At 71.8% G+C, this 50,551-nt stretch carries 46 protein-coding genes (1 of these 46 only partly in view); 21 read left to right on the top strand and 25 right to left on the bottom strand.

All coding sequences use genetic code 11. The features are described from left to right. The 3 genes in view from ACGFIK_RS24430 to ACGFIK_RS24440 are tightly spaced (at most 52 nt apart) and all read left to right on the top strand, a layout consistent with a single transcriptional unit that may run on beyond the window. Window positions 1-343, top strand: the 3' end of a protein-coding gene (locus ACGFIK_RS24430) for an FAD-binding oxidoreductase (RefSeq protein ID WP_327025842.1). It extends 1,055 nt beyond the left edge of the window; 343 of the gene's 1,398 nt are visible here — the last part of the coding sequence; the start codon falls outside the window, past its left edge; its stop codon occupies window positions 341-343. Between the two features lie 49 nt (window positions 344-392). Beyond that, on the top strand, window positions 393-743 hold the full coding sequence (locus ACGFIK_RS24435; RefSeq protein WP_327025843.1) for a hypothetical protein: 351 nt from the start codon (window positions 393-395) through the stop codon (window positions 741-743). Window positions 744-795: 52 nt separating this feature from the next. Further along, window positions 796-2,088, top strand: a complete 1,293-nt coding sequence (locus tag ACGFIK_RS24440; RefSeq protein WP_327025844.1) for an MFS transporter — start codon at window positions 796-798, stop codon at window positions 2,086-2,088. 3 nt (window positions 2,089-2,091) lie between these two features. Here the strand turns inward: ACGFIK_RS24440 and ACGFIK_RS24445 are convergent, their stop codons facing one another. Continuing rightward, window positions 2,092-3,666 carry an FMN-binding glutamate synthase family protein gene (locus ACGFIK_RS24445; protein ID WP_327025845.1) on the bottom strand — a complete coding sequence of 525 codons (1,575 nt, stop codon included), beginning with the start codon at window positions 3,664-3,666 and terminating at the stop codon, window positions 2,092-2,094. 127 nt (window positions 3,667-3,793) lie between these two features. Between ACGFIK_RS24445 and ACGFIK_RS24450 the strand changes: the two genes are divergently transcribed. Both ACGFIK_RS24450 and ACGFIK_RS24455 read left to right on the top strand, forming a co-directional pair. Further along, the gene (locus ACGFIK_RS24450) at window positions 3,794-4,942 is read left to right on the top strand and encodes a hypothetical protein (RefSeq protein ID WP_393341518.1); all 1,149 of its coding nucleotides are present in this window, start codon (window positions 3,794-3,796) and stop codon (window positions 4,940-4,942) included. Between the two features lie 187 nt (window positions 4,943-5,129). Further along, window positions 5,130-6,395, top strand: coding sequence for an MFS transporter (locus ACGFIK_RS24455; RefSeq protein ID WP_327025846.1), 1,266 nt, complete (start codon window positions 5,130-5,132; stop codon window positions 6,393-6,395). A 12-nt stretch (window positions 6,396-6,407) separates the two neighbouring features. On the opposite strand, the gene ACGFIK_RS24460 is transcribed toward ACGFIK_RS24455, so the two are convergent. Together ACGFIK_RS24460 and ACGFIK_RS24465 are read right to left on the bottom strand one after the other, a co-directional pair. Further along, window positions 6,408-6,827, bottom strand: coding sequence for a YchJ family protein (locus ACGFIK_RS24460; RefSeq protein WP_327025848.1), 420 nt, complete (start codon window positions 6,825-6,827; stop codon window positions 6,408-6,410). 91 nt (window positions 6,828-6,918) lie between these two features. After that, complete coding sequence (locus tag ACGFIK_RS24465) at window positions 6,919-7,410, bottom strand: hypothetical protein (protein ID WP_327025849.1); 492 nt, start codon at window positions 7,408-7,410, stop codon at window positions 6,919-6,921. A 1,261-nt stretch (window positions 7,411-8,671) separates the two neighbouring features. On the opposite strand from ACGFIK_RS24465, the gene ACGFIK_RS24470 reads away from it, so the two are divergent. From ACGFIK_RS24470 to rnhA, 3 genes are all read left to right on the top strand, one after another. Next, the gene (locus ACGFIK_RS24470) at window positions 8,672-9,259 is read left to right on the top strand and encodes a hypothetical protein (protein ID WP_327025850.1); all 588 of its coding nucleotides are present in this window, start codon (window positions 8,672-8,674) and stop codon (window positions 9,257-9,259) included. 290 nt (window positions 9,260-9,549) lie between these two features. Then, window positions 9,550-10,839, top strand: coding sequence for a lycopene cyclase family protein (locus tag ACGFIK_RS24475; protein WP_327027109.1), 1,290 nt, complete (start codon window positions 9,550-9,552; stop codon window positions 10,837-10,839). Between the two features lie 52 nt (window positions 10,840-10,891). Further along, on the top strand, window positions 10,892-11,359 hold the full coding sequence (rnhA, locus tag ACGFIK_RS24480; RefSeq protein ID WP_327025852.1) for a ribonuclease HI: 468 nt from the start codon (window positions 10,892-10,894) through the stop codon (window positions 11,357-11,359). A gap of 69 nt (window positions 11,360-11,428) precedes the next feature. Here rnhA and ACGFIK_RS24485 read toward each other — a convergent pair whose 3' ends face one another. The 3 genes from ACGFIK_RS24485 to ACGFIK_RS24495 all read right to left on the bottom strand — a co-directional run bounded on the left by ACGFIK_RS24485 (window position 11,429) and on the right by ACGFIK_RS24495 (window position 13,948). Continuing rightward, window positions 11,429-12,262, bottom strand: coding sequence for a pentapeptide repeat-containing protein (locus ACGFIK_RS24485; RefSeq protein WP_327025853.1), 834 nt, complete (start codon window positions 12,260-12,262; stop codon window positions 11,429-11,431). 80 nt (window positions 12,263-12,342) lie between these two features. Next, on the bottom strand, window positions 12,343-12,864 hold the full coding sequence (locus tag ACGFIK_RS24490; RefSeq protein WP_393341523.1) for a DUF1772 domain-containing protein: 522 nt from the start codon (window positions 12,862-12,864) through the stop codon (window positions 12,343-12,345). Between the two features lie 190 nt (window positions 12,865-13,054). Continuing rightward, the gene (locus ACGFIK_RS24495; protein ID WP_327025855.1) at window positions 13,055-13,948 is read right to left on the bottom strand and encodes an LLM class flavin-dependent oxidoreductase; all 894 of its coding nucleotides are present in this window, start codon (window positions 13,946-13,948) and stop codon (window positions 13,055-13,057) included. A gap of 93 nt (window positions 13,949-14,041) precedes the next feature. Here ACGFIK_RS24495 and ACGFIK_RS24500 point away from each other — a divergent pair, with 93 nt between their 5' ends. The 11 genes from ACGFIK_RS24500 (at window position 14,042) to ACGFIK_RS24550 (ending at window position 24,687) form a co-directional block, all read left to right on the top strand. Next, window positions 14,042-14,611, top strand: a complete 570-nt coding sequence (locus tag ACGFIK_RS24500) for a MarR family transcriptional regulator (protein ID WP_327025856.1) — start codon at window positions 14,042-14,044, stop codon at window positions 14,609-14,611. A 10-nt stretch (window positions 14,612-14,621) separates the two neighbouring features. Beyond that, complete coding sequence (locus ACGFIK_RS24505; RefSeq protein WP_327025857.1) at window positions 14,622-15,224, top strand: MBL fold metallo-hydrolase; 603 nt, start codon at window positions 14,622-14,624, stop codon at window positions 15,222-15,224. 92 nt (window positions 15,225-15,316) lie between these two features. Further along, entirely contained in the window at window positions 15,317-16,183 is an 867-nt protein-coding gene (gene ygiD, locus ACGFIK_RS24510) for a 4,5-DOPA dioxygenase extradiol (RefSeq protein ID WP_327025858.1), read from the top strand. Window positions 16,184-16,277: 94 nt separating this feature from the next. Then, the gene (locus tag ACGFIK_RS24515) at window positions 16,278-17,762 is read left to right on the top strand and encodes a flavin-containing monooxygenase (RefSeq protein ID WP_393341526.1); all 1,485 of its coding nucleotides are present in this window, start codon (window positions 16,278-16,280) and stop codon (window positions 17,760-17,762) included. Beyond that, a complete protein-coding gene (locus ACGFIK_RS24520) occupies window positions 17,755-18,621 on the top strand; it encodes an SDR family oxidoreductase (RefSeq protein ID WP_327025859.1) in 867 nt (288 codons plus the stop codon). Before ACGFIK_RS24515 ends, ACGFIK_RS24520 begins: the two co-directional genes overlap by 8 nt. A 50-nt stretch (window positions 18,622-18,671) precedes the next feature. Then, entirely contained in the window at window positions 18,672-19,334 is a 663-nt protein-coding gene (locus ACGFIK_RS24525) for a GntR family transcriptional regulator (protein ID WP_327025860.1), read from the top strand. Continuing rightward, a complete protein-coding gene (locus ACGFIK_RS24530; protein WP_327025861.1) occupies window positions 19,331-20,743 on the top strand; it encodes an MFS transporter in 1,413 nt (470 codons plus the stop codon). Before ACGFIK_RS24525 ends, ACGFIK_RS24530 begins: the two co-directional genes overlap by 4 nt. Continuing rightward, window positions 20,740-21,825, top strand: a complete 1,086-nt coding sequence (locus ACGFIK_RS24535; protein WP_327025862.1) for an S-(hydroxymethyl)mycothiol dehydrogenase — start codon at window positions 20,740-20,742, stop codon at window positions 21,823-21,825. Before ACGFIK_RS24530 ends, ACGFIK_RS24535 begins: the two co-directional genes overlap by 4 nt. Next, the gene (locus ACGFIK_RS24540) at window positions 21,825-22,454 is read left to right on the top strand and encodes an MBL fold metallo-hydrolase (protein WP_327025863.1); all 630 of its coding nucleotides are present in this window, start codon (window positions 21,825-21,827) and stop codon (window positions 22,452-22,454) included. Before ACGFIK_RS24535 ends, ACGFIK_RS24540 begins: the two co-directional genes overlap by 1 nt. A gap of 180 nt (window positions 22,455-22,634) precedes the next feature. Beyond that, a complete protein-coding gene (locus ACGFIK_RS24545; protein ID WP_327027111.1) occupies window positions 22,635-23,678 on the top strand; it encodes a DUF3626 domain-containing protein in 1,044 nt (347 codons plus the stop codon). Window positions 23,679-23,997: 319 nt separating this feature from the next. Continuing rightward, on the top strand, window positions 23,998-24,687 hold the full coding sequence (locus tag ACGFIK_RS24550) for a hypothetical protein (protein ID WP_327025864.1): 690 nt from the start codon (window positions 23,998-24,000) through the stop codon (window positions 24,685-24,687). 66 nt (window positions 24,688-24,753) lie between these two features. Here the strand turns inward: ACGFIK_RS24550 and ACGFIK_RS24555 are convergent, their stop codons facing one another. The 17 genes from ACGFIK_RS24555 to ACGFIK_RS24635 all read right to left on the bottom strand — a co-directional run bounded on the left by ACGFIK_RS24555 (window position 24,754) and on the right by ACGFIK_RS24635 (window position 46,032). Beyond that, the gene (locus tag ACGFIK_RS24555; RefSeq protein WP_327025865.1) at window positions 24,754-25,494 is read right to left on the bottom strand and encodes an MBL fold metallo-hydrolase; all 741 of its coding nucleotides are present in this window, start codon (window positions 25,492-25,494) and stop codon (window positions 24,754-24,756) included. Between the two features lie 7 nt (window positions 25,495-25,501). After that, window positions 25,502-26,833, bottom strand: a complete 1,332-nt coding sequence (locus ACGFIK_RS24560; protein WP_327025866.1) for an ATP-grasp domain-containing protein — start codon at window positions 26,831-26,833, stop codon at window positions 25,502-25,504. Window positions 26,834-26,846: 13 nt separating this feature from the next. After that, on the bottom strand, window positions 26,847-28,124 hold the full coding sequence (locus ACGFIK_RS24565) for an MFS transporter (protein ID WP_327025867.1): 1,278 nt from the start codon (window positions 28,122-28,124) through the stop codon (window positions 26,847-26,849). Beyond that, complete coding sequence (locus tag ACGFIK_RS24570; RefSeq protein ID WP_327025868.1) at window positions 28,121-29,344, bottom strand: 3-deoxy-7-phosphoheptulonate synthase; 1,224 nt, start codon at window positions 29,342-29,344, stop codon at window positions 28,121-28,123. The genes ACGFIK_RS24565 and ACGFIK_RS24570 overlap by 4 nt, the downstream gene beginning before the upstream one ends. Beyond that, window positions 29,334-30,350: a class I adenylate-forming enzyme family protein gene (locus tag ACGFIK_RS24575; protein WP_327025869.1), complete on the bottom strand. Its 1,017-nt coding sequence runs from the start codon at window positions 30,348-30,350 to the stop codon at window positions 29,334-29,336. Before ACGFIK_RS24575 ends, ACGFIK_RS24570 begins: the two co-directional genes overlap by 11 nt. Then, a complete protein-coding gene (locus ACGFIK_RS24580; protein ID WP_327025870.1) occupies window positions 30,347-30,631 on the bottom strand; it encodes an acyl carrier protein in 285 nt (94 codons plus the stop codon). Before ACGFIK_RS24580 ends, ACGFIK_RS24575 begins: the two co-directional genes overlap by 4 nt. A gap of 14 nt (window positions 30,632-30,645) precedes the next feature. Next, window positions 30,646-31,032: a hypothetical protein gene (locus tag ACGFIK_RS24585; protein ID WP_327025871.1), complete on the bottom strand. Its 387-nt coding sequence runs from the start codon at window positions 31,030-31,032 to the stop codon at window positions 30,646-30,648. Window positions 31,033-31,037: 5 nt separating this feature from the next. Then, entirely contained in the window at window positions 31,038-32,699 is a 1,662-nt protein-coding gene (locus ACGFIK_RS24590; RefSeq protein ID WP_327025872.1) for a prenyltransferase/squalene oxidase repeat-containing protein, read from the bottom strand. Next, window positions 32,696-33,997, bottom strand: a complete 1,302-nt coding sequence (locus ACGFIK_RS24595; protein ID WP_327025873.1) for a hypothetical protein — start codon at window positions 33,995-33,997, stop codon at window positions 32,696-32,698. The genes ACGFIK_RS24590 and ACGFIK_RS24595 overlap by 4 nt, the downstream gene beginning before the upstream one ends. Further along, window positions 33,997-35,349 carry a hypothetical protein gene (locus ACGFIK_RS24600; protein WP_327025874.1) on the bottom strand — a complete coding sequence of 451 codons (1,353 nt, stop codon included), beginning with the start codon at window positions 35,347-35,349 and terminating at the stop codon, window positions 33,997-33,999. The genes ACGFIK_RS24595 and ACGFIK_RS24600 overlap by 1 nt, the downstream gene beginning before the upstream one ends. Beyond that, window positions 35,346-36,467, bottom strand: a complete 1,122-nt coding sequence (locus ACGFIK_RS24605) for an AMP-binding protein (RefSeq protein WP_327025875.1) — start codon at window positions 36,465-36,467, stop codon at window positions 35,346-35,348. Before ACGFIK_RS24605 ends, ACGFIK_RS24600 begins: the two co-directional genes overlap by 4 nt. Beyond that, window positions 36,464-37,435: a hypothetical protein gene (locus ACGFIK_RS24610; RefSeq protein WP_327025876.1), complete on the bottom strand. Its 972-nt coding sequence runs from the start codon at window positions 37,433-37,435 to the stop codon at window positions 36,464-36,466. The genes ACGFIK_RS24605 and ACGFIK_RS24610 overlap by 4 nt, the downstream gene beginning before the upstream one ends. After that, entirely contained in the window at window positions 37,432-38,151 is a 720-nt protein-coding gene (locus ACGFIK_RS24615; RefSeq protein ID WP_327025877.1) for an SDR family oxidoreductase, read from the bottom strand. Before ACGFIK_RS24615 ends, ACGFIK_RS24610 begins: the two co-directional genes overlap by 4 nt. Window positions 38,152-38,243: 92 nt before the next feature. Then, window positions 38,244-40,766: a RiPP maturation radical SAM C-methyltransferase gene (locus ACGFIK_RS24620; protein WP_327025878.1), complete on the bottom strand. Its 2,523-nt coding sequence runs from the start codon at window positions 40,764-40,766 to the stop codon at window positions 38,244-38,246. A 158-nt stretch (window positions 40,767-40,924) separates the two neighbouring features. Next, entirely contained in the window at window positions 40,925-44,008 is a 3,084-nt protein-coding gene (locus ACGFIK_RS24625) for a BTAD domain-containing putative transcriptional regulator (protein WP_327025879.1), read from the bottom strand. Between the two features lie 315 nt (window positions 44,009-44,323). Continuing rightward, window positions 44,324-45,691 carry an MFS transporter gene (locus tag ACGFIK_RS24630; RefSeq protein ID WP_327027113.1) on the bottom strand — a complete coding sequence of 456 codons (1,368 nt, stop codon included), beginning with the start codon at window positions 45,689-45,691 and terminating at the stop codon, window positions 44,324-44,326. Window positions 45,692-45,795: 104 nt separating this feature from the next. Beyond that, window positions 45,796-46,032: a hypothetical protein gene (locus ACGFIK_RS24635; RefSeq protein WP_327025880.1), complete on the bottom strand. Its 237-nt coding sequence runs from the start codon at window positions 46,030-46,032 to the stop codon at window positions 45,796-45,798. 135 nt (window positions 46,033-46,167) lie between these two features. On the opposite strand from ACGFIK_RS24635, the gene ACGFIK_RS24640 reads away from it, so the two are divergent. After that, the gene (locus ACGFIK_RS24640; RefSeq protein ID WP_327025881.1) at window positions 46,168-47,313 is read left to right on the top strand and encodes a geranylgeranyl reductase family protein; all 1,146 of its coding nucleotides are present in this window, start codon (window positions 46,168-46,170) and stop codon (window positions 47,311-47,313) included. A gap of 145 nt (window positions 47,314-47,458) precedes the next feature. Further along, window positions 47,459-48,361: an SDR family oxidoreductase gene (locus ACGFIK_RS24645; protein ID WP_327025882.1), complete on the top strand. Its 903-nt coding sequence runs from the start codon at window positions 47,459-47,461 to the stop codon at window positions 48,359-48,361. A gap of 84 nt (window positions 48,362-48,445) precedes the next feature. Here the strand turns inward: ACGFIK_RS24645 and ACGFIK_RS24650 are convergent, their stop codons facing one another. Further along, window positions 48,446-49,105, bottom strand: a complete 660-nt coding sequence (locus ACGFIK_RS24650) for a nucleotidyl transferase AbiEii/AbiGii toxin family protein (RefSeq protein WP_327025883.1) — start codon at window positions 49,103-49,105, stop codon at window positions 48,446-48,448. After that, window positions 49,102-49,443, bottom strand: coding sequence for a hypothetical protein (locus ACGFIK_RS24655; protein ID WP_327025884.1), 342 nt, complete (start codon window positions 49,441-49,443; stop codon window positions 49,102-49,104). The genes ACGFIK_RS24650 and ACGFIK_RS24655 overlap by 4 nt, the downstream gene beginning before the upstream one ends. Between the last annotated feature and the right edge of the window lie 1,108 nt (window positions 49,444-50,551).

The raw sequence follows: 50,551 nt of genomic DNA on the forward strand, positions 1-50,551 counted from the left end.
TGCCGGGGTGGGGCTGTTCTCCTGGGGCGGGGCGATGAACCGGATCCCCGCCACGGACACCGCGTTCGTCCACCGCGACGCCCTCTTCCTGGTCTGCATGGACACCTCCTGGACCGGACAGGACCCCCCCGACCGGGTCGCCGCCAACCAGCGGTGGCTGGCGGAGACGTACGCGGCCACCGGCGAACACCTGCCCCATGCCGCGTACCAGAACTTCACCGACCCCGATCTGCGGGACTGGCAGACGGCCTACTACGGAGTCAACTATCCGCGGCTGGTCGAGGTGAAGCGCCGCCACGACCCGGACGACCTGTTCCGGTTCGACCAGAGCATCGGTTCCTGACAGCGGCTGCCGCAGAGCCCCACAGCAGGTCACCCGAAGGAGGAACGGCATGGCCACCAACCCCCGCATCAGCTACGACGGTCGGCGCTTCCGCAGACCCGAGGAGGTCACCGACGGCGGCGCGCCGACGGCGGTCTACCACCAGCAGGGCGACCTGGTCTGGGCGGAGGTCGCCGGTGGCGAGGTACGCCGTGGCTCCCTGGTCGGCCGGTGCGCCGAGGACGGCACCCTGGCCTTCTCGTACAGCATGGTCCTTCAGGGCGGGGAGGTGATCTCCGGCCGGAGCGTCAGCCGGCCGGAGATCCTCGCCGACGGGCGCATCCGGCTGCACGAGGAGTGGGAGCGATTCGCGCCGCGCGCCAGCGCCGGCACCTCCGCCATCGAGGAGGCGACCTGCTGAGCCCGACCGCCCTCCCACATCCATCCACTGTGTACGGCTACAGGAGGCCGGCATGACCGGTACGGCACCCGGGGTGATCGAGTCCTTCCGGGCCACCCCCCGCTCGGTCCGGTATCTGCTGGCGGGCGTCTTCGTCAACCAGCTAGGCGCCTTCGTCCAGATGTTCCTCGTGCTCTACCTGGTGCATCGTGGCCTGTCCGTCAATCAGGCCGGTCTGAGCCTGAGTGTCTTCGGCATCGGGGCGGTGGCCGGCACGGTGCTCGGGGGTGAGCTGACCCATCGTCTCGGCAGCCGCGCCACCATCGCCGTGACCATGGTCGGCTCCGCCCTGCTGATCGGGCTCATGCCCTGGGTGAGTACGCCGGGCCGCTATCCGGCGCTGTTGACGGTCACCGCGCTGGCCGGGATGGCCACCCTCGCCTACCGGCCGGCCGCCGCCGCGATGCTCAGCGACCTGATGCCCGAGCAGCACCGGGTGATGGCCTTCTCGATGATGCGGATCGCGATGAACGCCGGAACGGCGGTAAGTCCGCTGCTGGCCGCAGCGGCGATCGCGGTCAACTGGCACCTGCTGTTCTGGATCAACTCCCTCACCGCCCTGGCGTACGCCGTACTGGCGATCACCCTGCTGCCCGGTCGGAGCCGCCCCGCAGAGCGGCCGGACTCGGCCGAGGCCGGGAGCACCCCGGCGGCCGGGTACCTGACCATGCTGCGTGACACCCGGTTCCTGGTCTACCTGGCGGCGATGCTGCTCAGCTCGATGATCTACGCCCAGTTCACCGCCGTACTGCCGCTGAGCCTGGCGGCGGCCGGTCATCCCGCCGTCATCTACAGCGCCGTGCTCACCCTGGCCTCGGTCATCCTGATCACCTGCGAGCTGAAGGTCACCACGGTGGTGCGGCGCTGGCCACCGGGGATCGCCGGCGGCCTGGGCACCCTGCTGTTCGCCGGGGGGATCGCCGGGTACGGCCTGCCCGGCGGGTCGCTGACCCTGGTAGGCATCTGCACCTTCGCCCTGGTCGCCGGCATGATGATCAGCGGGCCGACCATGTTCGCCCACGCGGCGACCGCACCCGCCCCGGTCAAGGGCCGCTACATCGGGGTGGCCCAGACCATGTACGGCCTGGGATTCGCCCTCGGCCCCGCGGTGGGCCTGCTGGCCTGGAACCGGATCGGGGTAGGGGTCTGGCTCCTCTGTGCGGTCACCGGGGTGTTCTCCGCGGCCTGTGCGGCGATCGGCGTCCGGCGCCCCTTCAGCGCCACCGCCGAGCAGCCGAAGGTCGACTCCGCCCTGTCCGGGCCGCCCAGGTCGGTCCGGGGGGCGGTCCTCAAGCGCCGCTGGTAGCGGTCAGTGCTGGGCGGTCGGTGAGGGGGTGGCGCTGCCGCCCTGGGGCGCCTCGTACGCCATCAGCTCCGCGATGGCCGCCCGGTCGGCGGTCGACGGCAGGCCCCAGCCCGGGCGGTACCCGTACACCTCCCGCAGTGGGGTGGAGGTGGTCCGGCCGCCGAGGATCTCCACGGCGTCGGTGTCGATCAGAGCGGGATGTTCGACACCACAGGCCTCGGCCACCTTCATCAGGTCCCGCCGCAGGGTCTTGACGTAGTGCGCGGCGCGCACCGCCTTGGAGGCCGGGTGCAGGCCCCGGGTCAGCCAGGCGTTCTGGGTGGCCACCCCGGTCGGGCAGGTGTCGGTGTGGCACTTCTGGGCCTGGATGCAGCCGATCGCCAGCATCGCCTCCCGGCCGACGGCCACCATGTCGCAGCCGAGGGCGAAGGCGACGGTGGCGTTGTCCGGCAGGCCCAGCTTGCCGGAGCCGACGAAGACCACCTGCTCGTGCAGGTCACGTTCGGCGAAGGTGGCGTAGACCCGGGTGAAGCCCTGCTGGAACGGCAACGACACGGAGTCGGTGAAGATCAGTGGGGCGGCACCGGTGCCGCCCTCGCCGCCGTCGATGGTGACGAAGTCGACCCCACGGTCGGTGTGCCGCATCAGATCAGTCAGTTCGGTCCAGAAGTCCAGGTCACCGACGGCGGACTTGATGCCGACCGGCAGGTCGGTCTCGGCGGCCAGCAACTCCACCCAGTCGAGCAGGCTGTCGCAGTCGGAGAACTCGGCATGCCGGGACGGGCTCACGCAGTCCCGGCCGACCGGGATACCCCGGGTGGCGGCGATCTCCGCGGACACCTTGGCCCCCGGCAGCAGCCCGCCCAGGCTGGGCTTGGCACCCTGGCTGAGTTTGATCTCCAGCGCCCGTACCGGGGCCCCGGCCACCAGGTCCTTCAGCCGGGCCAGGTCGAAGCGGCCCCGCTCGTCCCGGCAGCCGAAGTACGCCGTACCGAGCTGGAAGATCAGTTCCCCGCCGTGCCGGTGGTACGGCGACAGCCCGCCCTCACCGGTGTTGTGCAGACACCCGGCCAGCGCCGCGCCCCGGTTCAGTGCCTCCACCGCCGGCCCGGACAGCGAGCCGAAACTCATCCCGGACAGGTTCACCACGGACTCCGGTCGGAAGGCGCGGGCCCGTCCCCGGGCCGCCCCGAGCACCTTCGCGCACGGCAGCCGTACCTCGTGCCCGAGGGCCGGGGCGGAGGGCGGTACGGCCCGGCCGAAGGTCCGGTGCTTGATGATCGGATAGCCGGGGGTGAACTCGATGTCGTTGTCGGTGCCGAACCCGAAGTAGTTGTTCTGCTGTTTGGCCGAGGCGTACACCCAGCGTCGCTGGTCCCGGGTGAAGGGCCGCTCCTCGTTGTTGCCGGCCACTATGTACTGCCGCAACTCCGGCCCGATCGATTCGAGCAGGTAGCGGGCTCGGCCCAGCAGGGGAAAGTTGCGCCGCAACGCGTGTTCGCGTTGCAGCAGGTCACGGGTGGCGACGGCGGCGAGCGCGGCGACGGCTGCCGGTACGGCGTGGCGGGCCCATCTCATCTCGGCACACTTTCCGCCGCCGGGCCGGATCAAACGTCCGCCGAGCTCAGGCCGGCCACGTTTCCTGCCTCAGCCACCCGGGTAGGTCGGGCCGGACGTATCACCCGCCCCCGTGGAGGACCTTTCGATGCGAGACAACTTCGGTGACGCGGTGGGGGACACCCTCCGCTCGATACTGCTCTTCCTGCCCCGCGCCGTCGCCTTCGCGGCGATCCTGGTGGCCGGCTGGCTGATCGCCAAGGCGGTCCTGAAACTGGTGGACCGGCTGCTGGAACGGGTCGGCTTCGACCGGGCCGTCGAACGCGGCGGCATCCGCCGGGCCTTGGCCAACTCCCGGTACGACGCCAGCGACATCGTCGCCCGACTGGCCTACTACGGGGTGCTGCTGCTCACTCTCTACCTGGCCTTCGGCATCTGGGGGTCGAACCCGATCTCCGACCTGATCGCCGGGGTCATCGCCTGGCTGCCGCGCGCCTTCGTCGCGATCGTCATCGTGGTCGTCGCCGCCGCGATCGCCAGCGCGGTGCGGGACATCATCTCCGGGGCCCTCGGCGGCCTGTCCTACGGCCGACTGCTGGCCACCATCGCCTCCGCCTTCATCCTCGGTCTGGGCATCATCGCCGCCCTCAACCAGATCGGTGTCGCCACCGCCGTGACCACCCCGGTGCTGATCGCCGTGCTGGCCACCGTCGGCGGGATCCTGGTCGTCGGGGTCGGCGGGGGCCTGGTCCGGCCGATGCAGAGCCGCTGGGAGTCCTGGCTGTCCCGCGCCGAGCAGGAGTCGCGCACCATCGCCGAGCACGCCCGCGCCTACTCCGCCACCCGCCGCGAAGCCGAGCAGCGCCCGACCGCCCCGGCCACCCCGGTCCCCACCGAGTCGGCGGCCCCGGTCTACCCCGACCCGGTCCACCCCGACCCGGTCACCTCCGCCCACCCGGACCCGGCCGCTCCGGTCCACCCCGACCCGGTCACCCCGGCCGCCGGTGTACCGACCGAGCCGGCCTTCAGCGCGCCGCCCGCGTCGTCCCCGACCGATGCGGCTGCTTCGCGTGGTGACCGGGCCGGTGAGGTCGGTGCCTACGACGACCCGGAGGCCACCCAGGTGGTCAGCCTCCCGGGCGGCGACAGTGACCCGACGACCCCGCTGCCCCGGCAGGACGACCCGGAGGCCACCCAGGTCACCACGCCCGCGCCGGAGGTGCCGACCCAGCGCACCGCCGACGACAGCGAGTCGACCATCATCCTGCCCCGGCCGGACGACGAGACCCGCCGCTGAGACCCACGCGCAGGGCGGGGCCCCGGGTGGGGCCCCGCCCCCGTGTCCACAGGGGGCAGCGGCGAGCCGCGCCGCCGACTACCATCGCCGCCATGAACCGGCGACATTGATGCCCTGATCGAGGCCGTGGGCCGCCGACGGATGCCGTACCCGCCCATCCGTCGTCCCGTCCCACCCGGAAGGCCTCATGATCCCCAGCACCGCCGGGGGCCGCCGCCTGGCGTCCACCCTCTACGCGTACGCGTTCCTCACCGACCTGGTCCTGCTGTACCCGGTGTACGCCCTGCTGTTCGCCGACACCGGGCTCTCCGTCGGGCAGATCTCCTCGCTGTTCGTCATCTGGTCGGTGGCCGGCATCCTCCTGGAGGTGCCCTCCGGCGCGTGGGCCGACGCCACCTCCCGGCGGTTGATGCTCTGCCTGGGGCCGCTCTGCACCGCCGCCGGGTTCGCCCTGTGGGCGACCCTGCCCTCCTATCCGGCCTTCGCGTTCGGGTTCGTCCTCTGGGGAGCCGGTGCCGCCCTGGCCTCCGGTGCCCTGGAAGCCCTGGTCTACGACGAACTCGACCATCTGGGACTGGCGGACCGCTACGCCCGGGTCATCGGCCGGGCCCGCACGGCCGGCACCCTCGGCGTACTGGCTTCGATCCTGCTGGCCGGGCCGGTACTCGGGCAGGGTGGCTATCCCGCCGTCGGCCTGGCCAGTGTGGTGGCCTGCCTGGCGGCCGCCGCCGTCGCCGTCGGCTTCCCCGAGCACCGGCACCTTGCCGCCGCCGCGTCGACCGGGCAACAGGCACAGGCCGGGTCCGCCGACGAGCCCGGCTGGTGGCAGGGCCTGCGCAGCGGCCTGGTCGAGGCCCGACAGGATCCAGGGGTACGGCTAGGGGTGCTGCTGGTAGCGGCGGTGACCGCGATCTGGGGTGCGCTTGAGGAGTACACCCCGCTGTTGGCCCGGGACACCGGGGTCGCCCTGACCACTGTGCCGTTGCTGCTTCTGCTGCTGACGGTCGGCCAGGTGGCCGGTGGGCTGCTGGCCCCGGTCGGCGAACGGCTGAGCACCCGGGGGTACGCCGTCCTGCTGGCCGCCTCGGCGTCGGCCCTGGCCGGCGGGGCGTTGCTGCGGCATCCGGCCGGCTTTCTGCTGCTGGCCGGGGCGTTCTGCGGATTCCAGCTCGCCTCGGTGCTGGCCGAGGCCCGGTTGCAGGCCCGGATCACCGGCACCCGCCGGGCCACGGTCACCTCGCTGGCCGGAATGGCCACCGAAGTGATCACCATCGCCACGTACATCGGGTTCGGTGTGCTGGCCACCGTGGGCGGCAACGGCACGGCCTTCGCCTTGGCCGCCGTGCCGTACCTGCTGATCGCGGTGCTGATCCTCGGCGGCGGTCGGTGGCGCCTGCTCGGCGGAGGTCGACGGCGCCCGGTGCCCGGCACCTTCCCGCGGCTGCCGGCCTGAGGGCGGTCGGGGTCAGGGCCGGTCGACGTCCAGGTAGACCCAGCGTCCGTCCTCGCGGACGAAACGGCTGCGCTCGGTCATCGTGGCGGCGCCAGCATTGTCGCGATAGTGGGCGCGGAACTCGACCGTGCCGGTGCTGTCGAACAAGCCGCCCTGCTCGGTGCCGACGATCTCAAGGCCGGTCCACCGTTGGCCGGGATCCAGGATCAGCCGCGCCGGCCGGGTGCTGCTGTGCCAACTGTGCCGCAGGTAGTCCGGGTCACCGACGGCGAAGGCGGCGTACCGGGAACGCATCAGGGCCTCCGCGGTCGGTGCCTGCGCCGCACCCCGATGCAGTCGTCCGCAGCAGTCCCCGTACGGCAGACCCTGCCCACACGGGCACACTCCCACCGGATCGGGTCGGGGCGCTGATCTGCTGTCACGTCGGGCCATGGCCCCATCCTCGCCGGGCCCGCCGAACCCGGATCCGCCGGGGTGCACCCCTGCACCCCACCGGCCTGGTCTCCGTCGGGGATCCCGGCGCCTAGAGGGTCGCGGCCTCGGCCGCGTGACGACGGCGTCGGGCCAGGATGACCGCCCCGCCGAGCGAGGTGAGCAACAAGGTGGCACCGGCCGCCAGGATGCCCACCCCGCCGTCGTCGGCCCGACCCCCGGCCTGCGCGCCGCCGATCGGGGTCACCGTGAAGGTTGCCCTGCCGCCCGGCGTACCGTCGCCGCAGGTGGCCGCCACGGTATACGTACCCACTGTGAAACCGGCCGTGAACAGGTCCGCGCTCAACCCGCCGCCTGCCCTGGCGGTGGTGGACCGGACATTCTGGTCACGGTCGGGGCCGGTGACATGAAAGAGCGCGTCACCGGAATTCGGGCCGCAGGTCGTCGCGGTGAGCACGGCGGTGCCACCGACCGGGGTGGTCGCCGGCGACACGGTGGTGTCGGCCAGCGCGGCACCCGGCAGGATCAGGGCCCCGAGCGCTAGACCAACCGCTGCCGGTACGAGGACTGTGGTCGCCTTCATCCGCCTCTTCCCTCACTTCCGTCCGCTGCCTGCACGAGACGCTGTTCGGGGGGCCACCTCCGCTTTCACCAACACTATTGGCCCCGGCCCTCTGACTCGGCCAGAACATCGCCGCCTCTCGCCTCTGTCGGCAGAGCCGCCGCGCGTCCCCGTCCCGCCCTCCGCCCGGTTGACACCTTGATCGACTCCGTTTCGCCGCGATGGCGGTTTCCCACCGGCCCGGACCCCGCCGTTTCGGCGTAACGGCGTGGGCCCGCTGCCGTCCCATCGCGTGGGCCCGCTGCCGTCCCATCGCGTGGGCTAGCTGCCGTCCCGTGGCGTGGGCTGGCTGCCGTCCGGTCGTGTGGACGCGGCTGCCCGCCCGTCGCGTCGCGCGTGCCACGAGGGCGTCCCGCCCGTCGCGTCGCGCGTGCCACGAGGGCGTCCCGCCCGTCGCGTCGCGCGGGCCGCGAGGGCGTCCTGCCGCGCTGGCGTGGGTCGTCCGGGCCTGGGGGCGTCGTATCGGTCTGCCCGTTGATCGCCTAGGTGCGGGTGCCTGGCTCGCCCTGTCGAGTTGAGGCCTTGATCGACTCCGTTACGCCGAGATGGCGGTTTCCCAGCGACGCGGACCCCGCCGTTTCGGCGTAACGGCGTGGGCCAGTTGCCGTCCCGTCGCTGCACGGGGCGTCCGCCCAGCCACCGTCGATCCGCGCCCGGAGGAGGATCCAGGCCGCCTGGCATGGGTCGCCGGGCCTGCGGGCTCGTATCGTCTGCCCGCTGACCGCCCCGATGTCCGGTTCTGCGGTCGGATCGGCCCGCCTGCCGCGGAATCCACGACGGGCCGGGGGCGTTGTGCCCACCGACGAATGGAGTAGGACGGGCCAACCGGCCTCGGCCTCACAGGTCTAACCGACCGGACCCCGATTCGAACCGACCGGGCCCCGACCCCCGGGCCTGCGGGAATGGTGGCGGCTGGCGGGTGGTTGTACATCCCTGACCGGCCGATGCAGGCCGCCTGAGCTGGGCAGATGGCTCCGTGAGTGTCTGGCCCGGCGGGAATGATGGCGGGCAGCCGGTCGTTGTACATGGTCCCGGCGCCACGAAGGGCCATGCCCCGTGCGAAGCCCTCCGGTCCGCGAAGGGCCCGGGTCTCGTGCGTGAAGTGCCCCGGCCCCGTGTGTCAGCCGGTGATTCTTCCCCCCTGTTTTCAGCGCCTGATGGCGTTTGCACGCACCCGATCCCCCTTTCGTGGTGTGTGTCTACCCCCGAATGGAGCTTGGTCATGAACTCGATCTTCCGTAACAGTGTGCTCGGTATTGCTGGTGTGGCCCTCGCCGGTGGTGTCTTCGCTGGCCCGGTGGCTGCTCAGGCGGACGCCACTCCGGTGAAGTCGAGTCCGGTGGCCGCGGTGCAGGCTGACAAGCCCGATACGGGCAAGTTGATTCCGCATGGTGTGCAGGGCAGGCAGTCCCGCATCGATCTGGACGCTGAGCAGGTCGCGAACACGAAGGCGATCATCGCGGCCACGAAGAAGAACGGCATGGACGAACGCGCCGCGGTGGTGTCGATCGCGACGGCGTTGCAGGAGTCGAAGTTGGAGAACCTGGGTCACCTGGGTGACCGCAACGACCACGACTCCCAGGGCTTGTTCCAGCAGCGGCCGTCCAGTGGTTGGGGCACGGTGGAGCAGATCACCGATCCCGAGTACTCCACGACCGCGTTCCTGAAGGGCCTCAAGCAGGTTGATGGTTGGCAGGACATGCCGTTGACCAAGGCCGCGCAGACCGTGCAGGTGTCGGCGTACCCGGACCACTACGCCCAGTGGGAGCAGCAGGCCGCTGACCTGGTAGCCCAGCACTGGAACAGCTGACCCGACAGACATTCCTCCACAGGGGGAGCAGGAAACCGTTGGCCGGCACCCGAACCCCGGGTGCCGGCCAACGGCCGTCTACACCCCCGCCGACGCCATCGATCCCGCCGACATTCACAGAGCCCGCCGATATCCACGAAGCCGCCGCGCGGGCCGGTTCTGCAACACCTCGGGCCAGCGGATAGCTGCAGCGGTGAAAGTGTTAACAAGGGACCCTTTCCCTACCGCAGGCGTTAACCGGGGGCCCTTCCTTGCACCTGGGTGGGGGTGTGGAAGCGTGGGTGGGGGAGGTGGGCCGGTTGGATGAGGTTGATCTCGCCCTGGTCGGTGGAGGTGGCGCCGCGTCGCTCGTGTTGGCCGCCCTGACCCGGCATGGGGTGCAGGATCTGCGGGTCGCGGTCGTCGATCCGGTCCATCGGCGCGGCCAGGACCGGACCTGGGCTTTCTGGGACCGGCCGGGCAACGACCTGGACGAGTTGCTCAGCGCCAGTTGGTCGCGGGTCGAGGTGGTCACCGCCCAGACGCACCGCACCCTGGACGTGGCCCCGCTGCGGTACGCGATGCTGCGGTCCGCCCCGATCTACGACCGGGCTGCCGAGGCCGAACGACGCCTGAGGGCTACCCGGGTGCTCGCCAGTGCCGACACCTTGTCCGACCACGGCGACGGGGTGCTGGTGGGCGGCGACGCGGATCGGCCGGTGTTGCGTGCCGGTTGGGTGCTGGACTCCCGGCCCCGGCCTCCGGAGCGACCCGGGCGGACGAACTGGTTGCAGCATTTCCGGGGCTGGTGGCTGGAGACCGACCGGCCGACCTTCGACCCGGCCCGGGCCGTGCTGATGGACTTCCGTACCCCGCAGCCGACCCGGGGGGTGTCCTTCGGGTACGTGCTGCCGGTCAGCGACCGGTACGCCCTGGTCGAGTACACCGAGTTCTCTCCGCACCTGCTCACCGGGGCGGCCTACGACCGGGCCCTGGCCGGCTACTGCGACCTGCTCGGTCTGGACCCGGCCCGGTTCACGGTCGCGGAGGTGGAGAACGGGGTCATCCCGATGACCGACGGACCCTTCGTCGCCCGGCCCTCGCCCCGGGTGGTGCGCCTGGGCACCGCCGGGGGCGCCACCCGCCCGTCCACCGGGTTCACCTTCGCGGCCATGTACCGGCAGGCCGACCAGGTGGCCCGGGCACTGGCCGCCGGGCGGCCACCGGTTCCGGCCCCGGCGTACCCCCTTCGGCATCGTTGGATGGACGCGGTGGCGCTGCGGGCCCTGGACCGTGACCTGGTCGACGGGCCGGAGTTCTTCGGTCGACTGTTCGACCGCAATCCGGCCTCGCGGGTGCTGCGGTTCCTCGACGGGGACACCACAGTGGCCGAGGATCTGGCGGTGATGCGGTCGACCCGGCTGCTGCCGATGCTGACCGCCACCGTGGGCGATGCCGGCGACCGGCTGGGCCAGCGGATCGTACGGTCGCCTCGACCGGCCTGGACGGTGCCGCCGCCGGTCGTCGGATCCGACCCTCCACCGGGCCGGTCGGCGGAGGAGGCCGCCGGTGAGGGCGAGCGGGGTTCGCCGGTTCGCTGACCCGCGCGGCCGGTCGTTCGTCGGCGCGGGCGGCTTCGGTAGGTTGGGCGTCATGGCGGACGAGGGGACCGGCCGGGTCGTGCAGATCTGGACCGACGGCGCGTGCAGCGGCAATCCCGGCCCGGGTGGCTGGGGCGCGGTGCTGCGCTACGGCACCCACGAGCGGGAGATCTGCGGCGGGGAGGCCGCCCCGACCACGAACAACCGGATGGAGCTGACCGCCGCCATCAAGGCCCTGGAGAGCCTGACCCGGCCGGTCACGGTCGAGTTGCACACCGACAGCACGTACGTGCGTAACGGCATCACCAGTTGGCTGGCCTCCTGGAAGCGCAACGGCTGGCTGACGGCGGGCAAGCAGCCGGTGAAGAACGCCGACCTGTGGCAGCAGTTGGAGGCGGCCTGCTCCCGGCACCGGGTCACCTGGCTGTGGGTCAAGGGCCACAACGGGCATCCGGAGAACGAGCGGGCGGACGCCCTGGCCAACCAGGGGATGACCGAGGCGCGGGCCGCCCGGGTGTGACCCGCCGCCCCTAGCAGGCTTGTCGCGCTGCCGGCCGACACTGGCCGCAGCCAGCGCAAGAAGGCAGGGTCAGCGTCGCCGGGCGCGGCGGGGGGTCAACGGCAGGGCCGACCAGTGGGCGGGCCGGTCCAGCCCGGCCGGTAGCCGGGTCTGCCGGTCACCGCGGGCCGCGTCGACCTGGGCCTGGTGCAGGAACAGAGCCTCGGACAGGTCCGCGCCCCGCAGGTCCGCCCCGCGCAGATCGGCGCCGGTCAGGTCGGCTCGGGCCAGGTCCGCCCCGCGCAGGTCCGCCCCGATCAGGGTCGCGCCGCGCAGGTTGGCCCCCCGCAGGTCCACCCGGCGCAGGTCCCGGCCGACCAGCACGGCACCCCGATGGTCGGCACCGCCGCGGACGCGGGCCAGTTCGGCGGTACGCGACAACAGCACGTTGAGCTTCGCGCGGTGCTCGTCGAGGTCGAGGGCCAGCAGGTCCTGCGGGCTGCCGGCGGCCAGGGCGTCGGTCTCGGCCTGTGCGGCGGACAACTGTGCGGCCAGTTCGGCCGGTGGCCCCAACCGCAGTGCCTCGGTCAGGTACCACAGCAGTTCGTGCAGGGACCGCATCACCGCGAAGACGTCGAACATCTGGGCGGCCTGCTCCGGTGCGGAACGCCAGTCCCGTCCGCCGTAGGTCTGCTGGGCCACCCGCTGACCGGCGCCGAAGCAGTCGAAGACGGTGCACCCGGCGAAGCCGCGCTCGCGTAGCTGGGGGTGGATGCCGCAGCCGAAGTCGGCGTCCAGGTTGCGGCACGGCTGCCCGGCGGGTTTGTCGACCGCGAAGTCGGCCGACGCGGCGAAGGCCGGGGCGACGCAGCAGAGCCCGAAGCAGCGGGCACAGTCGGCCCGCAACCCACTCGCCACCGTCATCCCCGCCACCCTTGCCCGCCCTCGCTCGCTGAACGCCGCCACCAATTGTCCTCGCCGGACCAGCCCGGTCACCCGCCGGGTCAGCTGCGGGCATCGGTGTCGACCAAGGGGCGTTGACCGGTACGGGCCCAGCGCAGCAGGGCGGCGAAGGACAGTGCGGCGGTCACCGCCCCACCGGCGAGCCGTACCCGGTGCCCGGCGACGAACTCGTCGGCGACCTGGCGCAGGTACTCCGGTGAGTGGGTGCCGGCCGGGTCGACGAACATGATCTCGTTGCGGGGCCAGAAGAAGACCACCGAGAACAGGAACTCGCAGGCGACGAAGACCACGGTCGCGGCGACTATCCACCACCGTAGACCTCGCTGACGCCAGGTGAGCACCGTGGCGGCGACGCTCAGCAGCACCACGGAGGCGCCCAGCGGGGGAAAGTAGTCGCTGGGGCCACTGACGGCGAGGAACTCGCGGGCCCGGTCCAGGGAGGCCGGTGGGTCGTGGAAGACGTTCGGGTAGAGCATCACCGTCTCGGCCGCCACTCCGCCGAACGACATCATGGCCGCCCAGGTCAGGCCGACGAGGGCCGACCAGATGAGTTTGCCGCGCACCGCATCCTCCCCGCGTTCCGGTGCCCTGCCGGGCACATCGAGCTGCTGCGCGGCCAACGCTAGGGAGAATCGGGGGTGGCGCCTGCCGTCCGTCGACCCGAACACCTGTCGCCTGTCGACGTACGCCGGCCCCGGTCGGGCACGCCGCCGGGCGTACCCGACCCGGACGGTAGATGGGGGACCGGGGTGATCACCTGGCTCGTTCGGTGGCGACCAGTTCTCGGGTGGCCGGTGCCACCTCGGCGGCGAACCGGCGCAGGTCCTCGGGGTCGTCGCTGCTCAGGATGAAGGTGCTGATTCCCTCGGTCAGGGTCAGGTCGGCCAGTTCCTCGGCCCACTGCTCCGCCGGGCCGTGCAGTGGGCCCTGGCCGGTCGAGGTGAACCGTCCGTCGATGTTGAGCAGGCGGCGTACCTCGGCGGGGGAGCGGCCGGCGGCGGTGGCGGCCTCGTCGATGATGGCGTTGCCCTTGGCCAGGTCGCCGGGTTGCAGGTAGGGCAGCGAGGGTAGCCACCCGTCGGCGCGGCGTCCGGTCAGCGCGAGCATCCGAGGCTTGTACGCCCCGAGCCAGATGGGGACGTCGTGGGCCGGGGCCGGGCCGCGCTTGGCGCCGATCAGCCGGTAGAACTCGCCGTCCACCCGTACGCCGCCCCGGGTCTCGGTGTCCCAGATCTGGCGGATGACCTCGATCGCCTCCTCCAGGGCCCGTACCGCCTGACCGGGGGCCAGCCGCCGCCCACCCATCGCCTCGATGGCGTCCCAGAACCCTCCCGCGCCCAGGCCGAGCGCGATCCGACCCTCGCTGAGCAGGTCGAGGCTCGCGGCGGCACGGGCCAGCACCGCCGGTGGCCGCAGCGGCAGGTTGGTCACGTTCGCGGACAGGTGTATCCGGCTGGTCCGGGCCGCCACGAAGCTCATCAGGGTCCAGGTGTCCAGGAAGGCGGGCTGGTAGGGATGGTCCTGGAAGGTCACCAGGTCGAGCCCGACCTCCTCGGCGAGCACGGCGAGCCGGACCGGTTGTGTCGGGTCGGCGTTGCCGGGGGTCAGGAACGATCCGAAGATCAGGTCGTGTCCGTAGTCGCTCATCGCGGTCGTCCTTCCTGAGAGCGGACCGCCAATGCTATGCCGGATAGAACATGTGTGTGCAATAAAATCTGTGATCTGGACTAAACTGTGGGCATGACCGGCGACGACCCCCACCCCGACCTGATCACCGACGACCTCGGGTGGATGCTCGGGGTCCTCTTCCGGGCCCACCTGCGCGGTGCCGAGCACACCCTCGGTGACCTGCCCGGTGGGCCACGCGGCTACCAGGTGCTCGTCGCCGCCGACCGGGAGCCGGCCCGTAACCAGGGCGCGATCGCCGAGGAGTTGGGCATCGACCGCACCGTGCTGACGTACCTGATCGACGACCTGGAGCGCGACGGGCTGGTGGCGCGCCGCCCCGACCCGGCCGATCGGCGTAGTCGGCTGGTGGTCCCCACCGAGGCCGGTCGGGCGGCGGCCCGGCAGCGGCGGGAGGCGCTGTGTCAGGTCGAGAATCGCCTGATGGCGGCGTTGACCGAGGAGGAGGGCGCCACCCTGCGGGCCCTGCTGCGCCGGGCGGCGTGCGCGGCCCAGGCGGTCGACCCGTTGACCGACCTGTGCGCGGTGGCCGAGGAGGCGGCCGACCGGGCACCGGCGCGGCGTCGTCCGGCGGCCCGTTCCACCCCGCGCAGCGGGACCACCCGCCGCCCCACTTCGCCGTAGCCTGCACGAGGTGCGGATAACCAAGTACACCCACTCCTGCGTCCGGCTCGAACACCACGGCCGGGTGCTCGTCATCGACCCCGGTACCTGGAGTGAGCCCCGCGCCCTGGCCGGCGCGGACGCCGTACTGGTCAGCCACGAACACATCGATCACATCGACGTGCTGCGGTTGGCCGGTCTGGGAGTGCCGGTCTTCGTACCGGAGGGTGCCGTGCTGCCGGAACCGGTCCACCTGCCGGTGACCCGGGTGCGGCCGGGGCAGGGGTTCACCGCCGCCGGGTTCGAGGTGACCGCGGTCGGTGGCCGGCACGCCACCATCCACGGCGGGCAACCCGACTGCGCCAACCTGGGCTATCTGGTCGACGAGGCGCTCTACCACCCGGGCGACTCGCTGCACCCGCCCGGCCGACCGGTGCGGACCCTGCTGGTCCCGGCGCAGGCCTCCTGGCTCAAGCTCACCGAGGCGATCGACTTCGCCACCGCGGTCGGCGCCGCCGAGGTGTTCCCGATCCACGACGCCCAGCTCAACTCCCGGGGCCTGGCCAGCGTCAACGGCTGGTTCGCCGAGACCGTCCCCGGCTACCGCTACCTGGCCCCGGGCGAGACCGCCTGAGGAAACCCCGGTCGCGTACGGGATCGGCGCAGGCCCGCCCACCGCCGGGCGGGCCGGATACCCTCGGCGAGGGCCACAGCAGGAGACATGCGATGAGCGACGAGACAGTGTCCACCATGCCGGCCGTGTTCTTCGGCCACGGCAGCCCGATGAACGCCCTGGAGGTCAACCGGTACACCGCCGCCTGGCGGGCCTTCGGGCAGTCGGTGCCCCGACCCCGGGCGATCCTGGTGGTCTCCGCCCACTGGTACATCGGCGCCACCGCGGTCACCGCGATGCCCCGCCCGAGAACGATCCACGACTTCTACGGCTTCCCGCAGGAACTGTTCGACATCCGCTATCCCGCCCCGGGCCTGCCCGAGCTGGCCGAAGAGGTCAGCGAGGTGGTGCACCCGACCTGGGTGGGAGCCGACCTGGACTCCTGGGGCATCGACCATGGCACCTGGTCGGTGCTGGTGCACGCCTTCCCTCAGGCGGACATCCCGGTCGTACAACTGAGCATCAACGCCTTCAAGGGCCTCGACTACCACCTGGAGCTGGGCGCGAAGCTGGCCCCGCTGCGCGAACGCGGGGTGCTGGTGGTGGCCAGCGGCAACGTGGTGCACAACCTCGGCGGGGTCGACCGCCGCCTGCTCGACCAGGGCTTCGACTGGGCCCGACGCTTCGACGAGGCGGCCAAGGCGACGATGCTCGAGGACCCGACCGAGGCCGGGCGCCTCGACGCCCACCGCGACTTCGGGCTGGCCGTGCCGACCCCGGACCACTTCATCCCGCTGCTCTACCTGGCCGGTCTGGCCGGGGCGGCCGGGCAGGGCACCGAGGTGCTGGTCGACGGGTACGCCTACGGGTCGCTGTCGATGACCGCGTACACCCTGGGTCTTCCCGGCCGGGCCACCGAGCCCCTGGCCGGCGCGCCGACCCTGCCCGAGGCGGTGCCGCCGGACTCCGCCAACATCTGAGCGGCCCTGGTCACCGCCGCCCGCCAGGCCGCCCTGGTCCGCCCCACCGGATAGGGTCCCCAGGCAGCATCTCGCGTACCTGGAGGAAGACCTGATGGCCCCGGACCACCTCGACGTGCTCATCGTGGGCGCCGGGCTGTCCGGCATCGGGGCGGCCTGCCAGCTGCGTCGGCACCGCCCGGACAAGACCTTCGCCGTGCTGGAGGCCCGCGACGAGGTCGGCGGCACCTGGGACCTGTTCCGCTATCCGGGCGTACGCTCCGACTCCGACATGTTCACCCTCGGCTACTCCTTCGCCCCCTGGCGGGCCCCGAAGGCGATCGCCGAGGGCGCGACCATCCTCGACTACCTGCGCCGTACCGCCGACGAGTACGACGTCACCCGGCACATCCGGTTGGGGCACCGGGTGGTGCGGGCCGACTGGGACAGCCGGCAGGCCCGCTGGACGGTGCTGGTCCGCCGCCCCGACACGGCCGACCCGATCACCCTCACCTGCGCCTTCCTGTACGCCTGCACCGGCTACTACCGGTACGACGCCGGGCACACCCCGCACTTCGCCGGGCAGGACCGGTTCACCGGACGGATCGTGCACCCGCAGCACTGGCCGGTCGACCTGGACCTGCGCGACCGTCGGGTGGTGGTGATCGGCAGCGGCGCCACCGCGGTCACCCTGGTCCCGGCGCTGGCCCGGCAGGCCGCCGAGGTGACCATGCTGCAACGCTCACCCACCTACGTGCTGGCCTTGTCCGCCCGCGACGGATTCGCCGACGCCCTGCGTCGCCGGTTGCCGGCGCGGCTGGCCCACCCCCTGATCCGGTGGAAGAACCTCCTGGGGGTCACCCTGACCTACCAGTTCAGCCGGTGGGCCCCCGGGTTGATGCGTCGCCTGCTGCGCCGGGGGGTGGCCCGCCGACTGCCGGCCGGCTACGACGTCGACCGGCATTTCCGCCCCCGCTACGACCCCTGGGACCAGCGGTTGTGTGTGGATCCCGACGGGGAGTTGTTCGCCGCCCTGGCCGAGGGACGGGCCAGGATGGTCACCGACACCATCGAGGGTTTCACCGCTACGGGCATCCGGTTGACCTCCGGCACCGAACTGCCCGCCGAGGTGGTCGTCACCGCCACCGGGCTGGACCTGCTGGCCCTGGGTGGAATGACCCTGCGGGTGGACGGCGTCGAGGTCGACCTGGCGCAGACGGTCGCGTACAAGGGCATGATGCTCTCCGGGGTACCGAACTTCGCCCTGACCCTCGGCTACACCAACGCCTCCTGGACCCTCAAGGCCGACCTGGTGGCCGAGTACGTGTGTCGGCTGCTGCGTCACCTGGACCGCACCGGCACCCAGGTCGTCACTCCCTCGGCCCCGCCGGACGACCGTCGGGCACCGCTGATCGGGCTCGGCTCCGGGTACGTACGCCGGGGGATCGAGCGCCTGCCCCGCCAGGGACACCGGGCACCCTGGCGAGCGCACCAGAACTACCTGCGGGATCTGCTGCTGCTGCGCTTCGGGCGGCTCACCGATCCCGGGGTCCGATTCAGCCGGGTCGACTCGGCACCACGGAGGTCTGTCGATGCGTAGGTTCGACTTCACCGGCGGCACCGCCGTGGTCACCGGGGCGGCCGGCGGCATCGGCGTCGCCCTGGCCCGGGGCCTGGCCCGCCGGGGCAGCGACCTGGTCCTGCTGGACCGCGACCCCGAGGGCCTGGAGTCCCTCGCCGCCGAACTGCGGGCGGCCGGGCGGACGGTGCACACCCATCAGGTCGACCTGGCCGACGCGCAGGCCACCGCCGCCGTGGCCGAGCAGATCCGCGCTGAGCACCCCCGGCTGCGACTGCTGGTCAACAACGCCGGGGTGGCCCTCGGTGGCCGCTTCGACGAGGTGACCTTCGACGAGTTCAGCTGGGTGGTGGAGGTGAACTTCCGGGCGGTGGCCCAGCTGACCCACGCCCTGCTGCCGACCCTGAAAGCCGAGCCCGGGGCGCATCTGGTCGCCGTCAGCAGCCTGTTCGGGCTGATCGCCCCGGCGGGCCAGGTGGCCTACTCGGCCAGCAAGTTCGCGGTGCGCGGCTTCACCGAGGCGCTGCGCCACGAACTCGCCGCCGACGGCATCGGCGTCACCTGCGTACATCCGGGTGGGGTGCGGACCCGCATCGCCCGCGACGCCCGGGTGGGCAGCGGGGTGGACCGGGCCCGGTTCGAGGACGGCCGCCGACGCTTCGAGCGGCTGCTGAGCATCGACCCGGCCATCGCCGCCGAGGCCATCCTGCGGGGGGTGGCCCGCCGTCGGGGTCGGGTCCTGATCGGCTGGTCGGCCCGACTGCCGGATCTGCTGGCCCGGGTGGCGCCGGCCGGGCATGGTCACCTGCTGGCCGCCCTGGGCCGGGCCGAGGCCCGCTCCACCCGGCCGCCCACCCCCTCCGCCGTACGACCGGAGTAGCGCACACCCCCGCCGGACCTGCTGAAACAGGTGGGGCGGATGATAGATACATGACGCATCCCTCCCCGAGTGGCCGGACCACCGTGCCCTCGGCCGCCGAACGCGCCTACCGGCACCTGAAGCGGGCCATCCTGGAACAGGTCCACCCGGGCGGGTCGCTGGTCAGCGAGGGGGAGATCGCCGAGGCGACCGGGGTGTCGCGTACTCCGGTGCGGGAGGCGCTGCTGCGGCTGGAGACCGAGGGGCTGGTGCGGCTCTATCCCAAGCGGGGGGCGCTGATCCTGCCGGTCTCGGCCCGCGAGATCACCGATGTCATCGAGGCCCGCCGGCTGGTCGAGGTGCATGCCGCCGAGCAGGTCTGGCCCCGACGCGCGGAGATCCGCGCCGACCTGGCCGCCCGGCTGGCCGAGATGCGCGCCGCCCACGCCGCCGGTGACCTGACCGCCCTGATGGCCGCCGACCGGGCCTTCCACGCCACCGTGGTCGACGCGGCCGGCAACGAAATCCTGGCCGAGCTGTACCAGCGGCTGCGGGACCGGCAACTGCGGATGGGGGAGACCACCTTCCGGCTCTCACCCCGCTGGGCGCAGATGGCGCTGACCGACCACGCCGCCCAGTTGGCCGCCCTCGACGGGGACGACCCCGGACCCTGGCTGGCCACGGTGGCCGCCCACATCGACAACGCCGCCCGCGCGCTGCGGGGTCTGCGGTGAGCCTGGCCGACCCGCCCTCCGTGCCGCGCCGACAGGCGATGCTGGTCTGGGGGGTGGCGCTGAGCGCGTACGTCGCCTCGGTGTTCCACCGCAGTTCCCTCGGGGTCACCGGGGTGGAGGCCACCCAGCGCTTCGAGATCAGCGCCGCCACCCTGGCCACCCTCACGGTCGCCCAACTAGGGGTGTACGCGCTGATGCAGGTACCCGTCGGGATGCTGCTCGACCGGTACGGCTCCCGCCGCCTGCTGGTGACCGGCGGTGCCCTGATGATCGCCGGTCAACTCGGCTTCGCCCTCGTCACGGACGTACGCCTGGCCGTGGCGGCCCGGATCCTGGTCGGCCTCGGCGACGCGATGACCTTCATCAGCGTGCTGCGGATCGTGGCCTACTGGTTCCCGGGGCGCCGCAATCCGCTGCTGGTGCAGTTGACCGGCACCCTGGGGCAACTCGGCGCGGTGTTCGGCGCCGTACCCCTGGTGTTGTTGCTGGAGCACACCGGGTGGACCACGGCCTTCCTGACGGTCGCCGGGGTGTCCTCGGCGATCCTGCTGGTGGTCGTCGCCACCATCCGGGACAGCCCGGGCCGGGTGGCCGTGGCCGCCGCCACCACGACACCGCCGGGTGGGCTGCTGGCCGCCGCCTGGGCCCAGCCCGGCACTCGCCTGGGGCTGTGGACCCACTTCGTCTGCCAGTTCTCCGGCAGCGTGTTCGCCCTGCTGTGGGGCTTTCCGTTCCTGGTGCAGGGGCAGGGGCTCACCCCCACCGCGGCGGCCACCCTGCTCACCGTGCTGACCCTGGGGATGCTGGTGACCGGGCCGACGGTCGCCTATCTGTGCGGCCGGTTCCCCCGACACCGTTCGGTGTTGGTCTTCGCCATCGTCGGGCTGACCGCGGCGACCTGGGCGGTGGTGCTGGCCTGGCCCGGACGGGCCCCCGGCTGGTTGCTGGTCGTGCTGGCCCTGGTGCTGGCCTTCAACGGTCCCGGTTCGCTGATCGGGTTCGACTTCGTCCGCACCTTCAACCCGGTGAACCGCATCGGCAGCGCCACCGGGATCGTCAACGTCGGCGGCTTCGTCGCGGCGATCATCCTGGTGCTCGCCGTAGGGGTGGTGCTCGACCTGGCCACCCCGGCCGGACAGAACGTGCCCGACCTGGACGCTTACCGGTGGGCCTTCGCGTTGCAGTACCTACTGTGGGCGGTGGGTGTGGTGCAGGTGCTGCGGTGGCGTAACGCCGCCCGACGTCGGTACGACGGGCCGCAGGCGTCGCCCGATCGCCCGGAAGCTGTGCTGGTGGGCGGTGGCGGCGGTAGGTTCGCCTCCGGGAATGATCGTCGGCGCCGCCGGTTCTCCGGGGTGGCCGCAGTGCGTCGGCGCGGTGCGTCGGCGCGGAGGAGGAGGAAAGTGTGAGCCAGCAGGTCAGGGGCGTCATCTCGCGGAGCAAGGGCGCACCCGTCGAGGTCACCGACATCGTGGTGCCGGACCCGGGGCCGGGCGAGGCGGTGGTACGGGTGCAGTCCTGCGGGGTCTGCCACACCGACCTGCACTACCGCGAGGGTGGCATCAACGACGACTACCCCTTCCTGCTCGGACACGAGGCCGCCGGCATCGTCGAGCAGGTCGGCGCGGGGGTCGACGGAATCGCCCCGGGCGATTTCGTGGTGCTCAACTGGCGGGCCGTCTGCGGCGAGTGCCGGGCCTGTCGCCGTGGCCGCCCGTGGTACTGCTTCGCCACCCACAACGCCGCCCAGAAGATGACCCTGACCGACGGCACCGTCCTCACCCCGGCCCTGGGCATCGGCGCCTTCGCCGAGAAGACCCTGGTGCACGCCGGCCAGTGCACCAAGGTGGACCCGGCCGCCCGGCCCGCCGCCGTGGGGCTGCTCGGCTGCGGGGTGATGGCCGGCCTCGGCGCGGCGATGAACACCGGCGGGGTGACCCGGGGCGACTCCGTGGCCGTGATCGGCTGCGGCGGGGTCGGTGACGCGGCGATCGCCGGTGCGCTGCTGGCCGGGGCGACGACGATCGTGGCCGTGGACACGGACTCCCGCAAGCTGGACTGGGCCCGGAAGTTCGGCGCCACCCACACGGTGAACGCCTCCGAGAGCGACCCGGTGGCCGAGATCCAGGCCGCCACCGGCGGGTTCGGCGCCGACGTGGTCATCGACGCGGTCGGTCGGCCGGAGACCTGGAAGCAGGCCTTCTACGCCCGCGACCTGGCCGGCACGGTCGTGCTGGTCGGGGTGCCCACCCCCGAGATGCGGGTCGAGCTGCCGCTGCTGGACGTCTTCGGCCGGGGCGGGGCGCTGAAGTCCAGCTGGTACGGCGACTGCCTGCCCAGCCGGGACTTCCCCATGCTCACCGAGCTCTACCTGCAGGGTCGCCTGGACCTGGACGCCTTCGTCACCGAGGAGATCGGCCTGGACGGGGTCGAGCAGGCCTTCGCCCGGATGCACCACGGCGACGTGCTGCGCTCGGTGGTGGTCTTCTGATGGCCGCCCGCATCGACCACGCCGTCACCTCCGGCACCTTCTCCCTGGACGGGCAGACCTTCGAGGTCGACAACAACGTCTGGGTGGTCGGCGACGACACCGAGTGCCTCGTCATCGACGCCCCCCACGACATGGAGGCCATCCTGAAGGTGGTCGCCGGCCGACGGGTCACCGCGATCGTCGCCACCCACGCCCACGACGACCACGTCCGGGTAGCCCCGCAGCTATCCCAGGCCACCGGTGCGCCGGTGCTGCTGCACCCCGCTGACCGGGTGCTGTGGGACATGGTGCACCCCGATCAGTCGCCCGGCGGCGAGCTGCACGACGGACAGCGGATCGAGGTCGGCGGCAGCACCCTGACCGTGCTGCACACCCCCGGGCACAGCCCCGGCGCGTGTTGCCTGCACGACCCCACCCAGGAGGTCGTCTTCACCGGCGACACCCTCTTCGCGGGTGGGCCGGGTGCCACCGGTCGCTCCTACAGCGACTTCGGCACCATCATCGACTCGATCCGGGACCGGCTGCTCACCCTGCCGCCGCAGACCGTGGTACACCCCGGTCACGGTGACAGCAGCACCATCGGCGCCGAGGCGCCGCAGCTGCCGCAGTGGCTGGCCCGGGGGCACTGACCTCGGCCGTTAATCCGGATGCGTCCGTACCACCGGTCGGGTGACCCTGTCGCGGTGTCATCCGTAACCGATCCTGAACGCGCACCGGCGGCGGGTCCACCCGCCGCCGGTGCCGTCCCGCGGCAGCCGAATCCATCCCTGACCCCGGCCCAGCGCCATGCCCTGCGACATGTACGCAGGGTGGCGTTGCGGGACCGATCCGCCGCGTTGGACACCATCACCCGGCTGTTGGAGGTCGCCGGGGTCCGCGCCGACCCGCGGCAACTCGTCGCGGCGATCGGCCGACAGGGCCTGATCACCCTCAACTTCCACCCCGACCGGCTGCTGGCCGACGGCCGCACGGTCGCGCAGTCCCTGGCCACCGAGGGGGTCTACCGCAGCCAGTTCGAGACCGGAATCTCCAACGGCGGGTTGACCGCCTACCCGGGCGGTGACCGGGACCGGTGGGAGCAGCGGATGTTCGGTGGGGCGTACCAGTGGCCGGGGGTGCGCCCGGCGGAGCGGCCCAAATACGGGGGCCTGAACCTGCTCGATCATCCGGACGGGGCGGCTGCCCGCTTCGGCTCCTGCCATCTGCGGTTGCGCCCCGAGGTGCTGCACCGCACCACCTTCTGCTTCGGCGACAGCCATCTGGGCCCCTCCGTGTTCGGCACCCCGGAGGTCTGCGACCCCGTGGTGGCCGCCCTGCTCACCGCCACGGTGACGACCGGCGGGTGTCTGGGTCGTGCCGGTATCGACCTGGTCGTCCTCACCGAGCGGCTGCTGCGCCACCGTGAGCAGGATCCCGCCACGGCACCCGCCGGGCGGGCCCTGGACGACTACATCGAGGCCCAGGTGCACGGAGAGGTGCGGCTGGGGCGGGATGTGCGGGAACTCGTCGCCGATCCCTCGTTCCAGGGCACCCCGGTCGGTGCGGCCCTGGCCGCCGCCGCGCAACGCCACGGTTTCCGGCTGCGGTGGCACGCCGGCTTCACCCTGCCGGTGGACCAGGTCGACGCCGAATTCCGGGGGCCGGCCATCCCACCCCTGGCCGCCCGGGTGCACGCCGAGTTCGCCCGGCCGGGTGAACCCCTGCACGCCGCCCTGATCGGCCGGGCCGCCGCCTCGGTGGTCACCGAGCCGCACCGCTGGGCCGACCGGGGCCCGATCACGGACACCCTGCAACACCTCAAGCAGTTGTGGCACGTACTGGTGCGCTTCGGTCTTCCCGCAGACGGCGGGTGACCTGCCGGTGGCGGGTGCGCTGCGGTCCTATCGGGTGCTGGCCTTGATCGACTCCGTTACGGCGGGATGGCGGTTTCCCGCCGCCGTGGACCCCACCGTTTCGGCGTAACGGTGTGGGCGGACTGTCGTCCCTGGGCAGGGGTGTCCGGGTCGGCGAGGTGAGCCGGCTCTCAACCTGCACGTCAGCGGGCATTTCCGGAATGACGGAAACATCGTCCTGGTTGACCTCCCCAAAGCGCCGGCACCCCGCCGGCCTTGGCAGTTCCCCCGAGAGCGGCTCAACCCCGAGCGGCTCGTAACGATCGAAAGGGCAACCATCGTGAAGTTCGACTTCACTCGATGGCTCCCGGCCATCGCGACGAACCCGAATCGCAAGACCACGCTGAGTGTGGTGGGCGTAACCGCCCTCGCCGGGCTGGCATTCGGCCCGACGGCCGTCGCCGCACCGCTGGCCAACGGCCCGCACGAGGGCGCCGTGGCGGCGATCGACAAGGCCACCGGCCAGGAGACCGCCGTCACCACGGCGGAGTCCGCCACCGAGCGCGCCGACCGGGCCTCCTCCGGCAAGCCGAGCCGAAGTGAGTTGATCCCGCACGGCGTACAGGGCCTCCAGTCGCGGGTGCCGCTGGACGACGCCCAGCGGCAGAACGCCAAGACCATCATCGAGGTGGCCAAGCGGACCGGCGTCGGCGAACGAGGCGCGGTGATCGGCATCGCCACCGCCTTGCAGGAGTCGAAGCTGTATAACCTCGGTCACCTGGGTGCGTACAACGACCACGACTCGCAGGGGCTGTTCCAGCAGCGGCCCTCCAGCGGCTGGGGCACGGAGGCACAGATCACCGACCCGGAGTACTCCTCGAACGCCTTCTTCCAGGCGCTCAAGAACGTCGACGGCTGGCGGGACATGCCGCTGACCGCCGCGGCGCAGACGGTGCAGGTCTCGGCCTACCCGTTCCACTACGCCCAGTGGGAGGAGCAGGCGGCGGAGGTCGTCTCCCAGCTCTGGTGACCCCGAACGACCGTTTCCCGGCCGACCCCGCGACCCGCGGGGTCGGCCGGTTCGTGTTCCGGGTCGTCAGACTCGTTGCCCGGGTTTCCAGCCCATGATGGTCCGGGGAGGTTCGCCGGTGCCGTCCCAGACGGAGGCCTGCACCATGAACTGGTTGGCGAACCGTTCCCGGCCCACCGTGGTGTCCTCCCCGTGCCCGGTCAGCAGCACCGTCTGGTCCGCCTTGCTCAGCAGGCCGCGCAGCGAGCGCAGGGTCTGGGCCCGGCTGCCGCCGGGCATGTCGGTGCGCCCGATCGTGCCGGCGTACAGGGTGTCACCCACCAGGCAGTACGACTCGCCATGCCGGTCGCCGGGCAGGTTGAACATCACCGAGCCGGGGGTGTGGCCGGGGGTGTGATCGACCCTTATCTCCAGACCGGAGACCGTGATCAGGTCACCGTCGTTGAGGGTGTGCACATCGTGGGGCTGCCGCCAGCTCCATTCCGGGCCGAGCAGCTGCGCGAACTGGGGACCGAACTCGTCGCCCAGTCCGCTGAACGGATCGGCCAGCATGTGGTGGTCCGCCGGGTGCAGGTAGATCGGCAGGCGGTGGGTGGCCTCGACGGCCGGCACCGAGTAGGTGTGGTCCAGGTGGCCGTGGGTCAGCAGCACCGCCCGGGCGGTCAGGCCGTGCCGGTCCAGGGCCTGCCCGAGACGCTCGGCCACCCCGTAGCCGGGGTCCACGACGACACAGTCGCCCCCCTCGGCGGTGGCCACCAGATAGCACTTGGTGGCGAAGGCGTCCGCCACCACGGTGGTGATGAACATGTCGCTCCTACTCGACGGTCAGGGTGATCGCGGCCCGAACCTGCTCCTCCAGTCGGTTGAGGTCGGCCTCGTCGTCGGCATCGATCAGGAAGGTCACCGCCCGGTCGTCCGAGCAGGTCAGCGGGCCGAGTTCGGCGCCGGGCGGCTTGAGCGCCAGCACCGCCCGCAGGGTCGGCGGGTCACCCGGCTCACCGGGACGCACGGTCGGCCACAGGTCGGCCTCGCCGATCCAGCGCACCCGCTCGCCCGGCCAGTCGACGGTGACGTCCCGCAGCACCCCCGGCTGGTGTTCCAGGTAGACCTGGCGGGCCCAGCGCCGGGGCCGGGGGTAGTCGACCTGTTCGCCGAGCGCGATCCCGATGATGGGTGCCTCCAGGGGGACCCCGCAGGCCAGGTGGTAGAGCAACGAGATGCCGTCGCCCGGGGTACGGGCCGCTATCTCCATCAGGACGGGCTCCCCGGCCTCGGTGACCCGCCACTCGGAATGGGTCACGCCGTCGGCGAAGGCCAGGCCGGTCAGGACCCGCTGGTTGGCCTCGGTGAGCAGGTCACCCACCTCCCGGCCGGCGATGCGCACCGGACCGGCCAGGATGGTGTGGGACAGCTCCACGAAGGTGCGTCCGTGCGTCTCGGTGGTCTCCTTGCGGGTGACCGCGGCGAACCGCACCTGGCCGTGCTGCACCAGCGACTCCACCGAGAACTCCTGGCCCTCGACCCGTTGCTCGATCAGCAGGGTCTCGTGGGAGGGATAGTCGCCGAGCAGGTCGGCGACCGCCTCCGGGCAGTATGCGGCGAGGACCCCCGAACTGGCGTGCCGGGCGGTCGGCTTGACGACCACCGGATATTTCAGGGCGTGCAGGTCGACGGTGGCCCGCCGGTGCGCGGGCACCGTCAACGAGGGTGGGCTCAACTCGGGCAGATAGCAGCGTTGCAGGTACTTGCTGCGGCAGGCCCGGCTGGCGCGCAGCCCGGGGGAGGGCAGACCGAGCATGTCGGCGGCCAGGCCACTGGGTTCGACCAGGGTCTCCTCCATGGCGTACAGGCCGGTCACCTCGTAGCGTTCCCGCCAGTCCTGCAGCACCGCCAGCACATCGGGGTTGAAGGAGGACTCCCGGTCCATGGCCCCGGCCGCGTAGGCGACCTCGGTGATCAGGTCGGCGGCCGGGCCCGGCCGGCTGAGCACCGCCTCGACCTGCGCCCGCGAGGTGTCCGGGCAGAGCACGAGGATGCGCAGGTCCCGCCGGGCCAGTTCGGTCAGGAGACGGTGGTTGCGGCAGATGACCCGGAACGCTCCGGTGAGCACGAAGGCGCGCGGCGACAGGGGGCGCGTCGGCGGCATGGTGGCTCTCCATTCAGTCTTGGGGTGCGGCGGGCATCTCGCGCAGCTTGGCGATCGGGGACAGGGCGATCCAGAGGGCGGACAGGCAGAAGCCGACGGCGGTGATGATCAAGGTCTCGCGGATCCCGATGAGGGTGCCCAGGGTGCCGCCGAGCAGCGCACCGATCGGCATGCTGCCCCAGGTCACGGTCCGCATCCCGGCGATCACCCGACCGAGTTGGCGACGCGGGATGAGCATCTGCTGAAGGGTGGCCACATTGGTGTTGCCGACGGTCATGAACATGCCGCTGACGAAGAACATCGGCAGCAGGATGGCCAACGCCACCACCGGTGGGCCGCCGGCGGCCGGCAACAGGATCTGCACCACCGAGGCCACGCCGTAGCCGACCGCGATCACCCGTCCCGGGCCCAGCCGGTCGGCGAGCCGCTTGGCCAGGCCGGCGCCGATCAGCGCACCGATCGCGCCGACCCCGAGGATCAGGCCGAGCACGGCGCTGCCCAGATCCAGGACCTGGATGATGAACAGCGGCAGCAGGGTGTTGCGGGCGATGAAGAACAGGTTGTTCACCCCGGACCGTACGGTGAGGAAGCGCAGGTAGCGGTCGCGGGCGATGAACCGCAACGCCTCGCCGATCTCCGCCAGGGTCCGGCGCCTGCCCTCCGGGTTGGCCGGGGCCTGCTCGGTCTGCCGGATGCCGGCCAGGGCGCCCAGCGACACCAGACTGGCCACCGCGCTCATCGCCAGCACGACCGGTGCGGCCAGGACCTGTACCAGCACACCGCCCAGGGCCGGCCCACCGGAGTTGGTCACCACGATGCTGGCCTGGAGCTTGCTGTTGCCGTCGAGCAGTTGGTCCCGGCCGACCAGGGAGGGCAGGTAGGCCGATCCGGACACGTCGAACAGCACGGCGCAGACGCCCAGCAGGAAGGCTACGACGATCAGCATGTTGACCTGGAGCAGTCCGGCCAGGGCCAGGGCCGGGATGGCGGCCAGCGCCAGGACCCGGCCGATCTCGGCGGTGACCAGCAGGGACCGCTTGCGCCGCCGGTCGATCCACACCCCGGCCCACAGGGAGATCAGCAGGTACGGCGCGAATGCGGCGCTGTTGATCCAGCCGAGCTGCTGAGCACTGGCGTCGAACATCGTGATGGCCGCCAGCGGCAGCACCAGTTCGGCGACATTGGTGCCGGTACGCGACACGGTCTGGCTCACCCAGTACCTGCGGAAGTCGGCGTGCCGCCACAGCCCGCCACCCTTGGGAGTGGGCGGGTTGAGCAGGGTGCTGGTCACCGCGCCCCCCTTCCCCAACCGGCCTCGACGGCGGCGCTGACCACCCGCTCGGCCTGACTCGGGTTCAGCCGGGGATCACAGGCCGAGGTGTACCGGTCGAGGTACCCGTCCAGTTCGGTGGCGGAGTCGACGCATTCGCCCACCGGCTCCGGGGTGGTCTCCAGGTGGAGTCCGGACATGGTCAGCCGGTGCTCGCCCAGCACGGTGAGGAAGGTCCGCACCTCGTGGATCACCTCCGCCACCACCCGGGTCTTCTGCCCGTGCCGGTTGCGTCGGGTGTTGCCGTGCATCGGGTCGCAGACCCACAGCACCCGCTCTGCGGCGGGGCCGAGCACCTTCAACAGGCGGGGCAGTTCCGTGCCGACCCGGTCGCCCATCCGGACGATGAGACTGAGCCGACCCGGGTCGTGTCCCCGGGTGAGTCGTGCCGTCAGGGCGGCGATCTCCGTACCGGCGGCGTCCGGGCCCACCTTGACCCCGACCGGATTGCTGATCCGTTCGGCGAACTCTATGTGCGCCCCGGTGGCCTGTCGGGTGCGCTCGCCGATCCAGAGGAAATGGCCGGAGGAGGCGTACCTGCCGCCACGGTGGTCGTCGTCGCGGACCAGGGCCTGCTCGTAGTCGAGCAGCAGCGCCTCGTGCCCGGTGTAGGTCAGGGAGAAGGCGCTGTCGGCGCCGCCCAGGGTAGGCAGAAGATCGGCCAGGAACAGGTGGTCCAGGGTGCGGGCGGCGTGCTCGTACGCGGCCAGCAGCCGACGGGCGTCACTGACCCGGGCGGCCGGGGTCGGCTCCGGTGAGTTGACCGCGTCACCCCGGTAGACCGGCAGCAACTGCCCGTCGGGGGTGCGCTCCCAGTCCTGGGAGCGGGGCTTGGCGTACTGGCCGGCCATCCGTCCGATCCGGACCACCGGGCGGCCGGTGCCGTACTCGATGATGTCCGCCAGGGCCGCCACCAGGTCGATCCGGGCGGCGGTCCGCTCCTCGGTGGCGTCGGCGAACCGTTCCGCGCAGTCGCCGGCCTGGAGGACCAGGGCCTCCCCGGCGGCCACCCGACCCAGCTCGCGGTGCAGCGAACAGCAGGAGGCCGAGGTGACCAGGGGAGCCTCGGCGCGCAGCCGGTCCAGTACGGCGGGCAGCCCGGTGCCGGGATCCCAGGGCGGCTGCTGAGCGGGGAGAGGGCGAGGTGCCTCGAGCAGCGAGGTGCCGGGCTCATCGGTCATCGGGTCGTCCAATCGCTGGTTCCTTGCGGGCCTCGGCCAGCAGCCGGTCCAGGCGGACCTTGCCGGTGACGCCGCGCGGGATGTGTCCGACCGCCTGCACCAGCCGCGGCGGCGGCACCCCGGGCAGCGCGGCACGCAGCGCGGAGTGCACCGTCTCCGGGCTGGAGCCGCCGGCGTAGTACAGGTCGTAGTGCTCGGCCCGCACGTCGTCGACCCGGGGTACGCAGACCACCTCGGTGGTGGGTAGCTCGGACCGCAGGCTGTTCTCGATCTCCTCCAGTCGGACCCGCCGACCGTTCACCTTGATCATGCGGCTGGCGCGGCCCACCAGGTCGAACTGTCGGCTGCCCACCGGGCGCACCAGATCCTCCATGGTGTGCGTGGCCGGCGGCCGGGTCTGTGCGGGGGTTCGAGCCAGCCGAGGGCTGGCCACCCGCAGGGGCTGCTCTCCGGTCCCCGCACCGACCAGGGTGACGTCGTCGAACAGGGTCCAGGTGGTGGGGGTGGCCGGCCGGGGGGCGAGCCGTCGGTGGGCCACCCCGCCGGTCTCGGTGGAGCCGAGGATCTCCACCGCCTGGAAGGCGCCGCCCGCCACCTCGCGCAGCACCTGCCGGGTGTGCCGGGTGATCGGTCCGCTGCTGTGCACCGCGGTCACCGCCGGAGCGGCCCGCAGCCGCCCGACCAGGCTGCGCAGCAGCACCCAGGTGGCGGGCAGACAGACCAGCAGGGTCCGCTCGTCGTCGGCGAGGCTCGGGGGTTCCAGGGGGTTCTGCCACAGGTGCCGCACCGGTACCCCCAGGTGCTGCGGCAGCAGGACCCCGAAGAGGTGACCGTAGAGGTGTTCCGTCGGGGCGTAGGTGACCACCCGGTCGAACGGTGCGCCGATGACCTGGGCCAGCAGCTCCACCTCGGCCTGCAACTGCTCCTGGGTACGCCACCAGACGCCCGGCTGCCCGGACTGCCCGGAGGTGGCGAAGGCCGTCTGCGCCACCGCGGCGGTGGTCATCTCACACCGCCCAGCGACGCCCGATCCTCCAGCTGGTCACGGACGAAGGTGGTCATCCGGCCGAGGGTGGCGAACCAGTAGCGGACGTCCTGGCCGACGAAGTCGACCTCGATGTCGAAGCTGCTCTCGATGGCGCTGATGCACTCCAGGGCGGTGAGGCTGTCGTAGCGGCTACCCAGGGCGGTGGCCAGGTCGTCGTCCGGGCCCAGGTTGTCGACCGGCTCGCCGATGGTCCGCCGCAGGACCGCCCGAATCTGTTGCTGCAACTCGTCGGTGTTCATCGGACCTTCTCTCGCTAGGACGCCCGGTCGGCACGGGTCAACTGCCCGGCACGCTGGACGAATACGTGACTGGGGGAGGTCGGGCGGAACTCGATGTACAGGAAGGACACCGGGCCCAGGGCCGCGGCTATCTCGGTGGCCAGGTCCGTCCGGAAGTCGTCGTCACGCTCCGGACCCAGACAGCAGGTCACCGCGGCGTGCCGGAAGGGTCCCTCCTCGGCGGGCAGCGCCTCGACTGGGAGACCGCCACTGAACACGGAGCCGGGCGGGGTCTGGGTGAATCGCAGCACCACATGGGCCGGTGCCACCCCCCGCTGGGCGAACCAGCGGGTCAACCGGATCGCTACCGAGCGGCGGGCGGCGACCTCGGTGGCCGGGGTGTCGATGATGATGGTCGGCATGGCGGCTACGACAGGGTGAGGGCGGGCAGGCGGAACCCCGGATCGGCCAGCCGGCGGCGGAGCAACCCGTGCAGGCAGCGGGCCAAGGGGTCCGGTCCGGGTGGGGCCAGTGGACTCCAGGCCACCCCGGCGGCGCTGGTGGTGCGGTCCAGGAAGGCGGCCAGCGGCCCGGGGTCCACCCCGATACCGAACCGCCCGGCGGTGAGGACCGCCTCGTAGGTGGAGAGCAGGTCCGGCATCCGGTTGCCCTGCCCGGCCCAGCCGCCCCCGCGTACCCGGTGGGTGTCCAGCAGCGCCTGGACCCGGTGCGGCTCGGGGTGCCCGGCCCAGGCCAGGATGCGGGCCTGCTGCAACCCCGGACGCAGCCCCTGCGCCGGTGCCGCGGCGGCGTACCCCGCGACCCGTTCGACCGACACCAGGCCGCCGCCGGTCAGTTCGGCGATGCCCACCGCGGCGGCCGTGGAGACCAGGTCGGAGCCGCGTCCGTGCCAGAATCCGAATCCGCCGTCGGGGTTCTGCAGGCCGGCCAGCCAGTCCCCGATCCGGGTGCGGGTGACCGGGTCCTCGGCGAAGGCGCCGGCCGCCAGGGCCCACATGGTGCAGCGGATCTCCGCCCCTCGGCCGGGCATGTACATGATGCCGCCCTCATTGGGCAGTCGGCAGCTCTCCAACCACCGGCGCAGCTCGGCGTCGGCGTCCGTGGTCAGTGCGGTCGCCGCGACGGTCAACGCGTCCGCGGCGAGGCGCGGCTCCCGGTAGGTGAAGCCACCGCCGGGGCAGCTCAGTTCCGCGATACGTCGGTGCACCGCCTCGGCCGTCCCAGGCGGCACGGGGCCGAGTTGGCGCAGGGCACCGACCGCGCAGAAGGACGCCCACACGTCCGCCACCGGATAGCCCGGCCACCGGGTGAAGGCCCCGTCCGGCAGCTGCTGACCGGTGATCCAGCCGACCGGGTCGATGCTCGGACGGGCACCGAGCATGCCCAGCGCCGCGACCGCCCGGTAGGTCGCCCACATGCAGTCGGTGTCCGCTTCGGCGTCGAACCGGAAGGCCCCGGAGGGGGACTGCCGCCGCTGCAGCCAGTTCAGCAGGGCCGGCACGTCCCACGGTGGCGGGTTCGGGTGTCGGGTGTGCAGCGCCCGCCAGGCGGCCACCCCGTAGTAGACGGCCCGCACGTCGGCCTCACCCGCCGCGGCGTGCCCCGGGGTCCAGCCCAGCCCTCCGTCGCGGGTCTGCAGGGCAGCCAGCCAGGACAGCAGGCGCCGGGCGTCCGGCACGTCGCCGCCACAGACCTCGATGGCGGTACGAGTCGAGAAGTGGGTGGCCCACGCCTCCGGTTCCTGCCCGGGGGTCATCGCGTACGCCTCCCCGGACCAGGTGCCGGTCAGCCAGCGCGCGGTGTCGGCCACCTCCGGCAGGGGCTGGCCCAGATCGGTCAGGGTGGAGGTGCAGTAGAAGGTGGCCCAGGCGTCCGAGGGCATCCCCTTGCTCCACCCGTAGCCGCCGTCCGGGTTGCGGCGTGCGCGTACGAAGTCGGCGGTGCCCGCCGCCGCGGGGGTCTGCCCGGCCCGCCCCAGCCAGGCCAGGGTGCGTACGGCGGCGTACGTGCACCACAGGTCGGGGTCGCCGGTCACCGGCGGGGCCCAGGTGGTCGCGGGGGCGGTCACGAGGCCTCCAGGATCCGGATGTTGGAGCGTTTCCAGCTCTTCTGGGATCCGCCGCTCTTGGTGGTGCTGGGTAGCGAGTTGAGGAACAGCACCTCGGTGTCGTCGAGTCCGAACCGGTCCCGGAAGGCCTCGCGTACGGCGGCGGCCCGCTCCGGCTCGGCCTCCCGGTCGGCGTCGACGTCCCGTTCCAGCAGCAGGCGGAGCCGGTCGGGCGCCACCTCCAGCAGGTAGCCCGTCGCGGTGGTCTGGCCGTACACGACCTGCTCCACGAGGTGCGGGGTGATGGTGACGTCCCGGATCTGTATGCCGTCGGTGCCCCGCCCGAGCACGGTCACGTCCGGGGTGGCCGTGCCGCACGGGCAGTCGGTGCCGATCACCACGTCGTCGCCGGTGTCGTAGCGCAGCAGGGGGCGGGCGTGCAGGTTCAGTGGGGTGACCACCAGCCGACCGGTGCCCGGTCGGTGCGCGTCGGTCAGGCCCTCGGCGGTGAGCAGTTCGCAGTAATTGGCCGCGGTCAGCAGGTGCAGCCGATCGTGCCGGCAGGCGGCGGCCAGGGTGCCGGTCTCGGTGCTGCCGTAGCTGGCGTTGTACGCGGTGGCACCCCACCACTGGCCCAGCCGGGCCCGCATGGCCGGCACGCTGACCTCGCCGAGCAGCATGATGGTGCGTACCGAGGCGCGCAGTTCGGTCAGCAGCCCGCGCTGCTTGAACAGCCGGGTGAGCTGCAACGCCACCCCGGGTGCGAGGAACAGCACGGTGGGTCGGAGGGTGGTCCACAGACTGGCCAGCCGGTCCCAGTCGGAGATCCCGGTGGCGAAGGGGTAGGCCCGGGCGTGCAGCAGGTCGAGGTGTTCGCAGACGGTGGCGACCAGGTCGCCGACCGGAACGATGTCCGAGGGCAGCAGGCTGAGCACCCGATCGTCCTCGCGCAACATGCCCTGCCAGGCCTGGGCGACCGACACGGTGTTCCACACCAGGTCGTCGACCAGCCGGGGGGTCGGGGTGGCCTGCCCGGTGGTGCCGGTGGTCTCGTAGTACTTGATGCCGTCGTCGACCGTGGCGGCGAAGAACTCCCAGGGGTCCTCCTTCAGCCGGTTCTTCGGGGTGACCTCCAGGGCGGTGAAAGCCTCCCAGCTGAAGTCGCCGAGCTTGGCGTACGCCGGGGCGTTGCGTGCCCGGGTCCACACCGCCGCGATCTTGTCGCTGTAGAAGTCGGCTCCCGGGATGGTCCCACCCCGCTCGCGTAGCTCGCGGGTGGCCGTCAGCACCGTGGCCAGCCGCTGTTCCGAATTGATCATCATGAGGAGGCTCCGGTTGGGTGCGAGGTGGCATGGAAGATGCATCCGACATGCGAGCCGTCACCGAGGAACCGGATGTCCTGTGGCCGGTCCAGCAGGCCCTTGACGAACCCGCCGCTGAGCCCGGAACCGGTGACGAACATGCCCCAGTGCAGGTGACAGGTCGACGGATCGCCCTCGGCGGACTTGGGATAGAACAGCTCGGCCACCGACTCCGCCTTACGCTGCACGATGTAGTCACCGGCGTCGGCGGTCTCCACCAGGGACTCCCACTGCTCCTGCGACACCAGCCAACCGGCCACCACCCCCTGCCCGGCGTGCCCGATGCTCGGCTTGAGCACCAGGTCCCCGCGGTGCTTGCGGACGAAGTCCGCCAGCGAACCCGAATCCGGGGCCGGAGTCTTCTCGGCGTCGGTCATCGACCGGGTCCAGGGCAGCACCCGGTCGATCACCTCCCGCTCGGCATCGGTGAACCGGTCGGCGTGGACCGGGTCGCCGAGCATCGCCAGGGCCGCCTTGGCGCCGTAGAGGTCCGCGTTCAGCGGGGTGAAGACGGTGACCGCGCCGGTGCGTACGGCCTGCTCCAGCACGGCCAGCCGCCGCCCGGCCGCCGGATCCTCGGCGGCGGTCTTGAGCAGGAAGGTGCGGTAGACCACGTCGATGCGCTCACCCCGCGCGGTCAACCCCGCCGAGGTCAGCTCCAGGTCGTCCACCGTGCAGCTGAGCACCCGGAAACCCCGGTCGACCATCAGGTCGATGAAGAGCGAGGCGTTCACGGCCACCGGGGAGGTGACCCAGTCGACCAGGGCCACCGTGGGCCGGTCGGCGAGGCTCAGCCCGGCCAGCCGGGTCAGGGTGTCGCTCATCTCGACCAAGGGGTCCAGGTAGTACAGCTCGTCCGCGGCGAAGTCCTGGAAGGAGGGGTCACTGAGGGTGGCCCGGCACAACTCGCCGAACTCGAAGGACCCCAGCGAGCTGGAGGTGTTGAACTCCACCAGCTGAAAACCCTCCGGGGTACGCACCAGGTCGGCGCGGCCCAGTGGCACCGGCGGACCGGACAGGCAGGCCAGGGCCTGCGCCGCGCCGGGCTGCTGCCAGCCCAGCGCCCGGGCGAAGGCCGTCTCGTCGCCGTCGAACAGTCGCTGAGGCAGCGCATGCAGGGCACCCAGCAGGGTGCGCAGGTCGTGATCGAGGGTGCGGGTCTGTTCGGCGTCCAGGAAGACCGGTCGGGTCAGCAGGGGCCGGGTGAACCACGATCGGAAGCGCTGGTAGCCGGGCAGTTCGGTGTCCAGGGCGCGGCTGGCCCCCCGGTGCGGAGCCAGGAAGGCCCGGGTCGGCGCATTGTCGATCACGACGCCACCCCGGCCAGATCCTCGGCGTTCTCCCAGAGCACCGGCACCACCTTGTCGGTGGCGGGATGCCGCGTCACCGCGCTCACCCGTTCGACGACCACCGCCTCCGGGCTGTGCCGGTTCAACACCTCCAGGTCCTCGTACCCCTGAACGAGCTGCTCACGGATGCCCTCGGCGTCGGGGTTGGGGCCGGTGTAGCGCAGCCGGAGGCCGACCACGGCGGCCGGCACCCGGGGATCGCGGTACAGCACCAGTTGGACGTCCTCCACACCGTCCAGGCCGGCGGCGTTGCGCAGCAGCACCCCGGCCGAGATCATGCCGCCGCCCAGCTTGAAGTTGTCGTCGGCCCGGCCCAGCACCTCGATGGCATCGGCCTCCCCGCAGGGGCAACCGGTGGCGGCGATCCGGTCGCCGAGCCGGAACCGGCGGGCGTCGGTCGGCCAGCCCTCCCCGTGGCGGGTCAGCAGGGCGCCCCCCTCGTCGGGCTCGATGACCTGATCGGGCAACAGGTGCATCGCGCCGAGGCGGCATCGGGGGCCGCTGGTGGCGATCACGAAGGTCTCGATCGAGCCGTAGTTCCCCCAGAAGCCGACCTGGGGGAAGGCGGCGCGGATGGCCCGCTGCCGGGCGGCGGTCATCGGCTCACCGGACCACAGGGCCGCGCGTACCGGCAGGGACAGTCCGATCTCCCGCACCGCGTCGGCGAAGTGGGCCAGCACGTTCGGGGCACCGGCGATCGCGGTGACCCCCATGTTGATCAGATCCGGTGCCCATTGCCGTACCTCGGCGGGGTTGAGCGCACCCATCGGCGCCACCACGGCCCGACTTCGCAGGGCGAAGGCGTTGTAGAAGTACTGGGCGCCCCACATCTTGCCGACCGAGAACAGGTTGAGCAGCACGTCACCCGGGCCCAGCGGCTGCCAACTGGCGAGCACCCGGGTCACCCCGAGGTCGGGGGAGAGGGCCGTGATCTTGGGGGTGCCGGTGGTGCCGCCACTGCACACCAGCAGGCCGCCGTCGCGCCGGGCCCGGGCTGCGGCCTGCGCGGCCAACTCGGTGTGGGTCCACGGGGAGTCGTCGCCGGTGGGGGCGACGGGTGGGTTGCCGATCGGGGTCACCTGACAGCTCCTTGGCGGTAGTGACGGTCATGACGTGCGGCGTAGGCCCGGAACCGCCCACCGACGACCCGCTTGATCGCCTCGGGGTCGCCGAACAGGCCGGTGACCGCCCCGTCGGCCTCCAGCTCGGAGAACCAGAGCTGACCGGAGTCGGTGCGGAGCAGGTCGACACAGACGTACGCGAGGTCGAACCTGCGGTGCACCAGGGCGACGAGGTCGTGCACGGACTGCTCGACGGTGTCGCGTTCCTGGACCCGGGCCCCGCGACTGACATTGGCGACATGGGAGTCCGAACCGGGGATGCGGTCGTACATGGCGACGATCTCGCCCTCCACGGCGACCACCCGCAGGTCGGCGACGACCGTGCCGACCGACGGCTGCACCAGCATGCTCGCCGCGCTGCCGGAGGCCAGTCCGAGCACCGCGTCCAGGGTGGCCCGGTCCGGGCAGCGGACACAGCCCAGGCCCCGCCCCCAGGACACCGGTTTGACGAAGACCGGGAACCAGGAATCCGGCACCAGGTTCTGGTGCCCTAGCCGATCCACGTCACGACCGGTGTTGACCCGCACGGAGGGGATGACCGGCACGGGGGAGTCGGCCAGTTCCCGGGCGGTGGCGAACTTGTCGTTGGTGAGTACCGCCTGGTCCAGGGGGATGGCCAGCCAGAAGCCGAGGGCCTGCAGGCAGCGGGTGAGGCTGAGCCCCCACCACAACGCCGGCTCGTGCACCGGCTCGGTACGGGCGTCGTAGACCACGATGTCCCGGGCCGGGTCCAGCGGCTCGTCCCGCCAGTACGCCGTGTCGCCGGCGATCAGTACGTGTTCCGGGTCGGCCACCGCGAAGTCCATGCCGGCCTCGGCGGCGGCCCGTCGGTAGGTGGGCCAGAATTCCTCGTGTTCCCAGCGCCGGGCCTGGGCGGAGGAACGGTCCGGAAACAGGTAGAGGATCCGCTTGCGGATCATGCTCATCGCCCGAACAGGGCGCCGCCGTTGACCCCGAGGACCTGCCCGGTGATCCAGGAGGCCTCGGAGCCGGCCAGGAACCGCACGGCGGCGGCGATGTCCTCCGGGGTACCGGCCCGGCCCAGCAGGGTCTCCGCGACCAGTTGGTCGTGTCGGGCCGACCGACCGCGTTCGTTGAAGAACTCGGTGTCCTGCACGTAGCCGGGCACCACCGCGTTGACGGTGATGCCGTCCGGGCCGCCCTTGCGGGCCAGCCCGAAGCCCCAGCCGAGCAGCCCGGCCTTGGCCGCGGCGTAGGCGTCCCCGCCACCCCGGTGGGCGGCGATCGAGCTGATGTTGACGACTCGGCCGCCGGGGCGGCGCAGCGCCGGCCACAACGCGTCGGTGAGCATCATCGCGGACAGCAGGTTGGCCTCGATGGTCAGCTGGTAGCCGGCGAACACCCCCTCGGTACCGGGCCCCGGGTCGTCGACGATGCCACCGGCGTTGTTGACCAGCACGTCGACCGCGGTGGGCATGGTCCGGGCGGCCTCCAGCAGGTCGGCCGCCACGGTCAGGTCCACCGGTACGGCACGCACGTTGGGGTGTTCCGCGGCCAGCTTCTCGAGCGGTTCCCGGCGGCGGCCGAGCACGTACACCTCGTCGCCGTCCGCGGCGAACCGGCTGGCGATCGCCCGCCCGATGCCGGTACCGCCGCCGCTCACTACCACAACCCTGGGCATCCCCGAATCCCTTCACCGGTCATCGCTGGTGTCGGGAACCAGGCTTGTGAGGGGCGCTTCCCAGAACCTTCCGGTCGGCTTCCGGGCGCGGCTCAGACCTGGAAGGGCGGCTGTGGCCAGCGGCGCGGCCGGTACGGCGCCCACCAGTGCCGGTCACCGACGGCCAGAATCAGGGACTCGGCGGCCAGCTCGGACAGGATTGGGGCGGACACCCGGGCGGCCGGGTCACGCACCAGCCTGCCGATGGCGTCGAGGTAGGCCGGATCGTCGACGATGATGCGGTTGAGCACCCCCTCGCGATGGTCGCGGATCTCCAGGAAGCCCGGCCCCTGCCGGTAGGAGAGCCGGCCGAGGAAGAAGCCGTCTACCCAGCTCAGACGCTGCTCGGTGGCGGCGCCGACGATCTCCGCCGGGGGATGCAGATGGGTGAGCGCGGCCGGTGGTCCGCCCGGGTCCAGGTGCAGCCGCCAGTCGACCACCACGCCCCAGGCGGTCAGCTCCCGCACCAGTTCCAGCGCGAGTACCGCCGTCGCCGGATCGGCCTGCGCGGTCAGGTCGGTCGTCTCGACCAGAGCCACCCGCCGCACCCCGGACCGGTACAGCTCGGCCACTTCCGCCGCCGCGTTGCCGGTGATCCGGATCCGGCCCAGGTCCATGCCGGGCAGCCGCCCGGCCCGGCCGTGGTAGTCGCGCCACCGGTGCAGGGTGATGCCTGTACCGGCCGGCGCCGACCCGGGGGCTACGCCGGCCGGGACCAGACCGGGGGAGCGGTGCGCCAGCCGGGTCAGTTCCCCGTTGGTGGCCAGGGTGGCGACATGGACCCAGCGGTCGGCGTCGTGGTAGACGATGCCGGCCTCCCGCCAGTCCGCCAGCAGTCGTTCCACCCGGCTCTCGGTGACGGTCGCGCCGACCTGGGCGGTGAGGCGACGGGCCAGCGAGGCGACGCTGCGAGGATCGGCCAGCAGCCGGAACGCGGCCAGTTCGACCGGATCGTGGATGGTGTGCACCGACCAGTCGAAACCGGGCCGCCGGCTGACCAGCACGATCTTGTGCCCCAGGTCGCAGTGGGTGAACCGTCCACTGTCGTGCGCCGCGCGCCACTGCGCGACGGCCTGGTGCAGCCGCTCGACCGTCGGCTCGGCGATGCCGGCGGGCGCGGCGTCGAACAGGTACGCCAGGTCGTGCAGCTCGGCCTCGGGCAGGTCGTACACCCGGGCGTAGTGCCCGGCCGGACGTGGCTCGCTGAACCCCAGATCGGGCTGGTCGAAGTACGGGCTGAACCGTTCGATCGCCAGCCGGGTTACCGCCTCCGGCGGAACGAGGTGATGCAGGGCCGGCAGCTGGTCGATCACCTGGTGGTAGTCGTTCTCGTGCTCCCCGGGGAAGCCATACAGGTAGTTCCAGGACACCCAGATCCCGGCCGACTGCGCGTCCCGCAGGTGCCGGACGTTCTGGCAGCCGGTCACCCCCTTGTCCATCAGCTTGAGCACCCGGGTGCTGAGACTCTCGACGCCGGGCTGCACCTGCACCAGACCGGCCTCGGCTAGCAGCCGTAGCTGGCGGTAGCTGAGGTTGGACTTGATCTCGTAGTGGATGCGCAGGTCGTAGTCGTGGTCGCCGAGGGCGGGCAGCAGGGTCTGGAGGAAGCCCATGTCCAGGATGTTGTCGACCGCCACCACGTCGAGCAGGTGATGTCGCCGGGCCTGGTCGAGGATCTCCCGCAGGAACCGCTCGGCATCCTTGCTGCGGAACTGCATCAGGGAGCCGTTGAGTCCGCAGAAGGTGCAGTGGTGCTTCTCGCCCCACCAGCAGCCGCGGGAGCCTTCGAGCACCAGCTTGGGCTCGATGTGGTGTCGCACCGCCGAGTGTTCCAGCCGGTCGAAGTAGGCCGTGAACTCCGGGTCGGGTAGCTGATGGGCGGGCAACGGGACCCGGGCCTGCGGGTTTGCCCGGCTGGCCCCGTCACGATCGCGCCAGCACAGCCCCGGCACCCCGGCCGGGTCACCGGTGCCGCCGATCACCTCGAGCAACAGGGGCAGGGCCCGATCGCCCTCCCCCCGCACGACGTAGTCCACGTAGGGGAAGTTGCGGTGCAGGGCCGCACCCTGCCGGCCGTCGCAGTTGGCACCCCCGAACACGATGGTGATCTCCGGTGCCCGTGCCTTGAGTCGCCGGGCGAGCGCCAGGGAGGCGGTGTTCTGCTGGAAGGTCGTGGTCAGACCGACCACCGCAGGCCCGCTGGCGGCGATGCCGTCGGCCAGGTCGTCGAGGAAGTCGTCGCTGCGCCGGTGCAGCTCGACGGCGAGGTCCCGCTGCCGCTGGTCCAGATCCTCCGCGTGGCGCAGGAACTCGGCCACCCGATGGTGCGGGCGGTCGTGCAGCACGGCGGAGAACACCCAGTCGCCGTGTCCCTCGAAGTAGGAATGGGTGGCCAACTGGTCGTAGACCTCGGTGTCCAGTCCGAGGGTCTGTGCGGCCCAGTCGAAGAAGTCGAGGTTGGCGTAGCGGGTGTGGACGGTCGCCCCCGCGTCCCGGGCCGCGACCTGAAGAATCCCCAGGGCCAGCGACGGGGTGTCGAGAGCCGCCCACGGCATGGTGACGAGCAGAAGATCCATCCGCCAGGTGCTTTCGGCCGTACGACTACTTGGTCTTGCGCTCCGTCTGGATGGCGATGATCGCCATCGGGCTCTGCCGGGCCCGGGCTCGGGCTCGGTAGTCGATCAGGATCGTCTTCTTCTTCATGCCTGCCTCCTGGGTCCACTGGCTGGTCGGCTCACCCTAGGTGCGCCGCTTCCCTGAATTCTTCCGCTGCGCTTCCCCCTCGTTCCTGGGGGCGTAACGCGCCGACCTCCAGGATCCCGGCCGGTATCCGTTCGCCGATCATGGCGGGCAGTTCCTCGGCCCGGCGCCGGATGACCGCCGCCGTCTCGACCTCACCGATCCGCTCCAGTGCCTGGCCGAGCAGGCCGACGGCGGAGATCAGTACGTGATGCACGGGATCGTTGCGCAGGATCGAGATCGACTCGATCAGCCGGTCCAGGCCCTCGGCCGTACGCCCGTCGGCGAGGTCCAGCGCGGCCTGGGCGCAGAGGGCCTCCCCGGACCCGAACCCCAGATTCATCTCGCCGAGCAGGCGCCGACCCCCGCTGATGATGCGCCGCGCCGAGGGATCACCCATCCGCAGCAGGACCAACCCCAGGGTGAGACAACTGAACGCCTCGTACGGTCGGTCGCCCAGCTCGTGGAAGATGGTCAGCGCCGCCTCGGCGGTACGCCGGGCGGCCTCCAACTCCCCGCGATGACGCAGGACGATCGCGAGGCAGCGCAGGGACAGCGCCTCCTCCCGCCGATTGTCCAGGCGGCGGGCCAGTTTGATCGCCACCCGGAAGGCCTCGGCGGCCTCGTCCCAGTGACTCAGCTCGTAGTGGATCTCGCCCAGTTCCCGGGTGGCGCGGGCCTCGGCCACCGCGTTGTCGGCGGCCCGGGCCAGTTCGATGGCCTGCTCCACCAGGTCCAGCGCGTCTTCGTGATCACCACTGGCCCGCCGGACGGCGGCATGGATGACATGGGCCTCCGCCTCGATCGCCTTGTGCCCGATGCGCTGCAGGATCCCGCCGGCCCGTTGCACCAGCGTGATGGCGGTGGGCCGGTCCATGCGGATGAAGCGCAGCCGGGCCAGGCGCATCAGGGTGATCGCGGTGCCGATCTCGTTGCCCTGCGCGACGCAGGCGTCCAGCGCTCGACTGTGCACCGATTCCCAGTCGGCGTACTGATGGCGCAGTTCCAGGAACTCCGTCATGCACTCGGCCAACGCCCAGGCCAGCGGGCTGAGCCCGGCCAGGTGTGCCTGCGCCACCCCGGCGACCAGCGCCGCCCGCTCGGTCTCGAACCAGGCCAACGGGTCGGCCAGCAACTGGTCGATGTACCCCGGGTCGAAGGGGTCGTGGTACGCCGTGTCCGCGAAGGGGCGTGGTGACCAGCCCCGGAACCGGGTGCCGTGGAAGCGTTCGTCGGCTTCGGCGACCAGGGTGAGCCAGGCCCCCAGGGCCCGCGACAGGGCCACCTTGCGTTGTTCGTCCGGCAGGTCGGCCTCGGCCCGTTCGCGGGCGTACAACCGCACCAGGTCGTGGTATCGGTAGCGGATCTGACCGGCGGCGTCGTAGCCGACGATGTCCAGCAACTGGCTGTTGACCAGTTCCTCGACGAGGTCCTCGGCTTCGTCGAGGGTGATCCCGAGCAGGGGTGCGACCACCCAGGCCGCGAAGTCCGGAGCGTCGAGCAGGCCGAGCAGGCTGAAGGCCTTCTTCTCCGCGGGGCCCAGCCCCTGGTATCCGATCGCCAGGCTGGCGCGTACCTCCAGATCGCCGACCACGAGCACGTCGAGCCGGCGGCGGCGGTCGGCCAGCCGCCGGGCGAACCGGGTCAGATCACCGTGTCCGTTCTGAGCGATGCGGGCGGCGGCGATCCGTACCGCCAGCGGCAGGTGGCCGCAGAGCGCGGTGATCCGTCGTACGGTCCGATGGTCCTCGCCCAGTCGTTGCTCACCCGCTATGCGGGTGAGCAGTTCCACCGATTCGGCGGCCGTGAACACGTCCAGGTTGTGGAAGTGCGCTCCCTCCAGGCCGACCAGCCGGGGCCGGCTGGTCACCAGCACCGCGCAGGTGGGTGAGCCGGGTAGCAGCGGGCGGATCTGTGCCTCGTCAGCAGCGTCGTCGAGCACGATGAGCACCCGTCGGCCGGCCAGGCAACTGCGGTACATCTCGGCGCACTCGTCGACCGTGTCGGGGATGGTCCAGTCCTCCACCCCGAGGGCCCGCAGGAACCGCTGAAGGGCGGACAGTGGCTCCAGGGGCCGGGGGTCGGTGCCGCGCAGCCACAGGTAGAGCTGACCGTCCGGGTACGAGTCGACGATCTTGCGGGCCGCCTGCACGGCCACCGTGGTCTTGCCGACACCACCCTTGCCGCTGACCGCGACGATCACCACGGCCTCGTCGTCGCCCGTGGTGAGCTGTCGGCAGATCTGTCGCAGGGTGTCCGCCCGGCCGGTGAAGTCCGCTATCGACAGCGGCAACTGTGCCGGGGAGGCGGCGGCAGCGGGCCGTGTCACCCGGCCGGCCTGGTGCAGCCCCGAGTCCCCGATCAGCATGGCCTCGTGCAACGCCTGAAGTTCCGGCCCCGGATCCAGGCCCAACTCCTCGGCCAGGCAGGTGCGCGCCTCATGGTAGGCCGACAGCGCCTCACCGACCCGACCGGCCCGGTAGAGGGCCAGAATCAGATATCGGCGCAGGTTCTCGTTGAGCGGATGCCGGGGCAACAGCGACTGCAACTCGCCGATCACCTCGGCGTGCCGTCCCTGGGCCAGGCCGATTTCGATCTTGTCCATCATGGCGGCCAGCCGTTTCTCGGCCAGGGCTGCCGCTTCGGCGCCGATCAGATGTTCGGTGACGTCGGCGATCGGCTCACCCCGCCACAGGGCCAGTGCGGCACCGATCTCCCCGGCCGCCTCCGCCGGCCGACCGGCCTCCAGCGCCGCCCGCGCCGTGCGTACCAGCCGCTCGAAGACGTGCAGGTCGAGCACGTTCTGCCCGATGCGCAGCTGATAACCGGCGCCATGGCGCACCACACAGTCCGGGCCGAGCTTCGTGCGTAGCTGGGAGACGTATTTGTGCAGCTGGGCGACGGCGGTGGGCGGGGGTCGCTCGCCCCAGAGCATGGCGACCAGCCGCTCCGTCACCACCACCTTGTTGGCGGACAGCAGCAGGGTGGCCAGCATGGCCCGCATCTTGCGGCCGCTAAGCTCTACCGCCTCACCGTCACGCCATACTTCCACGGGGCCGAGCACACGGAATTCGAGCATTTCCCCTGCGTTCCGAGACATAATGGATGACCGTCAGTCTGGATATGCATGCCCCGGGCGGCGGCGCTACTGGACCTGTTGGCGACTCTACAGTCAGCAATTCAAGGTGTCCAATGTACGACAAGTTGCCGCACATAATGCCTGGGTGCCCTTAGTGCATTGCTGAGTGGGTCGACTGTGGCGCCACGGCCACGAGCCGATCAACCGGTGATATCGCATTAGTCGGGAGTACCGCCAGATTTCAACTTACTGCCTGGCAATTGTCGCCCGCACTTCAACAACTCGTCGACCCCGGCCGGGTCAGGAGGCACTGCGTCATCTGACCGGGCCCCGGCGGTGGTGGCGGAAGATGTCGACCAGGGCGGCCAGCAGAGCCAACAGGATGATCCCGGCGGAGACCAACAAGGAGCGTTCGAAGGCCGTCGCCCAGGCGCCGTCGCTGCCCACGACCGAGAAGAAGACCGCCCCGACAACGGCGATGCCGGCCGCCGCTCCGATGCGCTGACCGGTCTGCAGCATCCCCGCCCCGCTGCCGGCCTGCGGCAGGGGCACCTGGGACAGGGTCAGGGTCTGGTTGGGGGCGATCACCAGGCCGCTGCCGAGCCCGGCCAGCAGCAGGGGAGCGGCCGTCACCCAGGGCACCGGGGCTCGGGGGGCCAGCTCGATCACCAGCGCCACCAGGGCCAGCCCGACCACCACGGCGAGCAGCCCGGTGGCGACCAGGGGCCGGCCGAACCGGTTGACGATCCGACCCCCGATCGCCGACGCCGCGGCCGAGCCCAGGGCGAAGGGGGTGATGGCCAGACCGGCGACCAGGGCGCTGTAGCCGAGCCCGGTCTGCAGGTACAGGGTGAAGATGAAGAAGATCGCGGTGAACCCACCGAAGTAGAGCAGGGCGATCAGCGAGCCCAGGGCGTACGACCGGACCTGGTACAGGCCCACGTCGAACAGCGGCGGGCCCTGCCGGGCGTACCTGCGCTCCCAGAGGGCGAAGCCGGCCAGGGTGACCAGGCCGGCGGGCAGCAGCAGCCAGGTGGCCGCCCCCCGCCACTGCTCCCGTTGCACCAACGGCAGCAGCACCAGGGTCACCCCGGTGCCGAGCAGCAGTACCCCGACCGGGTCCGCCCGCCGGCGGACCGCTTGGCCGACCGGCCGGTGCGGGATCAGCCGCCAGCCCAGGATCATCGCGATGACCCCGACCGGGACGTTGACGAAGAAGACCCACCGCCAGCCGTGCTGAGGCCCACCGGCGGCGATCAACAGGCCGCCGAGCAGGGGACCCACCGCGGTGGAGATGCCGATGGTGGCCCCGAGCAGGCCGAAGGGCCGGGCCCGTTCCGGTCCCTGGAACAGCTGCTGGATCATGCCGGTCACCTGCGGGTTGACCAGACCCGCAGCGGCCCCCTGGAGGAGTCGGGCGATCACCAGCCAGGTGGGGGACTGGGCCAGCCCGGCCACCGCGCTGGTAGCCGTGAACAGGGCGATGCCGAACACGAAGGCGGTGCGGCGGCCGTGCACGTCGCCGAACCGGCCCGCCGGCACCAGCACCAGGCCGAAGGTCAGGGCGTACCCGGACAGCACCCATTGCAGGTCGGCCGGGCTGGCGTTCAGGGCCCGGTCCAGGGAGGGCAGGGCCACGTTGACGATGCTGACGTCCAGCAGCGTCATGAAGGCCGCGACCAGTCCGACCCCGAGGGCCTGCCAACGCCGGGGCCCCTGGTACGACTCCTCAGCCGTCGAAGGCCGGTCGGACCCGGCCCGCCGATGGTGCCCTCCGACGGCCTCGGTCACCTCAGTTGCTGGGCGCAGAACCGGGGGCCGAAGTCCAATCCGGCCATCGGCGAATCCTCCCGGTGCAGCAGGTTCTTCTCGGTGAGCAGATGCAGGGGGGTCTGCAACTGCTCCTCGGTCAGGCCGCACTCCGCAGCGATCATGTCCGGGTACGGGACCTGTCCGCGTGCCTCCAGGGCCGCCACCGCGTCGTACACCCGAGCCTCGACGTCCGACAGCTGCACCTGCTGCATGGTGTCCTCCTCACGCCGATCCGCCTGCCAGGCGGTGTGCGCCGCGCGGATACCCCCTGCGGGACCGATGATTCCCCCACTCCGGCCGGTGGTTCGCCGTCCCCGCGACCACCCACGGTGACCTACGCTGCTTCGGTGACCGTCTGGGAACTCGCAGTGATCGGTGGTGGTCCCGCCGGACTGTCGGCCGCCTACGCCGCCGCCCGACGGGGGGTGCGCACCCTGGTCCTGGAACGGGCCGCCCATCCGCGCTACAAGACCTGCGGTGGCGGATTGACCGGTACCTCCGTGGCGGCCGTGGCCACCCGGATCGAGGTGCCCGTGCAGGACGTGGTCGACCAGGTCACCTTCACCCTGCGCGGGCGCCGTCCGATCACCCGGCGGCACCGGCCCGGTCGGCTGGTCAGCATGGTGCGCCGGGACGAGTTCGACGACCGGCTGCGCGCCGCCGCGGTGGCCGCCGGAGCCGAGGTCCGCGAGCGGGTCACGGTGCGGGCCCTGGAGCAGACCCCCGACGGCGTACGACTGCGGCTGGCCGACGCCACCACGGTCCTGGCGCGGACGGTCGTCGGCGCGGACGGCTCCTCCGGGGTCAGCGCCCGCCATGTCGGGGTGCGGTACCGGCAGGTGGATCTGGGGTTGGAACTGGAACTGCCGGTGCAGCCGGAGCAGCAGGCCCGGTGGCGGCGGCGGATGCTGCTCGACTGGGGACCCCTGCCGGGCTCGTACGCCTGGGTCTTCCCCAAGGGCGACCGGCTGACCGTGGGGGTGATCGCCGCTCGGGGTGAGGGGGAGCGGACCCGGGACTATCTGCGGGGGTTCGTCCATCGGCTGGGCCTGGCCGGGTTGCCGGCGACCCACGACACCGGGCATCTGACCCGCTGCCGGGCCGAGGATTCACCGCTGCGCCGGGGCCGGGTCCTGGTCGCCGGGGACGCCGCCGGCCTGCTGGAACCCTGGAGCCGGGAGGGGATCAGCTACGCCCTGCGCTCCGGTGAACTGGCCGGTGAGGCGGTCGCCGAGGCCGACCTGGCCGGCTACGAACGGGCGGTGCAGCAGCGACTGGTGCCCTCCATCCGGGCCGGGTACCGGCTGTTGGAGGTCTTCTCCCGGCGGCCGGAGGTCCTGCACCTGACGGTCGGTACCCCGCCGGGCTGGCGGGCCTTCACCCGGTTCTGCCAGGGCCACGGCGACTTCGGCCAACTGGTCGACGGGCTGCCGGTACGCGCCGCCCTGGCCCTGGCCGCCCACCTGCCCGGCCCCCGCACCCACCGCCCCTGACCCGTCCGCTGTCGTCCGGCCCTCCCGCTGCCACCCAGTATCCTAGGATGCCCTACGGGTGGTGCGGCAGGTCACGGCCTGTTTCCCCACAGCCGGTCGGGGTAGGGCCTTCCGGGACCACATCCCACCGACGAAGGAGACCCCCGTGAGCCACGACCAGCACACCCAGCAGGACCCCACCGAGCAGTACGGCCAGCAGTCCGGACAGCCGGCCCAGCAGCAGACCCCACCGGGGCGTACGGAGGACATGAACCCGAGGCCCGACCACGGCGAGGACACCTACCAGGGCACCGGCAAACTCGAGGGCAAGAAGGCCCTGATCACCGGCGGTGACTCCGGCATCGGTCGGGCGGTGGCCATCGCCTACGCCCGGGAGGGTGCCGACGTGCTGATCTCCTACCTGAGCGAGGAGGAGGACGCCGACGCGCAGGACACCGTACGGCTGATCGAGGCCGCCGGCCGCAAGGGCGTCGCGGTGCGCGGCGACATCACCGACGAGGCCACCTGCCAGGGGCTGATCGACCGGGCGCTGTCCGACCTGGGCGGCATCGACATCCTGGTGAACAACGCGGCCTACCAGATGGCCCAGGACAAGGGCATCGCCGGGATCAGCACCGAACAGTTCGACCGGGTGCTCAAGACCAACCTGTACGCCATGTTCTGGCTGTGCAAGGCGGCCCTGCCGCACCTCGAGGAAGGGTCGGCGATCATCAACACCTCGTCGATCCAGGCCTTCGACCCCTCGCCGCAGCTGCTGGACTACGCCACCACCAAGGCGGGGATCGCGAACTTCACCAAGTCCCTCGCCGCCGACCTGGTCGACAAGGGCATCCGGGTCAACGCGGTGGCCCCCGGCCCGATCTGGACCCCCCTGATCCCGGCCACCATGCCGGAGAAGAAGGTCGAGCAGTTCGGTACGGACACCCCGGTCGGTCGGCCGGGTCAGCCCGCCGAACTGGCCCCCGCCTACGTCTTCTTCGCCTCGCAGGAGTCGAGCTTCATCACCGGCGAGGTGCTCGGCGTCACCGGCGGCCGCTTCACCAAATGACCTGCAAGGAGGGGCCCCTTCTTAACGCCTCCGGTAGAGGAGGGGTCCCTTGTTAACACGTACCCCCGGGTTGTCTGCCGGTGCTCAGCGGGGCCAGGCCGCCAGTTGCCGACGGACCCGGGTGATGTCGGCGGGGTCGAGGCCGTAGCGGGCGAAGCGACCGTCGGGGATCCGGTCGAGGTAGCGGCCGGCGGCCCGGACGTCCTCGTCCTCCAATGCCGGATCGAGCTGCCGGGCCAGCTCCAGCAGTTCGGCCACCGACCGGTCGGCCAGGGCGGCGGCCACGTCGATGTAGTCGCGTACCTCGCGCCGGTTGACCAGGGCGGCGGTCTTGTTGGCGATCAGGTCGCGGACGTCCATGACCGGCCCGAGGTCCATCACCACCGGGCTGCGGTGCCGGTCGAGTCGGGCCAGACTGAGCCGGATCTGCCGGCCGTCCCGGGCGACCACGAAGTCCCGCATGTCCGCGTGGAAGCCGTCGAACAGGTCGCCGAGGTCACTGTCCGGGTCCGCGTCGGTCACCTCGAACCCGGCCGCCTGAAGGGCGTCGCGTACTCCGGCGGCCGCCGCGGCGGCGGCACCCTCCACGTCGGCGAAGAGATCGACGTCCTCGGTGGGCCGGGTCACCAACCCGTGCGCGGCCCACGCGACCCCGCCACCGAGCACGAAACGGTACGGCCCGGCCACGGTCAACGCGACCCGGGCCACCTCGCGGTAGAAGTCGTGCGGATGGGGCTGGGTCACGCCGACCGGAGACCCCGGTGCCGACTCTCCCAGGCGGCGCGTACGCCTCGGGGCAGGTTCAGCAGCCGCCACACCCGGGGCAGGGTCCGGCCGTTGACCAACCGACGCAGGTCGTCGAGGCTGGTGGACTCCCGCAGCACGTTCTCGTACATCCAGAGCAGCTGGTCGGGGTCGGCCAGATCGAAGGCGCGGTCGCTGCACCACATGAGTCGTACCGGCAGCTCCACCACCCCACGAGTGGGCCCACGCAGCTCGCTCAACGTCCGGGCCACCACGGCGGGCCGCCCCGGCCGGGCGAGGTGCGCCACACCGGTAGTGACTCCGAAGACGGCCTGCATCCTGCCAGGGTAACCCCACACCCCCCGGAACCGGACTCTCCCCAATCCACCCCACCCAAATCCACCCCCACCCCCCGACCGCAAACATCGACTCCATCACGCCGAAGTGGCGGTTTCCCACCACCCCGAACCCCACCGTTCCGCCGTAACGGCGGAACCTTCGAGGTGCGCCCGGCCGAGCCGCGTGAGCCGGCTTCCCGTCCCGTCGCTGCAGGAGGTGTCCCCGCTGCCGGGCGTGGGCCACCCAGGCGGCCTGTGGGGCCGTCGTCTGCCCGTCGGTCTCTCCGTTGCGCGTCGCTGTTCCGCCCAGTTGCGCATGCCTGTTTCGGTCCGTCTGGTTGTGGCCATGAGGCCTTGATCGACTCCGTTACGGCGAAGTGGCGGTCTCCCGTCGCCGGGGCGGCGCCGCCCCGGCGCTCTGGACACCGCCGTTTCGCCGTAACGGTGCGGGCTGGCTGCCGTCTGTGCTGCACGAAGGTGCCTTCGCCGCTGCGTGTGAGCCACCCGAGGGCTGTGGGGTCGTATCAGGGTTGATCGTCCGGATGTTCGACTTTGGCAGTTCCGGGCTACGGGCCTGCCCAGCCCGGCCTTATTCCGTAAGGCCAGTCCCTGCGGCCATAGAGCCCGGCCCATGGGGTGGCCCCCTGGTGATGAGTTCGGGCGCGACAAGCTGCTGAGGGCGGTGAATCTGGTCATCGGGGCACGGGTAGACCAACGAGCAGACCAGGGCAGGCCCGTTCTGGGCTGCGAGGGCGTCGATGGGTGTGGTGTCCGGTCCGACTGCGGTCAGCCCGGGAATGGTGGCGGCTGGCGGGTGGTTGGACATCCCTGACCGGCCGATGCAGGCCGCCTGACCCCGATAGACATTCCTCTACAGGGGGAGCAGGAAACCGTTGGCCGGCACCCGAACCCCGGGTGCCGGCCAACGGCCGTCTACACCCTGCCCGCCTTCCGACGTGCCGACCGGGTAGACGAAGACCGACCAGGTCAGGCTGGGGCGACCGTGCCCGGCGTAGGGATCAAGCCTGACCGCCCGAAGCCGGGCACCGTCGCCCCCCCCCGCAACCCCCCCCACCCACAAACCCGCACCCACGCCCACCCCCCGACC

Source organism: Micromonospora sp. NPDC048871 (assembly GCF_043198155.1).
Classification (GTDB): domain Bacteria; phylum Actinomycetota; class Actinomycetes; order Mycobacteriales; family Micromonosporaceae; genus Micromonospora.

Bases quoted from the DNA above. Each gene is read 5' to 3' on its own strand.
- ACGFIK_RS24435 (WP_327025843.1), top strand. From the start codon at position 393: ATGGCCACCAACCCCCGCATCAGCTACGACGGTCGGCGCTTCCGCAGA.
- ACGFIK_RS24440 (WP_327025844.1), top strand. From the start codon at position 796: ATGACCGGTACGGCACCCGGGGTGATCGAGTCCTTCCGGGCCACCCCC.
- ACGFIK_RS24445 (WP_327025845.1), bottom strand. From the start codon at position 3,666: ATGAGATGGGCCCGCCACGCCGTACCGGCAGCCGTCGCCGCGCTCGCC.
- ACGFIK_RS24450 (WP_393341518.1), top strand. From the start codon at position 3,794: ATGCGAGACAACTTCGGTGACGCGGTGGGGGACACCCTCCGCTCGATA.
- ACGFIK_RS24455 (WP_327025846.1), top strand. From the start codon at position 5,130: ATGATCCCCAGCACCGCCGGGGGCCGCCGCCTGGCGTCCACCCTCTAC.
- ACGFIK_RS24460 (WP_327025848.1), bottom strand. From the start codon at position 6,827: ATGGCCCGACGTGACAGCAGATCAGCGCCCCGACCCGATCCGGTGGGA.
- ACGFIK_RS24465 (WP_327025849.1), bottom strand. From the start codon at position 7,410: ATGAAGGCGACCACAGTCCTCGTACCGGCAGCGGTTGGTCTAGCGCTC.
- ACGFIK_RS24470 (WP_327025850.1), top strand. From the start codon at position 8,672: ATGAACTCGATCTTCCGTAACAGTGTGCTCGGTATTGCTGGTGTGGCC.
- rnhA (WP_327025852.1), top strand. From the start codon at position 10,892: ATGGCGGACGAGGGGACCGGCCGGGTCGTGCAGATCTGGACCGACGGC.
- ACGFIK_RS24485 (WP_327025853.1), bottom strand. From the start codon at position 12,262: ATGACGGTGGCGAGTGGGTTGCGGGCCGACTGTGCCCGCTGCTTCGGG.
- ACGFIK_RS24495 (WP_327025855.1), bottom strand. From the start codon at position 13,948: ATGAGCGACTACGGACACGACCTGATCTTCGGATCGTTCCTGACCCCC.
- ACGFIK_RS24500 (WP_327025856.1), top strand. From the start codon at position 14,042: ATGACCGGCGACGACCCCCACCCCGACCTGATCACCGACGACCTCGGG.
- ygiD (WP_327025858.1), top strand. From the start codon at position 15,317: ATGAGCGACGAGACAGTGTCCACCATGCCGGCCGTGTTCTTCGGCCAC.
- ACGFIK_RS24515 (WP_393341526.1), top strand. From the start codon at position 16,278: ATGGCCCCGGACCACCTCGACGTGCTCATCGTGGGCGCCGGGCTGTCC.
- ACGFIK_RS24520 (WP_327025859.1), top strand. From the start codon at position 17,755: ATGCGTAGGTTCGACTTCACCGGCGGCACCGCCGTGGTCACCGGGGCG.
- ACGFIK_RS24525 (WP_327025860.1), top strand. From the start codon at position 18,672: ATGACGCATCCCTCCCCGAGTGGCCGGACCACCGTGCCCTCGGCCGCC.
- ACGFIK_RS24540 (WP_327025863.1), top strand. From the start codon at position 21,825: ATGGCCGCCCGCATCGACCACGCCGTCACCTCCGGCACCTTCTCCCTG.
- ACGFIK_RS24555 (WP_327025865.1), bottom strand. From the start codon at position 25,494: ATGTTCATCACCACCGTGGTGGCGGACGCCTTCGCCACCAAGTGCTAT.
- ACGFIK_RS24560 (WP_327025866.1), bottom strand. From the start codon at position 26,833: ATGCCGCCGACGCGCCCCCTGTCGCCGCGCGCCTTCGTGCTCACCGGA.
- ACGFIK_RS24570 (WP_327025868.1), bottom strand. From the start codon at position 29,344: ATGACCGATGAGCCCGGCACCTCGCTGCTCGAGGCACCTCGCCCTCTC.
- ACGFIK_RS24575 (WP_327025869.1), bottom strand. From the start codon at position 30,350: ATGACCACCGCCGCGGTGGCGCAGACGGCCTTCGCCACCTCCGGGCAG.
- ACGFIK_RS24580 (WP_327025870.1), bottom strand. From the start codon at position 30,631: ATGAACACCGACGAGTTGCAGCAACAGATTCGGGCGGTCCTGCGGCGG.
- ACGFIK_RS24585 (WP_327025871.1), bottom strand. From the start codon at position 31,032: ATGCCGACCATCATCATCGACACCCCGGCCACCGAGGTCGCCGCCCGC.
- ACGFIK_RS24595 (WP_327025873.1), bottom strand. From the start codon at position 33,997: ATGATCAATTCGGAACAGCGGCTGGCCACGGTGCTGACGGCCACCCGC.
- ACGFIK_RS24610 (WP_327025876.1), bottom strand. From the start codon at position 37,435: ATGAGCATGATCCGCAAGCGGATCCTCTACCTGTTTCCGGACCGTTCC.
- ACGFIK_RS24615 (WP_327025877.1), bottom strand. From the start codon at position 38,151: ATGCCCAGGGTTGTGGTAGTGAGCGGCGGCGGTACCGGCATCGGGCGG.
- ACGFIK_RS24620 (WP_327025878.1), bottom strand. From the start codon at position 40,766: ATGGATCTTCTGCTCGTCACCATGCCGTGGGCGGCTCTCGACACCCCG.
- ACGFIK_RS24625 (WP_327025879.1), bottom strand. From the start codon at position 44,008: ATGCTCGAATTCCGTGTGCTCGGCCCCGTGGAAGTATGGCGTGACGGT.
- ACGFIK_RS24635 (WP_327025880.1), bottom strand. From the start codon at position 46,032: ATGCAGCAGGTGCAGCTGTCGGACGTCGAGGCTCGGGTGTACGACGCG.
- ACGFIK_RS24655 (WP_327025884.1), bottom strand. From the start codon at position 49,443: ATGCAGGCCGTCTTCGGAGTCACTACCGGTGTGGCGCACCTCGCCCGG.